The following is a 57,671-nucleotide window of genomic DNA, read 5'->3' as shown; positions in this document are numbered from 1 at the left end:
CGGCACGCTGTTCCCCATTTATATCAACACCTGGCACGGCATCCGCAATATCGATCGGGGTCTGGTGGAGATGGCACGCAGCTATGGGCTGTCCGGTTTTGCCCTTTTCTGGCACGTAATCTTACCTGGCGCATTGCCGTCGATGATGGTCGGCGTACGTTTCGCCCTCGGCCTGATGTGGCTGACGCTGATCGTCGCGGAGACCATTTCTGCCAACTCCGGCATCGGCTATCTGGCGATGAACGCCCGCGAATTTCTGCAAACGGATGTGGTGGTGGTCGCCATTATTCTTTACGCCCTGCTGGGCAAACTGGCTGACGTCAGCGCGCAGCTTCTGGAACGCGTCTGGCTACGCTGGAACCCGGCTTATCAACTGAAGGAGGCTGCGGTATGAATACGGCGCGTCTGAACCCCGGCATTCCGCTGCTGCTGAACGGCATCGGCAAACGCTACGGCACGAACACTGTACTCAATGAGCTCAATCTGCACATACCTGCGGGCCAGTTTGTGGCGGTAGTGGGCCGCAGCGGTGGCGGTAAAAGCACGCTGCTTCGCCTGTTGGCCGGGCTGGAAAAACCTAATGAGGGCGAACTTCTGGCGGGCAACGGGCCGCTGAGCGCCAGCCAGCAGGAAACGAGAATGATGTTTCAGGATGCGCGGCTGCTGCCGTGGAAGACGGTCATCGATAACGTCGGCCTGGGTCTGAAAGGCAGCTGGCGGCAAAGCGCCCTCGATGCGCTGGAGGCCGTTGGGCTGGACGATCGCGCCGGGGAGTGGCCTGCGGCGTTGTCCGGTGGACAAAAACAGCGCGTGGCGCTGGCGCGGGCCCTGATTCATCGCCCGGGCTTACTGCTGCTGGATGAACCTTTGGGTGCACTCGATGCCCTCACGCGGCTGGAGATGCAGGATCTGATTGAAACGCTGTGGCTGAGTCAGGGTTTCACCGTGCTGCTGGTGACGCACGACGTCAGCGAAGCGGTGGCGATGGCCGACCGGGTGCTGCTGATTGAGGAAGGCAAAATTGGCCTCGATCTGACGATTGATCTCCCTCGCCCGCGCCGAAAAGGATCGGCGCGCCTGGCAGAACTGGAAGCTGAAGTGTTAAATCGGGTGATGAAACGTGGCGCTCCGCAGGCGCCTGTTCGTCAGAAAGCTTGAGGCATCAATACATACACGTGCATCTGCTCGCAGAAAATCGCGCGTGAGGGTTCGCAATCACCCGTGCAAAACCTCACGTCGCGCTGCGACAGCTTTCACGACGCTGATTTGGAGAAAAACAGCGTGACCACACCCACGGTGAAGCCAAATTTTTTCATTTCCGTTTTATTAAACAGGTGCTGACCGTCCTGCAGGTACATCCAGTCATCAAAGTCCAGCAGCCAGGTTTTGCCGTTGGCCTTCACGTTCATGCTGTACTGCCAGTGCAGGGCGTTCCCCGCCGACTGCCCTTTCGCAACGCCCTGAATATCGCCCGCCCTGCCTTCGTAGCGTCCCGGGCTGGTGCGCCGAATGTGCCAGACGCGCTGCTGTTTTTCTCCATCGTCATAGCGGAACTGCTCCGCAAGCGTCAGGGTGTCACCCACTACCGTGCCGTTGATCACCACGTGGAAACGGCGGAGCTGTTTCCCCTGCCGATCCTGCACCATGCCCCAGGCTTCCGTTTGCCCGTTGAAATAGTGAAATATATCTAACGCGGGCTGCTGCTGTCGGTAGTCAGTGATTTCGGTGCTGCATCCACTCAGTAGCATCATCAGTGCCAGGCACGCCGTTACTATTCGTCTCATTGTCTGCCTCCGAGTAGCTGCTGACGCAGCTCAGGATACTGGGTGTGAGGATCGAGCCATATCGCCAAAAAGCTTTGGCTGAAGCGTAGCGATTGCGGCGGCCCTATCGGAATGAACCCCTTTTGTGCTGCGGATGCGCGATACCAGAACTGGCCTTGCTGACTTATGATGGAAAACGTGAGCTGGGTGCCCGGATGCACGTCCGGCCAGAAGCCATCAAGCTGCTTGAGCCATGCCTCGCTTTCTGCTTCATTCGTCATTATCCCCAGCGCCTGCCACTGTTTACGGGTGGCCTCGATAAGATCCTCCCGATCGACATCTCGCAGATAGGTAATGACCAGAGCCCGATCGCTACCCGGCCCGCCCGGACGACCATCGGGCGTGAAAAGCTGTGAATGGTATACGGTAAACGGCCCCCAGGTGAGCGTCGCCTCACCCACTTTTTGCCAGTTCAGCCAGCTTGTGGTGGCCAACACGGGCAGCGCGATGGTCAGCCCAATCAGGAGCAACGCCTTGCCTATCATCGCCATTGCCTCACCATCCAATGAAACAGAAGCGCCAGCACCAGCCATCCGCACGCCATGGCGCTGCACACCGTAAGCCAGGGCTTCAGGAAGACCATTGCCCCTACATGTTGGCCAATCACATAGGCCGCCGGGCCACCGACCGTGGCCAGCAGCGTCATCAGCCAGAGCGGCAGCGTCGTGGTACACATCAAATGCGTCCAGACGGAGGCGAACATCAGCCAGAGCGACATCATCCACAGCGGCAGAAACTGGCTGCCTTCAAATAAGACCAGCCCTGTTTTCAGCCACAGGCTGTCCAGCAGGCAGCCCGCCAGGGTGAGCGCCACCGCCAGGATGCTTTGGCGAGCAGGCAAAATACCGCAGGCCACTATCGCCAGCGCCAACCAAATATATTCCCCACGTTCACGAAGCAACACCACCAGCGTCCAGTAGATATCGAAACCCACGGCCAGCAACGCAACCCGCAGACGGGGGCTCATACACGTTCGGCAGTGAGCTGAACGACGCTGATGGTCCGGGCATTGAATCCCGCCTCACAGTAACCAAAGTAGTAAAGCCACATCCGCCGAAACCGTTCATCAAAGCCGAGTTTTTCAATATCCTGCCAGGCCTGCACGAAACGCTGGCGCCAGTGTGATAACGTCCGGGCGTAGTCGGGCCCCATATCAAAGACGTTGCGCACGACAAAATCGGTATGGCGGGTCATGAGCTGACTCATGACCGTGATGCTCGGCAGGAATCCGCCCGGAAAGATATAACGCTGAATAAAATCAACGCTTTTCCTATAATCCTGAAAACGCTGATCCTGGATGGTAATCGCCTGAATCACCATTTTGCCGCCCGGAACGAGACGAGCCTGACAGGTGCGGAAAAACTCAGGCAGATAGCGCTGGCCTACCGCTTCGATCATTTCGACAGAAACCAGCTTGTCATACTGGCCGTTTAAATCACGATAATCGCAAAGCAGCACTTCCACTCTGTCCTGCAGCCCGGCCAGGGCGATTCGCCTGCGGGTCCAGTCGTACTGCTCCTGGGAGAGCGTCGCCGTCGTCACCCGGCAGCCATAATGACGAGCGGCATACTCCGCCATGGCTCCCCATCCGCTGCCAATTTCCAGCAGATGATCCCCGGCCTGCAGCGCCAGTTGCTCGCACAGCCGCGCCATTTTCGCCCGTTGAGCGCTGCGCAAATCCTGATTGTCGGCGCTAAACAGCGCGCTGGAATAAAGCAGATCTTCATCGAGGAAATGGGCATAGAACAAATTACCCAGATCGTAGTGGGCCGCGATATTCTCCCTGGCCTGGGACCGGTGGTTACGACGCATCCAGTGGCGTATGCGTTCGACAGGGGCCCCCAGCAACCTGAAGCCGTATTCCAGCCGCCCGAGAACCGTTCCATTAAGAGCCAGGATCTGCAGCAGCACCGTCAGATGGGGCGTTTCCCACTCGCCGTCCATCCAGGTTTCGGCAGCGGCAAGACTGCCACCGGTCAGCACGCGCCAGTAGGCGACTGAATTGACGACCCGCACCTCTGCGCTCAGCGCATCGGCAGGATTGCCAAAATGAAAATGACGGCCGCCGTCGATGACGGTGATCGACCCCTGTTCAATGCCAGCCAACAGGCGGAACAGCAATCGCCGCGCGATACGGGCTTTGCGAGGAATACCAGGTTCAAGCGCTAAGGCGGGATCGGTCATGAGCGTTCGCTCCTGTTAGCGGGGTGAGAATGAAGTGGCACACGCTTAAACCAGAGCCGCAGCGCCTGCCAGTAGATAGCGACAACCGTTTTCAGCGTTATCAGGGGGAGTCGGCGCATCAACCTCGCCAGCACCGGACGCGTGAGAGGCAAACGGGTCAGCATCAGGGTGGCGTCAAAAATTTTCATCTGCTGATGGTTTTCGATGTGCATGCGCAAAGTCTGGCCCGGGCAGTTGAAGCGCCAGTGATAAACCATATCCATGGGGTTAAACGGCGAAACGTGGAACGCTTTAGCAACCGGCAACGTCCGCTGCCCGTCAACCGCATAGTAGTGCCTCTCATTCCACGGCGTGTTGCGCACTTCCGCCAGGATCCAGCCAAGCGTGCCTGCCCGGTCATAACAGTAATAAAAATTAACCGGGTTGAAATGAAAGCCGTAATAGCGTAATTGGGTCAGAAGCATCACCCGTCCTTCAGGGCGCTGGCCCGTCAGCGCTTCCAGCCGCGCTAATACCTGCGCCTTGAGCGGCGTCCCCAGCGGATAATCGCTGTCGTGAAACGAGGCGACGGCAAACCGATTACGTCGGATCCCCACTGAAGGGAGTGCGTCCAGTTCATCCAGGTCGAGCCACGCCATAAAAAGGCGGTACTGAAACTGATGGATTCGCGGGTGCATGCGACGGTGACGCAGCATTCCCTGATAGAGGCAGCTGTTCATTGGGCACCCTCCTCTCTGGCAATCCCCTGCACCACATCCAGCGCACTGCGCACGCCGTCCTCGTGAAAGCCGTTGTACCAGTAAGCCCCGCAGAACCAGCTCCGCTGCTGGCCGTTAATCTCTTTACGCCGTGCCTGAGCGAGCGCGCTTTGCGGCGTAAACAGCGGATGCTCATACTCAAAACGTCGCCATACGAAACGCTCATCTATGGGAGAGTCCGGGTTGAGCGTGACGCAAAAGAGTGGGCTGCCCTCAGGAAGCCCCTGCAAAATATTCATGTTGTAGGTCATACAGGCCCGGGCCTCGTCGTGTTCGCTCAGGCGATAATTCCAGCTCGCCCAGGCCCGTTTGCGCTTCGGCAGCCAGCGCGCGTCGCTGTGCAAAATCACTTCATTACGCTGCCAGCTAATCCCGCCGAGGATCTCCTCCTCACTCTTTGAAGGCTGCTCCAGCAAGGAAAGGGCCTGCGAGGAATGGCAGGCAAATATCACCTGATCGAAGGCGTAAGTCGCGCCACCCGCCTCAAGTTCAACACCCCGCTCGTGCCGAATGACTTTCTGCACTGGTGAGTCCAGCTTCAGGTCAATGCGTCCACCCAGGGCATTAAGCATGGCCCGGACGTACTCCCGCGACCCGCCGGGCACCACGTACCATTGCGGGCGTTGCGTCACGTCCAGCAGACCGTGATGCTCAAAAAAATGTAAAAACAGCGGGAGTGGGAAGCGACGCATTTCCTGAAGCGAAGAGGACCAGATGGCGGCGCCCATCGGCAAAATATAATGCTTTGCGAAAAAAGCGCTGAAGCCGTGCTTTTCCAGGAAGCTCTCCAGCGTGTCGCTCTCACGTAAAGGCGCAGTTAATGCCTGCTTGGCCAGGCGATTAAAGCGCAGTATCTCTTTGAGCAATCCCCAGAAAGAGGGATTGAAAAGATTACGGCGCTGGGCAAACAGCGAAGCGAGCGTGTGACCGTTATATTCCAGGCCGCTTACCGGGTTGTGTACGGAGAAACTCATCTCCGTTTTTTGCCCGCTGATACCCAGCTCGCTCAACAGCCCGATAAAACGCGGATAGGTGCGATCGTTGTAGACGATAAAACCCGTGTCGATGGCATAGGTTCCCTGAGGCGTGTCGACGTCCACCGTTGCCGTGTGGCCGCCAGCCGTCACGCCTGCGTCAAAAAGAGTGACCTGATGATGCCCGGCCAGCCGCCAGGCGCAGGTTAAGCCAGCAATCCCGCTCCCGACTATCGCGATCTTCATGGTCGCACCATCCTGCGCAGCAGGGCGCGCTGAGCAAAAGCGGGTAATGCGCCGAGCGCTCGCAACACCAGGCCAAAACCTTGCGGAAACGCGATCTCTGCTTTGCCTTTTGCAACACCGCGCCGAATGGCCCTCACCGCCTCTTCAACGCTGACCAGGCCCGGCATCGCAAAATCATTTTTCTGCGTCAGTGGCGTGTCGACAAAACCCGGGAACACAACCGTGACGGCGATACCTTTTCGCTCCCACTCCAGCCGCAGGCAGCGAGCGAACCAGGTGACAGCGGCTTTCGACGCACCGTAAGCCTCTGCTCGGGGAAAATGGAGCCAGTGCGCCATGGAACTCACCAGCACCACCCGACAACCGGGGGTCAGCCGGCTTTGAAGCGCAGCAAGGCAGTTGACCGGCCCCATAAAGTTGGTCGCCATGACCCGTTCCACGCTTGCTGCATCAATCACGCCCTGATCCATGTATTCACAGGTTCCCGCGCAGAGAATCACCAGATCGGCGGCACAGTCTGCCAGCGCCTGCTGACAGGCGTTTGCGTCGGTGATGTCAAACACACGCCCGCTGATACGGCCATGGTATTGTTCCAGCGCGTCCAGCCTCTGCCGATCGCGACCGCAGGCGATCACCTGCCAGCCATCATCGGCCCATGACTTTGCCAATCCTTCGCCAATACCTGAACTGGCCCCGGTGATAAGCACGGTCTTCATACGCGCACCCGCCTTTTCACACCGCGTACCGCCCAGCCCAAAATCGGCAGATGTTCGTACAGCATCTCCCCGGCATCGTAATAATCACGCTGATAAATGACGGTTTCGCCCTGAGACGTCACCATTGAGCAGCCAGGGAGGGACAAAATTTCACCGCCCTTTATACGAGGATGCGCCCACCGCATGATCCAGGACACCGAGAAGTCGTTGCCCTGCTGCAGAATTTTGTCGATGTCGAATCGGCACTGGCGCACATTGGCCAGCAGATGCTCAAAATAACGTGCGATCGCCTCACTGCCCTGGTGTTCGCCAAACGGATCAACGAGCCGGGCTGCAGGGTGATAAAGGGTCCGGACCGTGGAGACAGGCTGGTTATCCAGAGCCACGTAATACTGAACAAAGCGGTCAATGACGCCAGAAGGAGTACTCATGTTGCCCGCCCTTGTGGTGAGAGACGAAAAGCGCCCATGATTAAAACTTAGACACTGTGCGAAATCTGTCCAAGATTTGAGAACGATATATTCTGTTTTGTCGATTTTTCAGTTTATTACGAGAAGGCGAGCGTAAACGTCAAGCGTAGCTACTGGCCGCCAAAGTGGACAGGTTTAGGGGGATATTTAAGTAATCGGCAGAGCGTACCCACAATTTCAGAGCGTAATCACCTCCAGCGAATGAACCTCTTGCCGCCATTGCTGGATCTGTTTTTGTCTGCCTGCCGTGAGCTCTCCGGTGGTGACCAACAGCCACTTTCGGTCAGGGAATATCTCCGGCGACAGCGTGGTGAAGCCTGACGGAAGCAGATCGATGCGTAGCCCTTGCCCGGTACGCATCAGCGCCTCGAGCCAGATTTCACACGGGTCATTGAGATGCCAGCCGCAAAGCAGAACATTCTCGCCTGAGGCTTTTTTATCGGCGCGTAAACAAAATGAGACGTAGGAAATGATGATCCCATCGAGAAGGTTGCGCAGAGTTTGCATGACGGGAATATTGGCGGAGACTTTGCTGCGCAGAGGACGAAGCACTTCTCTTACTAAATCCGTGCGGGGATAGTCGCGCCCGGCGTCATAGAGGAGCTGTCCAAGCGATTCTACTTTTCCTTCTTTAAGTCGCTGGAGCATTGCGTCCTGCATATCGCGCCAGTTGTGGTGCTGCGGCTGCGTGGCGCGAGTCAGCAAAGGCTTCACCTGCCCGACGGAAACGCCCTTCTTGATCCAGTCGAGAATGATTAAAACCTGCTGCACATCGTCTTCAGTGTACTGCCTGTGCCCGCCGTCGGTTCTCAGTGGCCGGAGCAGACCATAACGGCGCTGCCACGCCCGAAGAGTCGCGGGGGTAATTCCGCAGAGCCGGGCAAATTCACCAATGGAGTAAGACATCGCCATTCGCCTGTTGAGCACACTATTCTTACTATAACGGCGGATTTTGATTTTGCCCGGCGAGTGGCCTCGCCGGGCTGGCTTATTACGCTAACGCTTTGCCGATCTTCTCGAACAGATCGCCGGAGAGATTCTCCAGGCCTTTCAGCTGCTCCAGCGCTGCGCGCATTTTTTCCTGACGCGCTGCATCGTAACGCTTCAGGCGGATCAGCGGTTCAATCAGACGGGAAGCCACCTGCGGGTTACGGCTGTTCAGTTCGGTCAGCATTTCTGCCAGGAACTGATAACCGCTGCCATCCTGCGCATGGAACGCCGCCGGGTTGCTCATCGCAAAAGCCCCAATCAGCGAACGAATGCGGTTCGGGTTGCTCAGGGTGAAAGAGCGGTGCTTCAGCAGGCCACGCACGGTTTCCAGTACGTTTTCCGCCGGGCTGGTGGCTTGCAGAATATACCACTTGTCCATCACCAGACCGTCATGGTGCCATTTGTCGTCGTACTCCTGCATCAGCGCATCGCGACACGGCAGCTGAGCCGCCACCGCCGCGCCCAGCGCTGCCAGAGCGTCGGTCATGTTGTCAGCGTGATGATACTGGTGCTGAACCAGCTTATCCGCAAGCTCTGCATCGCCAAACGCCAGGTAGCGCAGGCAGGTGTTACGCAGGGAGCGCTTGCCAATATCCGCATGTTCAACGCGATAAGCATCAAGCTTGTTGGCGTTGTAGATAGCCAGGAACTCGTCCGCCAGCTCTTTGGCCAGCGTGCGGGTCAGCGCTTCACGCACCGTCGCAATGGCCACCGGATCGATGATCTCGAACAGCTCGGCGATTTCATTCACCGAAGGCAGCGTCAAAATTTCGGCCGCCAGCGCCGGGTCGATGTTCTCATCCAGCAGAATGGCGCGGAACGCATCGGCCACGTGAACCGGCAGCGACAGCGGCTGGTGCTGCTGATGACGATTGACGTTGAGCTTGATGTAGGTGGCAAGCAGGCTCTGCGCGGCATCCCAGCGGGAGAAGTCATTGCGAGCGTGACGCATCAGGAAAGTCAGCTGCTGATCGCTCCACTTATACTCCAGCTTCACCGGCGCAGAAAACTCACGCAGCAGGGACGGCACAGGCTGGAAGTACACATTGTCGAAGATGAACGTCTGCTCGGCCTGGGTCACGTTCAGCACGTTATGTACCGGATGACCGCCCTTCTGCAGCGGAATCACTTTGCCTTCGTTGTCATACAGCTCGATATCGAACGGAATGTGCAGCGGCTGCTTATCCTGCTGCTCTGAGGTCGGCGGCGTGTGCTGCTTGATGGTCAGCGTGTACTGCTCGGTTTCCGGGTTGTAGTCGTCATGCACGGTCACAACTGGCGTGCCGGACTGACTGTACCAGCGGCGGAAGTGGGAGAGATCGACATTGGAGGCATCTTCCATCGCCTGCACAAAATCATCGCAGGTGGCGGCACTGCCGTCGTGACGCTCAAAGTACAGCTGCATCCCTTTCTGGAAGTTCGCTTCGCCAAGCAGCGTGTGCAGCATGCGAATCACTTCTGAACCCTTCTCATACACCGTCAGGGTGTAGAAGTTGTTCATTTCGATAACCATGTCCGGGCGAATCGGGTGCGCCATTGGGCTGGCATCTTCTGCAAACTGCATGCCGCGCATGGTGCGCACGTTGCTGATGCGGTTCACCGCGCGGGAGCCGAGGTCGGAGCTGAACTCCTGATCGCGGAACACCGTTAAGCCCTCTTTCAGGCTCAGCTGGAACCAGTCACGACAGGTAACGCGGTTGCCGGTCCAGTTGTGGAAGTATTCGTGGCCAATAACGCGTTCGATATCGAGATAGTCTTTATCGGTTGCCGTATCGGTGCGGGCCAGCACATATTTGGAGTTAAAGACGTTGAGGCCTTTGTTCTCCATTGCGCCCATGTTGAAGAAGTCGACGGCGACAATCATATAGATGTCGAGATCGTACTCGAGGCCAAAGCGCTCTTCGTCCCACTTCATGGAGTTGATAAGCGAAGTCATCGCCCACGGCGCGCGGTCCAGGTTACCGCGATCGACGAACAGCTCCAGCGCCACTTCACGGCCAGAACGGGTGACGTATTTATCACGCAGCACGTCGAAGTCACCGGCCACCAGCGCGAACAGGTAGCAAGGTTTCGGGAACGGATCCTGCCACTGCACCCAGTGACGACCGTTTTCGAGTTCACCTTCAGCAACGCGGTTGCCGTTGGACAACAGATAAGGGTACTTGCTCTTATCGGCGATAATTTTGGTGGTAAAGCGCGCCAGCACATCCGGGCGATCGAGATACCAGGTGATATGGCGGAAGCCTTCAGCTTCACACTGCGTACAGAGCGCTTCACCGGACTGGTAAAGCCCTTCCAGCGCGGTATTCGCAGCCGGGCTGATTTCGTTGACGATGCGCAGCTCAAAACGCTCCGGCAGGCCGTCGATCACCAGCTGATTGTTTTCTTCTTTATACTCACTCCACGGCTCATCATTCACGTGCAGTGAAATCAGCGTTAAGTCTTCACCGTTCAAGCGCAGTGGCGTGGCAGACGCAGCGTGACGGGTAATCTGGCTGACAGCCGTCACGACGGTTTTTGCGGCATCCAGGTCAAAGGTCAGGTCGATATCGCTGATCAGGTATTCCGGCGCACGGTAGTCGTGGCGGTATTTGGCTTGGGGCTGTTGTGTCATAAAAAACCTTTAGCATCTTTTGTAAAGTATCGGCCTCAGTCTATTCCTGTTGTAACTTTGGCGCTACGCAGAATGTTCATCTTTTCAGGGGTAAGCACGCAAATTGCTACATATTGATAACACGCGGCACGATTTGCCCTCGACCCACCGAAAGCCTTGTGGTGTGATCGGGGTTCAATAAATCGATAAACAAGGTATACTCCTGCGGTTTCAGCCGTTGTTTATTGTACTAAACGCTCCTTTAAGAGGACGCTATTGCGCACCATGACACAATTCGCTTCCCCTGTTCTGCAGACTCTGCTTGATACAGATGCTTATAAGCTGCACATGCAGCAGGCCGTCTTCCATCATTATTATGATGTGCAGGTGGCTGCAGAATTCCGCTGCCGCGGTGACGACCTGCTTGGAATTTACGCAGACGCCATTCGTGAACAAGTCGAAGCGATGCAGTCGCTGCGGCTGAAGGACGATGAGTTTCAGTGGCTGTCTGGCCTGCCTTTCTTCAAATCAGACTACCTGAACTGGCTGCGCGAGTTTCGCTATAACCCGCAGCAGGTCACCGTTCGTAACGACAACGGCAAACTGAACATTCGCATCACCGGCCCGTGGCGCGAGGTGATCATGTGGGAAGTCCCGCTGCTCGCCGTGATCAGTGAGCTGGTCCACCGCTATCGCTCGCCTGAAGCGGGCGTTGAACTTGCGTTGTCAACGCTGGAGCGCAAGCTTGCAGAGTTCAAACAGCTGACTCAGGATATCGACATGTCCGGCTTCCGCCTGATGGACTTCGGCACCCGCCGTCGCTTCTCTCGCGAAGTGCAGCAGGCGATTGTCGAGCGTCTTCAGCAGGAAAAATGGTTTATTGGCACCAGCAACTACGATCTGGCTCGCCGCCTGTCGCTTGAACCGATGGGCACCCAGGCACACGAATGGTTCCAGGCACACCAGCAAATCAGCCCTGAACTGGCCACCAGCCAGCGCGTGGCGCTCGCCGCATGGCTCGAAGAGTACCCGGATCAGCTCGGCATCGCCCTGACCGACTGCATCACCATGGATGCCTTCCTGCGTGACTTCGGCCCGGAGTTTGCCGAGCGCTATCAGGGCTTGCGCCATGACTCCGGGGACCCGGTGGAATGGGGTGAAAAAGCCATTGCGCACTACCAGAAGCTCGGCATCGATCCGATGAGTAAAGTGCTGGTGTTCTCCGATAATCTCGATCTGAACAAAGCCGTTGAGCTTTACCGCCACTTCTCTTCGCGCGTGAATCTGAGCTTCGGGATCGGCACGCGCCTGACCTGCGATATCCCTCAGGTTAAACCGCTAAATATCGTCATTAAACTGGTGGAATGTAACGGCAAGCCGGTGGCGAAACTCTCCGACAGCCCGGGGAAAACTATCTGCCACGACAAGGCCTTCGTCAGAGCACTGCGCAAAGCCTTTGACCTGCCTCAGGTCAAAAAAGCCAGCTAATCAGCAAAAAGGAGCCTTCAGGGCTCCTTTCTTCTTATTATTTTCTCAATTCTCCCCGTCTCCCTGCGATTTCCGCTTGTCTGTTAAAAGATGACAGGTAACATAGAGAACCCCCTTTTTATAAAGGGCGGAAAGAGAAAACATTATTCCGGATTACTAACAGAGAGATAACTATGAGCGTTGTGCCTGTAGCCGACGTACTCCAGGGCCGCGTAGCCGTTGACAGCGAAGTCACCGTGCGCGGATGGGTGCGTACCCGTCGAGATTCAAAAGCTGGCTTTTCCTTCCTCGCCGTCTATGACGGTTCCTGCTTTGATCCAGTACAGGCCGTCGTCAGTAATTCTCTGCCCAATTACAATCAGGAAGTGCTGCGTCTGACCACTGGCTGCTCCGTGATTGTCACCGGTAAAGTTGTCGCCTCTCAGGGTCAGGGCCAGAGCTTCGAAATTCAGGCCTCTCGGGTTGAAGTGACCGGCTGGGTTGAAGATCCGGATACTTACCCGATGGCGGCCAAACGCCACAGCATCGAGTATCTGCGTGAAGTTGCTCACCTGCGTCCGCGCACCAACCTGATTGGTGCAGTGGCCCGCGTGCGTCACACTCTGGCGCAGGCGCTGCATCGCTTCTTCCACGAGCAGGGTTATTTCTGGGTTTCTACCCCGCTGATTACGGCTTCCGATACCGAAGGTGCGGGCGAGATGTTCCGCGTCTCCACGCTGGATCTGGAAAACCTGCCGCGTAACGACCAGGGCAAGGTGGATTACGACAAAGACTTCTTTGGTCGTGAATCCTTCCTGACCGTTTCCGGCCAGCTGAACGCCGAAACTTATGCCTGTGCGCTGTCCAAGGTTTACACCTTTGGCCCAACGTTCCGCGCCGAAAACTCCAACACCAGCCGCCACCTGGCGGAATTCTGGATGCTGGAGCCGGAAGTAGCCTTTGCCGACCTGGAAGATAACGCCGCGCTGGCGGAAGCCATGCTGAAGTATGTCTTCAAAGCCGTGCTTGAAGAGCGTGCTGATGACATGAAATTCTTCGCAGAGCGCGTTGATCAGGATGCCATCACTCGCCTGGAACGCTTTGTTGAAGCAGACTTTGCTCAGGTAGATTACACCGATGCGGTAACCATCCTGGAAAACTGCGGCCAGGCGTTCGAGAACCCTGTGTTCTGGGGCGTAGACCTCTCTTCCGAGCACGAACGTTATCTGGCAGAGAAACACTTCAAAGCGCCAGTGGTTGTGAAAAACTACCCGAAAGACATCAAGGCCTTCTATATGCGCCTTAACGACGACGGCAAAACCGTTGCCGCGATGGACGTACTGGCCCCGGGCATTGGCGAGATCATCGGCGGTTCGCAGCGTGAAGAGCGTCTGGATGTGCTTGATGCACGTCTGGCTGAAATGGGTCTCAATAAAGAAGATTACAGCTGGTATCGCGACCTGCGTCGCTACGGCACCGTGCCGCACGCTGGCTTCGGTCTTGGCTTTGAGCGCCTCATCGCCTACGTTACCGGCGTTCAGAACGTTCGCGACGTGATCCCGTTCCCACGTACGCCACGTAACGCCACTTTCTAAGTAACACTTCCCTTTAAAAGCCAGCATTCATGCTGGCTTTTTTTTGGCCTGTGTCAGTATTTGTGAACAAATTTCTACAAACATAAAGGTCAACCACCCTCCCCCGCCAAAATGTTACGCCTCGTGTCCTGTAATAATTCCGCACATTTTTTCACCAATCATTCAGTGGCGCTTAAGTGAGGCTTTCGGACTTAGCACACAAAATAACCACCGGCAACGCGCACAAAAAGTTAACTTTGCGTCATAAGAAAAAGTGAGATGAGAAGCATTCTTAGATAAGAAAAGCCCTTATTGAAAATTAAAATAAGCATTTCATATAGATAGATAAGGACCCGGTCATTAATCAGGCGATGCTCAAGGAAATTTGAGGTGGTTCACAAAGTTCCCGAAAATTCACAATTTATTACACATTATTTCTTTTTGTTACTCAGTTGCGATGTTTGTAGCACTTTCCGGCTAGCGAAACGTTGTCATGAATGGAAATATGCCTGTCAGACACAGAAAGACACCAAACTCTCATCAATAGTTCCGTAAATTTTTATTGACGGAATTCATTGGCGGCAGTGGCGAGTGTCAATAAAAAAACCAATGAGGGTAATAAATAATGATGAAGCGCAATATCCTGGCAGTGGTTATCCCTGCCCTGTTGGCAGCTGGTGCGGCAAACGCAGCAGAAATCTATAACAAAAATGCCAACAAACTGGACTTCTATGGTAAAGCAGTTGGTGAACACATCTGGACCACCAACGGCAACACCTCCAACGAAGACACCACTTATGCCCGTATCGGCTTCAAAGGTGAAACTCAGATCAACGACCAGATCACCGGTTACGGTCAGTGGGAATACAACCTGGATGCATCCAATGTCGAAGGCTCCCAGGGTACCAAAACTCGTCTGGCCTTCGCAGGTCTGAAGTTTGGTGACGCAGGTTCTATCGACTACGGTCGTAACTACGGTGCCATCTACGACGTAGCGGCATATACCGATATGCTGGTTGAGTGGGGCGGCGACTCCTGGGCTGCAACCGACAACTTCATGAACGGCCGTACCACTGGCGTTCTGACCTACCGTAACTCCGACTTCTTCGGTCTGGTTGATGGCCTGAGCTTCGCCCTGCAGTATCAGGGTAAAAACGATCGCAACAGCCCAATCAACGTTGATTATGACGACGACAACGGCGCAGCTCAAAGCTACAGCCTGAGCGGCAACGGCGCTAAAGCAAACGGCGACGGTTTCAGCACCTCCGTACAGTACGCATTCCTGGAAGGCTTCAGCGTAGCCGCTGGTTATGAAACTGCTGACCGTACTAACGCGCAGGTTAACCCAACGACTTACGTAATCCCAGCTGGTCCATATGCTGGTCAGGTTTACGGTGCAGCAAGCGCTGGCGGCGATCGCGCTGAAGCATGGTCTACTGCGTTCAAATACGATGCGAACAACGTATACGCTGCTGTGATGTACGCTGAAACCACTAATATGACTCGCGAGCCAGATAGCAACTTTGCTAACAAAACTCAGAACATCGAAGCAGTGGTTCAGTACCAGTTCGATTTCGGCCTGCGTCCATCCATCGGTTACGTACAGTCTAAAGGTAAAGACCTGCTGGCTCGTACCAACATCACCAATGGCGAATCCTTCAAGGGCGGCGATGCTGACCTCGTGAAATATATCGAAGTAGGTACCTGGTACTACTTCAACAAGAACATGAACGTCTATGCAGCGTACAAATTCAACCTGCTGGACGACAACGCCTACTCTAAAACAACCGGTCTGGCTACCGACGACCAGGCTGCTGTAGGTATCGTTTACCAGTTCTAAGACTCACGCCACTGAGTTATATGCCATTAAGAAACAGGGCTTCGGCCCTGTTTTTTTATGCCTGGCAGTTAATAATGGTGACTTTCGAAAAGCCCCTCGGTTTTTGCTGCAAACGGTTGGCTTTTCGCAAATCTCCCGTTAACCTGATAGCGGATTTCCCTTCCGTAACCACAATGGAACCTCGTCATGTTTGAGAACATTACCGCTGCCCCTGCCGACCCCATTCTGGGTCTTGCCGATCTGTTTCGTGCCGATGACCGTCCGAGTAAAATCAACCTCGGCATTGGTGTTTACAAAGATGAAACCGGCAAAACCCCTGTTCTGACCAGCGTGAAAAAGGCAGAGCTCTATCTGCTGGAAAACGAAACCACCAAAAACTATCTCGGCATTGATGGTATTCCGGAGTTCGGCCGCTGCACTCAGGAGCTGCTGTTCGGAAAAGGCAGCGCGGTTGTTACCGACAAACGTGCACGCACCGCCCAGACGCCTGGCGGCACAGGCGCATTGCGCGTAGCAGCGGATTTCCTCGCAAAAAATACCGACGTTAAACGCGTATGGGTCAGCAACCCAAGCTGGCCTAACCACAAGAGCGTATTCAACTCTGCGGGCCTGGAAGTTCGTGAATACACTTATTACGATGCCGCGCAGCACGGACTGGATTTTAACGGCCTGCTGGCAAGCCTGAATGAAGCGCAGGCGGGCGATGTCGTTCTCTTCCACGGCTGCTGCCATAACCCAACCGGCATCGACCCGACGCTTGAGCAGTGGGAACAGCTCGCGAAACTTTCCGTCGAGAAAGGCTGGCTGCCGCTCTTCGACTTCGCCTATCAGGGCTTTGCTCGTGGGCTGGAAGAAGATGCAGAAGGGCTGCGTGCGTTCGCTGCCGTCCATAAAGAGCTGCTGGTTGCCAGCTCCTTCTCGAAAAACTTTGGCCTCTACAATGAGCGTGTAGGTGCCTGTACGCTGGTTTGTGCGGATACAGAAACCGCCGACCGCGCATTCAGCCAGATGAAAGCGGTTATTCGTGCCAACTACTCCAACCCACCGGCGCACGGTGCGGCGGTTGTCGCGACCATTCTCAGCAATGACGCGCTGCGCGCCATCTGGGAACAGGAGCTGACCGATATGCGCCAGCGCATTCAGCGCATGCGTCTGCTGTTTGTGAACACATTGGCGGAGAAAGGTGCAGAGCGTGATTTCACCTTTATCACCAGGCAGAACGGTATGTTCTCCTTCAGTGGCCTGACCAAAGACCAGGTGCTGCGTCTGCGTGAAGAGTTCGGTGTCTACGCCGTCGCTTCCGGCCGTATCAACGTTGCAGGAATGACCCCGGACAACATGGCCCCGCTGTGTGAAGCCATCGTTGCCGTGCTGTAATTCCAGCCATTAAAAAAGGCCGCTTAGCGGCCTTTTTTGTTTCTGCTTCAGTCCGTTAGCTTACCAGACTGGCATTTCATCCTGCAGGAAAGGATTATGCACACGCTCATGTCCGAGCGTCGACATCGGGCCGTGGCCCGGAATGAAGCTCACCTCATCCCCCAGCGGCAACAGTTTACGCTTTATCGAATCGATAAGCTGGCTGTGATCGCCACGCGGGAAATCGCTGCGCCCTACTCCACCTTTGAAAATCACATCGCCTGAAATCAGCAGCTGCGAAGCCGCGTCATAAAAAACAATGTGGCCCGGCGTATGGCCCGGACAGTGCAGCACCTGCAGGCTGACGTTGCCGACGCTGACTGAATCACCTTCATTCAGCCAGCGGTCTGGCGTTAACGGCTGACAATCTTCGAGGCCGAACATCCGGCTCTGCGCCGGCAGCCCCTGGAGCCAGAACTCATCTTCTTTTTCCGGTCCGATAACCGGCACACCGTAATGCTGTGCCAGCTCCGCCGCAGCACCGACGTGATCGAGATGACCGTGAGTCAGCAGGATCTGCATCAGCGTAACGCCCGCTGCCGCGACTTCCTCTTTGATTCGCTCAGCATCACCGCCCGGATCGACCAGGGCGGCAAGTTTGGTTTGCTCACACCAGATAAGTGAACAGTTTTGAGCGAATGCCGTAACCGGGATAATACGATAGTTCATGAGGCTCCTGTTTCGTTACCAGGTCCTGACCGGCCCGGTATCAATATGCACAAAGTTACTACGTGGGTAGTATCCTACACCACCTGCGCGCATAGATAACGCAGCTTTGCGAATATTGCTCAACGAAACGCCTTCAATATGGAAATCCATCGCCTGGCCTTTGGTGTGGTAGCTGTGCTTCGCCACACCGCGGCTGCGGGCGCGCAGTTCATCATTGGTATCGAGCGATCGGTAACCTGAAATGAGCTGCACGGGCTTGTTGGTCCCCAACAGTCCTTGCAGACGGTAGAGATGATCGAACAGTTTCGGGTCGATGGATTTCATTTTATTCGCGCGAAAATCACGGAAAAAATGGTTGAGTCTTGCTAATTCATCCTGAATATAGCCTCTGCCATCGAAAAACTCCGCCTTGAGCGACTCACCGGTGTGCAGGTTGTTGAGCGTCAAAATACGCGGACGAGGTGTCGAGAGGGTGGCAAATGCAGGCGTAGGCAGGATGGCCGCTGCGCCCAGCGCAACACCACCCAACGCCAGCAGTTTGCGGCGATTAGCGTCAAATTTGTCCATGATAATCAGGTCTACAAGTAAGTGATCGTTATTTATGCACTTCTGGCGCACGTAGGGCACCTTAACCGCCGAAAGAAGCGACGTCAAGGCTCCCTGACCCCAGTCAATCCGGGCCCTGTAGCGATCCGGACCCTGAATGACGCATAGATACGACAACTGAATTATCTGAACTTCTTCATTTACCTGATTAATTGTTCCGCTTTTGGCAGAATTTGTGCGCCAGATCGCGCAGTGAGATCGTAATTGTAAATATCTGTTCGATATTGTGCCTTACCGTCTGCCCCAACAAACGCCGTCAGATAATACAGATTAACCGGGATGCTCTGGCGGATATTGACGTAGCGAGTATCACCTTGCTTGAGCGCATCTGAGATTCGCGTGTCGTTCCAGCCCGCATCCTGTAACAGCATATTAGCCAGTTCCGAGGCCTTATTGACGCGAACGCAGCCTGAACTCAGCGCCCGGGCATCCTTCTGGAACAGATTGTGGTTCGGCGTATCGTGCAGATAGATAGCATCTGAACTCGGCATATTGAACTTATAACGGCCCAGCGAGTTTCGTGCCCCCGGCGCCTGCTGGAAGCGGAACGGCAGGTTTGAGGCCGTAATTGTCGACCAGTCGATGTTGTAAGGATTCAGCGCCTCTCTGCTGTTCCAGCCGCGCATCACCGTATAGCCATGCTGTTCCAGGTAGCCAGGATCATTCTGCACTTTAGGCAAAATATCCTTACGGGCAAGCGTCGGCGGCACGTTCCACGGCGGGTTGACGACAACGTTGTTCAACGCGCTGCTCATCATCGGCGTTTTACGGTCCGGACGTCCGACAATTACGCGAGAATCCAGAACCTGATTGCCATCGAGGTAATACACCAGGGAATAAGCCGGAATGTTGACCATAATGCCGGTGGACAATTTTCCAGGCAGCAGACGTAATCGCTGAATATTCAAGGCCAGCACGCCCGCACGCTGCGCCGGGCTGACGTTGAGCCAGTCACGCGTCGACTGGCCGATGACGCCATCGGCACCTAACCCTTGCCACGCCTGGAAGCGTTTTACCGCATCCACCAGCTGTCGGTCATACACCGCGGGGGCGTTACTGCTTGCTTTCGCTTTTTTCGCGGGCTGAGCTGACGGGCTGACCACATCACCCGGCAGCGCAATATTCGGCGCAGAATCCATCATGCCGGTACGTTGCAGGATCTCGCGCAGTGCCGGGATATCTTTGCTCCACTGGCCTGGAGAAAGCTTGGTTACCGCCGTGAGCTGTGGCCACGGGCGGGTGTCCGTAAGCTGTGCCAGCAGCGCCTGGTGCATCGCGGCATACTGAGGATGCTGAGGTGCCAGATTTGCCACAAACTGCGGTAGCGCACCGTTATCGAGTGCCAGCTGCCACTGGTTAATGACCGACAGCGGCGGCGTGGAGAGCGCATAAGGCTTATCGCTGTAGAGCCAGCGGTTGCCCTGCATCGGAATATTACTGATGAAATGGAGATAACCCATCATCGCATCGGAAAGCACGACGTCACGCGCCATACCGGTCACGGCAGGATCTGTCAGTAACTCGACCCAGTGCGTGAACTGAGGCTGAAAACCGGCAATCGCCACTTCGGCAAGCTGCTGCTGAAACGCCTGAACGGCATCACGGTTTTCCCACATCGGCTTCATGGATCTGGCGGCATAGAGCGCCGCCAGTTGGTTCATATAAACCGGGGTGGCGTTTGCTGGCAGCAGCGACTGAATATCGGCCCGACTTTTCGCCGCAGCGCCCTCCGGCAGCGGCTGAATGCCAGCCATCATCGCCACGGCAGGCGCCTGACCGTCCGCCTGCGCCATTGCCTGTGACGCATCGCCGAGCGTGGCGGAACCGTCCGTCGGTACTAGTTCAGGCTCATCAGCCTGAACGCTAAACAGTGGAGCAAATGCCAGCGCCAGGCATAAACTCAGCGCTGACAGCCGACGACCATATAATTTTTCCAGTGACATCCCTTGCCCCCTGTCTCTCATTACTGCCCACCGAACCGGGGCTTACTCTCAGTATATGAAGGCGAAAACGCTTTTGCCTGACCAAATGTAAAGAAGATTAAAGATAATACAACCATCGGAGCCAAAAATGGATAACAAAAAAGGCGACATCACTGTCGCCTTTGTCTCAGAACTGAACTGACTTGCTACGAAGCATCCGCCGTGCCGGGCAGCGTCTCCGGCAGCTGAGCCGCGAAGCCACGCAGTCCGACCACATGTACGTGTTCGGTATTGTGGAAGACCTTACGCACCAGTTTATAGGTAGTGCCTTTCTCCGGACTGATGTTTTCCGGCGCCGCGATGATGAGCTGCATCTCCAGACGGTCACACAGTTCAAACAGCGTGGCGATAGAACGAGCATCCAGACGTGCTGCTTCATCAAGGAACAGCAGACGGCAAGGCGAGATGTCTTTGCCACGCAGGCGACGAGACTCCTCTTCCCAGCTCTGAACCACCATCACCAGAATCGACATCCCGGTACCGATCGCTTCACCCGTCGACAGCGCACCTGATTCCGCACGCAGCCAACCATCGGAACCACGGTTAACTTCAACATCCATTTCGAGATAGTTACGGTAGTCCAGCAGCTCTTCACCGATGGTCTGCGGCGTGCGCTGACCCATATCGATCTGCGGGTTCAGGCGCTGATAGAGCTTCGCCAGCGCTTCTGAGAAGGTCAGACGGTTGCTGTTGAACAGATCCTGATGCTGCTCATGCTGAGCGGCCAGCACTTCCAGAAGCTGAGAGTGCGTCTCACGGACGTTGACGTTCAGACGCACGCTGTTCACCTGACCAAACGACACGCTCTGCAGGCCCTGGTTGAGCATGCGGATACGGTTCTGCTCGCGCTGAATCGTCTTGCGAATGATATTCGCCACGCTGCGGGAGCTGATGGCCAGCTTCTGCTCACGCGCCGTCAATTCTTCCGTCAGACGGCCCAGTTCGATTTCCATCTGCTCGATGGCTTCAACCGGGTCGTCGGTGCGAATAATATCCTGACGAATACGTTCACGCAGATGCTGATACACCGCCACGAAGAACTGAATTTTACGCTCAGGACGTTTCGGATCTTCCGACATGCGCAGCACGTCGCGCAGGTGTTCGTTATCTGCCACAGCCAGACGCAGCGCACCGAGCGCCTTATCCGACATTGAACGCAGATCGTCAGCGGAGAGATACGCCAGCTCGCGACGGTGCAGACGACGTTCGACGTTGTTGTCTTTCACCAGGCGCATCACCGCGCACCAGCCCGCTTTCGCGCTCACTACCTGCTCACGCATTTCGAGGTAGTTACGTTCCAGACTGCGCAGTTTGCGGGTCAGGTTATCCATTTCCGCTTCGCAGAAGGTCAGACCTTTCTCAAGCTGACTGCGGCGGTTACGGTTATTGGAAAGCTGCGTGTGCAGCTCATCGCGGCGGGAACGCGCGCGCTCTTCTGCACCGCTGTCGGCACGAACGCCGATATCCTGCAATTCACGGTGTAAATCCGTCAGCAGCTCTTTCTTGGTGTCGAAGGAGCTTTTCAGCGAGGCCATCACCTGGCTGTACTGGCTGAGCTGCGTGGCGTGAGTACGCAAAGCTTCACGCGCACGGGCACGCTCGGCTTCCGCCTGCTCCAGACGCTGGCGCAGCTTCTCGTTCAGATCGGTATTGCCATCCAGCATCGCTGCTGAATCTGAATAGCCAAAGTGCGCGCGGCGCTGTACCACTTCCGTCAGGGCAAACGCCTGCTGACGCGCTTCGCGCTGCACCTGCTGCGAGTACGTGTAATCCTCTTTCAGCTGTTCGAACTGTTCCGGGTCACTTTGCAGGACCGAAACGATCGGCTCCAGTTTGGCCAGCTGGTTGCCGTGCTGCTGAATAAAGCGCGCAGCTTCCTGGGCTTCGTCGAGGCGCTCCTGGATTTCATCGACGCGATCGGCAAGGGTTTCGTCAGCCAGCAGATTCAGGCGCGGCAGCAGGCGGTTCAGCTGCGCCACGCCCTCTTTCGCCTGTTCGAACTGCGCACGGCTCTGCTGGTTGTCGTTTTCGTGGTTGCTGAGCGCACGCTCAAGCTCACCGCGACGAGTATTCAGCTTGCGAATTTCCGCTTCCGGATCCGCTTCAAACGCCACGGCTAAATGGCTGCCGATAAAGCGGCTGAAGGCCTGATGCAGACGCTGCGTTTTCTGCACGTCAAACGACAGCGTGGCGAAGCGTTCTGAAAGCGTTTCACGCTCGGCGTGCAGCGCTTCGATGCGGTTTTCACGCGCCGCACGTCCAAACAGCGGCAGCGACGGGAAGCGGGAGTAGCGCCACTGGCGGTCGGCGATTTTTACCACCACCGCTTTTTCCAGCTCGTCGACGCTGAACACGCTGTCATCGAAGGACTGCGGATCCCCTTCGATGAGGTAGAGATCTTCCGGACAGTCTTCCAGACCCTCGAGCTGATCGGCGATAAGCGACAGATCCGGCACCACGATGGCGTGACGAGACGGGCCATAAAGTGCGGAGAAGTACGGCGCATCTTCGAGGCTGACGTCGTCATAGATTTCCGACAACAGCACGCCACCGAAGCGTTCGGCCAGCGTATTCAGGCGCTGATCTTCGGAACCACCAGGCTGACTTAAACGTTCGATTTCATCGTCAACGGCACGTTTGCGCGCGCCCACTTCATCACGTTCTACAATCGCTTCACGCTCGCGTTCCAGCAGCTGTTGCAGGAACTCGGTAACATCCTGGCTGGACTCAAACTCTTCCCCGCTCTGCTCGCAGAGCTGCGTCAGGCTGCTTTGCGCCGCAAGCCAGACTGGTGCGCGCTGCAACAGCGTCTGAGTACGGCCCTGAAGTTGCTCCAGCTCCTGGCGCAGCGTCATGCGTTGCTCGCTGGCGGAGGTTACGCTGTCGGAGAGGGAGGAAATCCGCTCTTCCAGCTCCTGGTGCAGCGCTTCCAGCTCGTCAATCTCAATATGACGGCCCTGACGCTTGCAGAATTCTGCCAGCAGACGCTCGGCATCCTGCTGCTCACGTAAGCGCTGTTCAAGTTCGTTCAGGCGACCGCGCAGGCCGTGGGCCTGTTCTGCCTGATGGCGCTGATTCACGCCTTCACGCAGCAAATCACGCGCCACGTCCCAGGCTTCATCACGCCCCAGCGGCCCGTTGATGGCAGCCACCAGCTGATACGCCTGCTCGAACTGGCTGTGGGCGGTTTGCGCCACGCTCATTTTCTGTTCGAGCGACAGCAGTTTCTCGGTCGCTTCCTGCTCTTTGGCCTGGAAGGTTTCCAGCCATTCGTCGGCGCTCTCCGGGTTCAGATCCGGCAGATGGCAAAGTTCTTTCGCACGGGCTAGCGCCTGAAGTGCCTGGCTGTACTGAATGGCGCGAGTTTGCTGCACATCCAGCGCCTGCTGGTAGTCGGCAAGCTGGCTTTTCAGCTCATCCACTTCCAGTTCTGCGGCTTCGGCGCGGGCTTCATTTTCTTCCTGCTGTTCGGCGGCTTCGGCTACGACTTCATTCTGCTCTTCGAGACGGATTTGCAGCTCGTCGAGATCGGATTCGTAACGTTCGATTTTTTCCTGCTGACGCAGCGCCGTCTGCACAAGGTTCAGGTGATCGCTCGCGGCCTGGTAATCGGCTTCAAGGTCGCCTTCTGCGCCGTTATGCTCCTGCAGCTCACGCGCCATATCGACGTGTTTGTACTGTTCGGAGGCCAGCTGCTGACGCGAGGTCAGCAGCTCACGACGAAACTCCAGCGCCTTGTCCAGATGCACACGGCGCTCGTTGGCGTGGCGCATGTAGTCCGCCGCTACGTAATCTGTCGCTTCGGAAATCAGGTGCTTGAAAAGGTCACGGTCCGACTGGGTGACGCGAATCGCTTCCAGCGTCATGCGGTTTTCGCGCAGCGCCGCTTCCATATCCTGGAACGCTTTACGCACACCGCTGTTTTCCGGCAGCAGGTAATCGCGCAGCGAGCGGGTAATGGCGCTGGAGATCCCGCCGTACAGCGAGGCTTCAATCAGGCGGTAGTATTTGCTGCGGTCCGAGGCGGAGCGCAAACGACGCGCGACGACGCCCAAATCGAACATCAGCGAGTGGTAATCGGTGATGGAGTTGAACTGCTTGAACTGCACGCCTTCAATCTCTTCGACCTTCTCTTTCAGCTCCTGAAGCGTCAGCACGCGAGCCTGGCGATCGCTAAGGGTTTCCGTCACCAGCTGCGTTGGCTGGAAGGACATCGGCAGACCCTGGATAGCAAACGGCTTGATGTCCACTTTGCGATCGCGTCCGGCAACCTGCTGCAGGCGCACGCCCACCAGCACGCGCTGGTGACGCGAGTTCATCACGTCGAGCATCGAATAACAGACACCCGCTTTCAGCTTCCCGTGCAGACCTTTATCGCGGGAACCGCTGGTCGCACCGGCTTCGGTGGTGTTACGGAAGTGCAGCAGCGTCAGATCGGGAATAAGCGCCGTAACAAACGCAGCCATCGTCGTGGATTTACCGGCCCCGTTGCCGCCCGAAAGCGTGGTGACCAGTTCATCAAGATCAAAGGTTCGGGCGAAGAAGCCGTTCCAGTTAATCAGGGTCAGTGAACGGAATTTACCGCGTTCAATCATTATTCTTCCTCCCCGCTATCCGTATCCGGCTGAGCATCGTCGTTCTCATCATTGAGCTGCAGATGGTTTTCAATCGCCATCGCTTCGCCATCGCGGATCATGCGCAGCTGCGCTTCGCGGGCGTCATCGCCGGAGCGGACGTCTGCGCCGAAGCGGAACACCGATTCCGTGATGCGGAATTTGCTGCTGTCATGGCCCATAAACCACACCATGCCCAGACGGCGCAGGCGGTTCAGCGATGAACGCACTTTTTCCTGCAGCTTCTGGCGGTCCAAATCTGACCCCGTTGAGCGGTTATTGACCAGTTTCAGCAGTTTGGTTTCATCGGCGAGGCTCAGCAGTTCGTCATACAGCTCCTGCTGGCTGAAAATCCCCTCGTTGGCCAGACGCTCCGGGCTGAGATAGAGATAGCAGAGGATTTTGCCGACCATCATGTCGAGCTCGGAAAGCACCGAGCGTGGAATCAGCGTGGTGGAACGCGGGCGCAAATAGAAGAATCCTTCCGGCGCACGAATCAGTTCCACGTTATAGCGGGTGTAAAATTCTTCCAGGTACTCCTGGAAGTCCATCAGAAAGGCGTGGTTGTCCAGTTCGTCCAGACCAATATGACGGCCGGAACGCAGGGCGCTGTCCAGCGCCGGAAATAACGGATTGGCCAGGGCCTGTGCCAGCTTAACTGGCATCACGTGTTCAATATTTGTCGATGACATGTGCCTGTACCTTGGCTCCGTAATCATTAATCGGCTGCCACTTCGGCGGCAGTCCGGTGAAATCTGCTTGTGCTACGCCCAGCCGGACGGCCTGATCGACCACGATACGCGCCACGTCGAAATGGCGAGCACGTGGGTACTGCGCCAGATATTCGCGCACCACCAGGCCTAAATCCAGCGGCAATCCTTTCTCTTTGTAGATAACCAGCTGCGCTTCAATCAGCGCCGCCAGCTGCTCACGGATTTCGTTGAACTCTTCATACTCCAGATCCGGCGGAAGCTCGCCGGTCACCTCTTCATCACGCAGCGTCATCTCTTCGTCACGCATGTCGAAGAGGCGGTCGGCGTTGGCATACGTCAGCGCCCACGGCGCATCAAAGTAGTTCTGCACGGAAACACGCAGACGCTGAGCGAAGACGCGGTTTTTATCCATATCGATAGCGGTACGGATAAATTTGTGTACGTGACGGTCGTAGCCGATCCACAGATCGATGGCCTGCTGGCCCCAGCTGACGATGCGGTCGAGTTTGCTTTGCAGGTCGAAGACCAGCCTGTCGACGAAGTGGAGATCGTCGTGCGCCATGGTCGAATCCTGAATACGCAGCAGGTTGGCCTGCAGCTTATCGCCCGCCGCTTCCAGCGTATCCTGCAGTTCACGCAGCGTGCCGGAAGTCTCAGACAGCAGCATTTCGCAGCTTGAAATTGCCGCGCGCCAGTCTTTGTTCAGCAGCTGAGCGATGTCGTCTTTGACCGATTGCTGCTGCTCATCCATCACACGCTGGGTCAGATCGATGCTGTCGAAGATTTCCGCCACCGAGTATTTCAGCGGCGCATAAACGTTGCGATGCCAGTGAAACTCATCGCCGCCCTCGTCTGCTGCGTCTGCCGCACGCTTCAGTTCACCGCCGACGATAGACAGCTGCATGGAGAGGCGCAGCGTGGAAAACTCACGCTGGCGAATGTAATAGTCCGTAATGCCGATGCCGAGCGGCGTCAGGCGATAGATCGCGTTGCCTTCGGTGAGTTCGCTGGTAAAGCGGTTCAGCAGACGTTGACGCACCATGTCGTTAATCGCGTTGTTGGCACGCACGCTGATGGTTTCGCTGGTTTGCTCAAACGCATCACTGACGTGGCGGAAAGCGTCAATCAGCTCACCTTCGGTAAGCTCGCCTTCCAGCCGTTCGCCGTTCAGCGTCGCCACGGCCATCAGGAACGACAGCCTGTCGACCGGCAACGTGATCGAAAAATCATTTTTTCTGGCCCAGGCAACCAGTTCGGGGACTGTCTGGGAAAAATCACTCATCGTTAGTCCTTGTATCTACCTGCGGTTTTCGCGCGGTGACATGAATGTAGCGGCCCAGGCTAACCCAGGGTTCTTCCCGGCAATAGCGGGTTTCTAAGGCCAGCAACTGCTCGTAGCGCTCGTGCTGCTTATGTTTTTCACGCAGATAGTCATGAAAAACCCGCACGCCTGTTTTGCCGACGATCTGCAAGCCGAGATCAGTCAGCCAGCCGTAAACCTGCTGCGGATCGCGCGGGTAGTCTGGCGAAAGCTTGCGTTTACGCGTCTTTGGCATGCCCGCTTCGACGTAATCAAAGTTGGTGACGACCATGTTGTGCATCAGCAGACCGTTAGCATTGTAGAACATTAACGACAGCGCGCCGCCCGGGCGCAGTACCGACCACAAAGCGCTTAACACCGCCTGCGGATTGCCCACCCATTCGAGCACTGCATGGCACAATATCAGATCAACCGGGCTTTCCAAATGCTGTGCAATGTCCTGCACCGGGCATTGTACGAAATGCATGTTGTGGCTCACACCTTTCTTCGCGGCGGCCTCTGTTGCCAGGGCTATCATCTCGGCTGACAGGTCGCATAGGGTAACATGATGCCCACGCTCTGCCATCCGAATTGCGGTTTGCCCGGCCCCGCCGCCGCCGTCCAGAATGCGTAAAGGCTTGTCGCCGAAGGAATCCAGCAACCTGTCCAGATCCTGCCAGAGGATCGCCTGGCGCAGCTGGCCCTTGGTGGTGCCATAAATATTGCGCGAAAAGCGCTCTGCGATCCCATCGAAATTGCGATCCTGCACGATCTGACTCCACTCACTGCCACAAACCCGCTATTTTGTCATACCCACAGCGAGAGGGAAGCTATCTGGTGTAATATCCCTGCCACTCTCCTGTCAGATGGTTAAAAAAGGAACCAACACGGATGCTTTTTACGCTAAAGAAGTTTATTGGTGGTCTGATTTTGCCGCTGCCGTTTCTCCTGCTGGTCATGGCGCTCGGTCTGGCGCTGCTCTGGTTCAGTCGTTTTCAGCGAACCGGTAAGATTTGTCTTAGTCTCGGCTGGCTGGCGCTGCTGCTGTTGAGCCTGCAGCCCGTTGCCGATGGCCTGCTGCGGCCGATTGAAAACACCTATCCCACCTGGCGAGGAAGCGAACGCGTTGAGTACGTGGTGGTGCTGGGCGGCGGCTATACCTGGAACGACGACTGGGCCCCAAGTTCAAACCTGATCAGTAACAGCCTGCCGCGCCTTGCGGAAGGGATACGCTTATGGCAGCAAAACCCGGGCGCGAAGATGATCTTCACCGGCGCGGCGGCAAAAACCAATCCGGTAAGCACCGGCGAAGCAGGCGCTCGCGTAGCAGAAAGCCTCGGCGTTCCGCGCAGCGAGATTATCGTTCTTGATACGCCAAAAGACACCGAAGAAGAAGCTGCGGCGGTAAAGCAGGCGATTGGCGAGGCCCCTTTCCTGTTAGTGACTTCTGCATCCCATTTACCGCGCGCGATGATTTTCTTTCAGCATGAGGGGCTGCACCCGCTGCCCGCCCCGGCAAACCAGCTGGCCATTGACTCGCCGCTGAACCCGTGGGAGCGCATCATTCCTTCACCCGTCTGGCTAATGCACAGCGATCGCGTGGGCTACGAAACGCTCGGGCGCATCTGGCAGTGGCTCAAAGGCTCAGGCGAGCCAGGGGAGCAGTGATTTCGCCGCAAGATCGAAGTTCGCCCGGTTAAACCGCCCGGTGTTTACCAACTGCGAGACTTCATCCCACAACAGATACAACCAGCGCCGCCATAGGAAGGCTTCCGCCACCGGCGCGCGCTGGAGGTAGCGCCACAGCAGCCCTTCCGCAAGCCCGCTGTCCGCAAGGCGAAACAGCTCATATTCGCGCGGAGCCCAGAGCATAATGCCCGGCCCGACCATCGCCAGCAGCTGATCGCTGCGTGAGTCCTTCAGCATACTGCGCAGCGTAAAGTTACCGTGGACCAGCACGCAGTTGTCATTGAAGCCGTCAAAAAGCGCAGGCAGACATTCGCGGGTGCGAAACAGAATGCGTTTGTCCTGCATCGTCAGCCCGGTGTTGTTGTAAAGATTCAGCGTTCCCCAGAGCACTTCCACGCGCTGGCGGTACCACAGCGGCCAGAGATTTTCCTGAGTGCTGTCGACGGTGCCGACGCAGCCACCGCTGTCCTGACGGTGCCAGGCCAGCAGGCCTTCTACAATCTGATCTTTGAGCTGTTCCCAGCGGTCGGGCGTTCTGGCCGGGGCCTCAACGGGAACCCCTCGCAGGCGTTCGAGCAACAGGACATCCGGCCCGGGATGTTCCTCGTGAGTCATCACGCCGTAGACCACCGGCATCCTCACGGTTCCGCTTCGGGCGAGGGTCGATATTTTCCAGGCCAGCTGTCTGGCAAGACCGGGGGTGACAAAACTTCGGGCCATCAACGGCATCGGATGACCCTGAGCATCGTAGAGCGACCACAATGATGAATCCGTTTTCTCACTCACGCACTCCACCCGACTCAGCTTTTCACCCAGCAGATGGCTCAGTTCGGCACGCAGTTGTTCCATATCTGGTTACCCCTGTGAAGACTACTGTTTTTATAATGAGCGCCGACGCCGGAGATGTCACCGGTTAAGATCAAAAACGGGGCAAAAAGTGAGGGAATACGAGGCGGGAAAGGCTCCCCTCAGCGCAGAGGGGAGTTAAGGCAATTAGCGCAGTTCAGCGCGAACGCGGGCAAGATCTTCAGGCGTATCCACACCGGTGCCCGGCACTTCTTTCGCCACAGCAACGTGAATTTTTTCGCCGTACCACAGCACGCGCAGCTGCTCGAGCATCTCAATATGCTCCAGCGGGCTTGGCGCCCAGGTAACGTAGCGGCGAATAAAGCCCGCACGATAGCCGTATATGCCGATATGTCGTAGCAATGTATTGCCAATCGCGTCACGGCTTTGCGCGAAGCGATCTCTGTCCCACGGAATGGTCGCGCGGGAGAAGTAGAGCGCATAGCCTTGCGCATCCATGACCACTTTCACCGCATTGGGGTTAAAGGCTTCTTCTGCGTCATGAATCGGCACGGCCAGCGTCGCCATGCCGGACTGGCTGGCGGCGAGGTTTTCTGCAACCTGGCGAATAATGACCGGTGGGATCATCGGTTCGTCGCCCTGCACGTTGACGATAAGCGTGTCGTCACTGAATCCGCATTTTTCCACAACTTCCGCCAGACGCTCGGTGCCGGACTGGTGGTCAGCGCGGGTCATGCAGACTTCGCCACCGGCGGCTTCAACCGCGCGGGCGACTTCTTCGTGATCGGTAGCAACAATAATGCGCTCAGCACCTGACTCACGCGCGCGCTCCAGCACGTGCACAATCATCGGTTTGCCGTTGATATCCTGCAGAGGCTTGCCCGGCAAGCGGGTAGAGGCGTAGCGAGCGGGAATGATGACGACGAAACTCATGGGTGGCTCTCTTCTGCGCTCAATGGACGGGCTTCGTTTTCCAGCAGGACGGGAATGCCATCACGCAGCGGGAAGGCCAGGCTGTCGAGTTTGCAGATAAGCTCTTGCTTATCCTGACTGTAATAGAGCTTACCGTTGCAGACCGGGCAAGCGATGATTTCAAGTAAGCGGTGATCCATGGTTCCTCCGAACGGACCGAAAAAGTATCTCGCGCAGCATAGCACAGCGGGGATTTATGCGGCGTCAATTTCCCAGCCAGACGGCTGAGCGCTGAAAAGTTCGCCAGGGCGTTGCCTGATTTCAACCCGAACAGCGCCCTGCCAGCGTGCAAAATCATTTATCGCCTGCGTCAGCCCTTTTTCCAGCGACTGACTGACCCGAACGCCTTGCTCAAGGTAAAGCGCGAAAATCTCCAGCACGCCTGTCCTGCGATGCATTTTGCTGTCCATACGACCAACCAGTTTTCCCTGGTGCAACAACGGCAGGACGAAATAACCAAACTGACGCTTTTCCGCGGGCATGTAGCACTCAAGGCGGTAGGTAAAATCAAACAGCTGCTCGGCGCGTTTGCGATCCCAGACGACAGGATCGAAAGGCGACAACACGGCGCTGTGCGTGGCGGTCAGTTTGCCTGCCTGCGCCAGCTCCAGCAGCGGCAGATAATCGGTATGCAGCCACATCGCGCCAAGGTTTTCGACTTCAACGGGTAAGATGCGGCCTTCCTCCTGCCAGCGCGCCAGCAAAGGCGGCAGCGCGGGCTGGCGTAAACGGTAATAATCCGCCAGCCACTGCCCACGAAATATGCCGAGGCTTCGCGCGCTGTTCTGCAACATTAGCTCTTCGGCGTGCTCCTGCGACAGTAAATCACGCGCATCATTCCAGTGCGGCATCACTCGCGTAGTCAGGTCGTAGATTCGCTGAAAGTTTTGACGACCGATAACCATCACCTTACCTGCCGTAAACAGCCCTTCCAGATGCCGCTTGTGCGGTTTCCACTCCCACCAGCCGCTGGCACCCTTCCGGGGATGTTCGAAATCAGCCGAACGAACAGGCCCGTTGTGCTGAATGTGATCGATAAGGGCCTGAATCTCTGCGGCATGCTCCGTCATCCACTCAGGGCGATATTTCCAGCCCATTTTCTCCGGGGAGAGCATTCGGTGACGGACCAGCGAAAAGTCAGCGCGAGGCAGGAAACAGGCTTCGTGAGCCCAGTATTCCATAAGTTCGCCGCGGGAAAGCGCATCATCAAGCCAGGTTTGAGGGTAGGCTCCAAGGCGGCTGAACAGCACTAAATAAGGGCTGCGGGCGACAACGTTGATGGTGTCGATTTGCAGCAGCGACATGCCCTGGATGGTGGCGAGAACGTCCTCAGGCTGAGGGCGGCGACGTTGTTTTTTGAGCAGACCCTGGGCGGCCAGATGGAGATGGCGCGCGGCGGTAAGTGAAAGCGTTACTTCTGACATTCAATGTCCTCGTCTGCTTTGCCCACCCGCGCGCCCTCGGTTAACGCAGCGTCAGGCTGACCAGTTTCTGGATCAGCCGCGGTGCGCTGTCGTGATCGAAAACGGCATCCACGGGTAAATACCACCAGTTATCCTGCGCAAAGTTACGGCACTTCACCGCATCTTTTTCCGTCATCACCAGCGTTTGTTCATTCGTTGCCAGAGCCTGCACATCTGCGGCAGCCAGCGCCTGATGATCGGCCAGCGCCACGGTCTTTACCGGACGGACGCCGCACTGCTCCAGAGTGGCAAAAAAGCGCGGAGGATGACCGATACCGGCCATAGCAACCACATTTGTCAGCGCCGACACACTACGCTTTTCACCTGTTCTGAGATTCACCGCCAGGCCAGGAGCAAGCTGCATCGGGATTTCGCCCGCACGCGGTACGCCGCCATTAACGATAACGGCATCCACGCTCTTCAGGCGCGAGGCACGTTCGCGCATCGGCCCTGCCGGTAACCACCAGCCGTTGCCAAAGCGGCGAACGCCGTCAATAACGACAATTTCAACGTCACGGGCGAGGCGGTAATGCTGGAGGCCGTCGTCAGTGATAATGATTTGCAGATCGTTTGAGGCGAGCAGTGCCTGAACGGCTTCGCTACGGTTGGGTGAGACGGCAACCGGCGCGCCCGTGCGCTGATAAATCAGCACTGGCTCATCACCTGCTTCCGCGGGCACTGTGTGTGGATTCAGCAACAAAGGATAGTGGGCAGCCTTCCCGCCGTAACCGCGAGAAACCACTCCGACTTTAATGCCCTGCTGCTGAAGTTGCTCCACCAGCCAGATGGCCACCGGCGTTTTGCCATTGCCGCCTGCGGTGAGGTTCCCCACCACCACCACCGGCACCGGCGCACGCCAGGCTTTTTTCAGGCCCAGGCGATAACTCAGGCGAATAGCGCCGCTTACCAGGCCATACAGCCAGGAAAGCGGCAGCAACAGCAGCCAGAGAGGTGATTCTCCGGACCAGATACGTGCGATCATTGCCCAAACTGCATCTTATGCAGTTGCGCGTAAACGCCGCGGTGTTCGATAAGATCCTGATGGCTACCGCGTTCCACGATGCGGCCATCCTCCACCACCACAATTTCATCGGCTTTTTCGATAGTCGACAGACGGTGAGCAATCACCAGCGAGGTGCGGTTTTTCTGCAGCTCATCCAAAGCCGCCTGAATAGCGCGCTCTGATTCCGTATCCAGCGCTGAAGTTGCCTCATCCAGAATCAGGATTGGGCTGTCGCGCAGCAGCGCACGCGCAATAGCAATACGCTGTCGCTGGCCGCCGGAGAGCAGCACGCCGTTTTCACCAATAATCGTATCCAGGCCGTTATCCATCTTGTTGATGAAGTCCATGGCATAGGCCATTTTCGCGGCTTTCTCGATGTCTTCGCGGCTGTAGATGTCGGTACGGGCATACGCAATATTGTTAGCAACCGTATCGTTAAACAGATGAACGTTCTGCGAAACCAGCGCAACCTGATCGCGCAGGGAGGCTAGCGTATATTCGCGAATATCGTGCCCATCAAGAGCAATGCTTCCCTGATCCACATCGTAAAAACGGGTGATCAGGCTTGCCAGGGTTGATTTGCCGGAGCCGGAACGGCCCACCAGCGCGACGGTTTTCCCTTCCGGAATATTCAGATTAATATCACGCAGGGCAGGAACTTCACGACCCGGGTATGTGAAGGTTACATCACGGAATTCGACGCTGCCTTTTGCACGCTCAATCACTCGGGTGCCTTCATCTTTCTCCTGCTCGCTGTCGAGAATCGCGAACAGCGTCTGACAAGCCGCCATACCACGCTGGAACTGGGCGTTGACGTTAGTCAGAGATTTCAGCGGACGCATCAGAGCAATCATTGAGGAGAAGACTACGGTGATCGTACCGGCAGTCAGCGTTTCCATAACGCTCGGGAAGCTTGCGGCATAGAGAACAAAAGCCAGTGCCAGAGAAGCAATCAGCTGAATAATCGGGTCGGAAATTGAAGAGGCTGAAACCATCTTCATACCCTGCAGACGCATCTTGTTGCTGACTTTATCGAAGCGGCTGGTTTCCACTTCCTGGCCACCAAACATCAGCACTTCTTTATGCCCTTTAAGCATTTGTTCCGCGCTGGTGGTGACCTGGCCCATGGTGTTCTGCATATTTTTACTGATATTGCGGAAGCGTTTGGAGACCAGACGAATAGCGAAGGAGACGATAGGTGCCAGTACAATGAGGATCAGCGACAGCTGCCAGCTGTACCAGAACATCATGATAAACAGCCCGATGATGGAGGCACCTTCGCGCACTACGGTTATCAGAGCGCTGGAAGAGGAGGAAGCAACCTGCTCGGAATCATAGGTAATACGCGACAGCAACGTTCCTGTGGACTGTTTGTCGAAAAAGGAGACCGGCATGCCCATCATATGGCCGAACAGACGGCGGCGCATGGTCATCACGACCTTGCCCGAAACCCAGGAAATGCAATAGCTCGAGATATAGCTGGTGACACCACGCAGGATCATTAATCCGATCACCACCAGCGGCATCCATAGCAGCACAGAGCGATCCGTTTTACCAAAACCGTCATCCAGTAACGGTTTAAGGAGCGACAGCATAAAGGTGTCGCTGGCGGCGTTAAGAATTAACGCGACCGCAGACACGATAAGGCCCGCTTTGAAAGGCGCTATCGTTGGCCAGAGTCGGCGGAAAGTCTGCCACGTCGAAAGATCTTTGTCGTTCTGCATTCAAAAAACCAGCTTATGTTGAGATAGCCGCACATTCTACCCGTTATCACGGGCATCGCCAAACCACTGATGATACCAGCGGGGGGATATTTGATCGCGTAAGCTCTGGACTTGCCAACCTTCTGCTGAAAAGTTGACCGTTATTTGCCCCTGACGGGCTGTGTCAAACCACTGATAATGCCTTTGCGTATAACGCGCCTTGACCTTAGCTGACGGAAAATGCCATGCGTTGTATCGTGCCGCAGATGACAGCGCCGCTCGTCCACCCACCGCACGAAGTAACGCAGGTGATGAAGAGGTCCCACTGCCGTGATGTGGCACCTGAACAAGTGTAGACGCAAGATGTTGCCAGTAGTGGCTCAGCATTGATATTTCTGCCGGGATTTCAATATCTCCCGTCATTAACAGGCTGTGTTTGCCGTCATCGACTCTGACCACACATGAACGGTTATTCCCTTCAGCTGACGCGCCAACCAGAGGCCATAATGCCCGAAAAGTCAGACCCTCCCAGCGCCAGGTCTCTCCTCTGAAACAGGGTTGATGACTGGGCCAGTTGAGAGAGCTTCTGACCCATAAGTTCGGCCAGGTTTTGAGTAACGAATCCAGCCCTCCGCGGTGATCCAGATGCTCATGGCTGAGGATCACGCCCTCAGGCTGAAGGTGGTGCCAGCGCAGCCAGGGGATAATCAGCTGCTTTGCGCTGTCTCCTCCTTTCCATGCCAGCCCGGTATCATACAAAATCGCTTTACCATTGCGGGCGATGACCATGGAGAGTCCCTGGCCAACATCGAGCATCGTCACGGACCAGTCCCGCGATAGCGGACGCCATACCGGATAAGCCAGCAGCGCGCAGCTTGCTATGGCCAATCCGGGCCATCTGCTCCAACCGTTCAGCCGCCAGAAAAGAGTCGCCAGCCAGGGTAATATCGCCGCCCCTTGCCAGCGATAATCCGTTTCTTTCCAGCCCTCTGGCAGAGAACGCAAAAACCAGAACAGGCAGGCAAGCAAACGGTCTGCCAGAAACCAGACGCCCTTTTCAATTACCTCGGGGCCGACCAGATGCAATACCATCCCGGCTAATAACAATGGGAGCACCGCCAGAGTGACCAGCGGCACCGCGATAAAGTTGGCCGGTAAAGACGTCCAGGAGATGCCGTTAAAGATAAAGACCTGTAACGGGAGCAGAAGAAACATCAGGCCGAGCTGCAGATGAAGCAGACTCCAGACGGCATTCAGCAGAGCGGAGCTTCCAATGCGGCGACACGGCACCCATTGGTACCAGAAAATCAGCGTCGCGACCGCGAAGGCTGAAAGCCACAAACTTTGCGACAGTATTGCCAGCGGATCGAAGATAAGAATCGCCGCCACGCAGCATAGCCACACCTCCCAAGAAGTCCACTTGTTGCCTCTCATGCGTGAGAAAAGCCAGATACCTGTGGCGATAACCGTGCGTAATGCGGGGGGCTCCAGACCGCTTAACCATGCATAAAAAGCGGCCATACAAAAAGAGGCGCAGAGAGGGACTCGCCAGCCAATCCATCCGCAAGGCATTACGCTTTGTACTCCACGCATTACCAACCAACCCACCATTGCAACCAGCGAAATATGCAGGCCGGAAATCGCCATCAGATGAGAGGTTCCGGTTTGCTGCAGCAGCAGCTTAATCTCTGACGATACAGATGCCCTCTCCCCGACGGCCAGCGCCAGCATCACCTGATGCCAGGGGTAGCGTTCAACGTGCTTCAGAAGTGAAGTAACAAAAAGGGAACGCAGGCTACAGCTTTGCTGTATAACCCGGGCCCCGGTGAAGCGGCCGGTTAAGGAGCGATGCAAAGAAAGTGCATAGCGCTGGCTGTCAAACATACCTTCATTAAGCTGGCCATGAACTGCCCGGGTCCGGACTGTCATCTGCCATACCTGCCCCGCGCAAGCTCCGTTGGGTAAACTCTGCCCGTAAAGCATGATGCCGGGGGCTGGGGATTGCCGCTGCCCATTGATTCGCCGTAGTTTTGCGTAGTACTTCTTTTCGTCGTAAACGGAGATAATCTCCGCCTCCGCCTCGACAACTTTTCCCGAATAGCTATTTGCCGGTAAGACAGCCTTCTGAGCAGCCAGGATCCCCCAGCAGAAGAAAAGCAGCGTCAGGCCGACCATTCTTAACTGACTGGAGGAAAAACAAAGCGGCGTTGCCAGCAGGGTGAAAAAAGCTGTGGTTGTGACCGCCGGGAGTTCCGCCAGCCAGAGCAGCGGGCAGATACCCATGATGGTACAGAGAGCAAATGTCGGTACGCGCATGACGCCTCCTTGTCGCAAACAGTGTTGCGAATTCAGGCATGGCCGTCTTCCGGTAGAAAGGGATTATGCGAGGCGTTTTCCAGTGAGTTTGCGCGCTTGCTGCACGCAGAAATGAAATTGCGAGGTAGCTTCAATACTGAGCAGTGGCTTGTGACAGATAAGCCTGAGGCAGAAACGAAAAAAGCACCCGCAGGTGCTTTTTTCACGTTCAAGTTTCACGGTAACCCGTGGAAACTCAATCGCCGTAAATGTTGGCGCGATCGCGCAATTCTTTACCCGGCTTAAAGTGTGGAACGTATTTACCTTCCAGCTCGACTTTATCGCCTGTTTTTGGGTTGCGCCCAACGCGTGGGGCACGGTAATGCAAAGAGAAACTGCCGAAACCGCGGATTTCAATGCGCTCGCCCTGGGCCAGCGTAGAGGCCATATGTTCCAGCATCTCTTTCACAGCATCTTCAACCGCTTTCGCAGGAATGTGAGATTGCTGGCTTGCAAGTCGTTCGATGAGCTCTGACTTGGTCATGATTCCTCCGGTTTCCTTTCAGGAAAGGTTAGCTGACAGCTTGAACAAGGGCGGCCGTAGCCGCCCTTTGTCATTGATTACAGGACGAATCCTGTAATCTGTCAAGTGACTCGTAAAGAGTTACCTGATTACTCGCCTTTAGCTGCTTTGAATGCTTCAGCCATAGCGTTAGAGAAGTTGCCTTCTTCCTGTTTGTTGTTAACAGAAGCGATTGCATCTTTCTCGTCAGCTTCGTCTTTAGCACGAACAGACAGGCTGATTGCACGGTTCTTACGGTCAACACCGGTGAATTTAGCTTCAACGTCGTCGCCAACGCTCAGAACCAGAGTTGCATCTTCAACGCGGTCACGGGATGCTTCAGAAGCACGCAGGTAACCTTCAACGCCGTCAGCCAGTTCTACGGTTGCGCCTTTCGCGTCAACTGCAGTCACTTTACCGTTAACGATAGCGCCTTTCTTGTTCAGAGCAACCCAGTTGTTGAACGGATCTTCAGCCAGCTGCTTCACGCCCAGGGAGATACGCTCACGCTCTGCGTCAACCTGCAGAACAACGGCAGCGATTTCGTCGCCTTTCTTGAATTCACGAACTGCTTCTTCGCCTGCAACGTTCCAGGAGATGTCAGACAGGTGAACCAGACCGTCGATGCCACCGTCCAGGCCGATGAAGATACCGAAGTCAGTGATTGACTTGATTTTACCTTCAACGCGATCGCCCTTGTTGTGGGTTTCTGCGAACTGCTGCCATGGGTTGTTTTTGCACTGCTTCAGACCCAGGGAGATACGACGACGCTCTTCGTCGATGTCCAGAACCATTACTTCCACTACATCACCAACGTTAACAACTTTGGATGGGTGGATGTTTTTGTTGGTCCAGTCCATTTCGGAAACGTGTACCAGGCCTTCAACGCCTTCTTCGATTTCAACGAAGCAGCCGTAGTCGGTCAGGTTGGTCACGCGGCCAGTCAGGCGAGTGCCTTCTGGGTAACGCTTAGCGATAGCTACCCATGGATCTTCGCCCAGCTGCTTCAGACCCAGAGAAACACGGGTACGCTCGCGGTCGAATTTCAGCACTTTAACAGTGATTTCGTCGCCAACGTTCACGATTTCGCTTGGGTGCTTAACGCGTTTCCAGGCCATGTCAGTGATGTGCAGCAGGCCGTCAACGCCGCCCAGATCAACGAATGCACCGTAGTCAGTGAGGTTCTTAACGATACCTTTAACTTCCATGCCTTCCTGCAGGTTTTCCAGCAGCTGATCGCGCTCTGCGCTGTTTTCGGATTCGATAACGGCACGACGAGAAACAACAACGTTGTTACGCTTCTGGTCCAGCTTGATAACTTTGAACTCAAGCTCTTTGCCTTCCAGGTGCAGCGTATCGCGAACTGGACGCACGTCTACCAGAGAACCTGGCAGGAACGCACGAATACCGTTCAGCTCAACAGTGAAGCCACCTTTAACTTTGCCGTTGATAACACCAACAACAGTTTCAGCGTCTTCGTATGCTTTTTCCAGCGTGATCCAAGCTTCGTGACGCTTAGCTTTCTCACGGGACAGCAGAGTTTCGCCGAAGCCGTCTTCTACTGCGTCCAGCGCAACGTCAACTTCGTCACCAACCTGGATTTCCAGTTCGCCGGCTGCGTTTTTGAACTGCTCTGCAGGGATTGCAGATTCAGATTTCAGGCCCGCATCAACCAGGACAACGTCTTTGTCGATAGAGACAACAACGCCACGAACGATGGAACCCGGACGGGTTTCGATTTCTTTCAGTGATTCTTCAAACAGTTGAGCAAAAGATTCAGTCATGTTTAATCTTCAAAAGTTAGATTAACGTCCATCTGGCTTCATGTCGGATGGGGTTGTTTTACATACCCGCTCACACTCCGTTGCAGCGGGGGTACTACTAATACAGCAAAAATTCGGAGGCTCGCCTGCCTGTCATCAGACAGCGGCCAGTTTTTGGCGCGCATATTGTAGCGCTTTTTCAATCACTTGCTCAATGCTTAATCGCGTTGAATCGAGGACTAAAGCATCAGCAGCGGGAACCAGCGGCGCCACCGCACGGTTGCGGTCACGATCGTCGCGTTCCTTGATCTCTGCCAAAAGGCGATCAAAGTTAACACTAAAGCCCTTTTCCTGCAACTGAAGCATACGGCGCTGCGCACGTTCTTCCGGGGAAGCGTCAAGGAAAATTTTGACTGGCGCATCGGTGAACACCACGGTGCCCATATCGCGACCGTCGGCAATCAGGCCAGGGGCCTCACGAAATCCGCGCTGACGGCGCAGGAGCGCTTCACGCACGCGGGGAAAAGCGGCAACCTGAGAAGCTGCGTTCGCCACTTCCTGAGTGCGGATTTCACCGCTGACGTCTTCGCCTTCAAGGATCACTTCGAGATTGCCATCGGTGGACACAAAACGCACATCAAGGTGCGCCGCCAGCGGTACCAGCGCCTCTTCTGAGGTCACATCAACGTGATGATGTAATGCCGCCAGGGCCAGCACGCGGTAGATAGCGCCTGAATCCAGCAGATGCCACTGCAACGCTTCCGCCATTGCCTTGCACAGGGTGCCTTTGCCTGCACCGCTTGGCCCATCAATGGTGATTACCGGGGCAATTGCCGTCATCTTTCTCTCCTTCATTCAAGGCGTCAGTTACATAAACGCCGCGCATTATACGCGCCATTACAGGTAACCGGTAATACTGGTTGCAAATAACAGACAGTTTGAAGGTGAGTGTAGAAGAAATGAGCGAAGGGAATGTCAGGAATCGTCATTCTGCGCTGCGCCCGCAGGCGCAGCACAGTGAGAATCAGGCAAGCGTGCTGATGCGTGCGAGCTGTTCGAAGTAATCAGGGAAGGTTTTTGACGTACATTTCGGGTCGAGAATCGTGACCGGCGTGTCCGACAGCGCCACCAGCGAGAAACACATCGCCATACGGTGATCGTCATAGGTGCCAATTTCTGCGAAGGTCAGCTGTGCAGGCGGCGTCACGCGAATGTAGTCTTCGCCCTCTTCCACTTCGGCGCCAACTTTGCGCAGTTCGGTCGCCATCGCAAACAGACGATCCGTTTCTTTCACGCGCCAGTTATAGATGTTGCGAAGCGTGGTCGTGCCTTTGGCGAACAGCGCAGCCGTTGCGATGGTCATCGCTGCGTCAGGGATATGGTTCATGTCCATATCGATGGCGTTCAGTTCCCCGCGGGTGCAGGCAATAAAATCGTCGCCCCAGGTGATGGTTGCGCCCATTTTTTCCAGCACATCGGCAAAACGGATGTCGCCCTGCACGCTGTTGCGGCCGATACCGGTGACTTTCACCGTGCCGCCTTTAATGGCACCTGCCGCGAGGAAGTAAGAAGCGGAGGAAGCATCGCCCTCGACCAGGTACGCGCCAGGAGACTGATAAACCTGACCGCCTTTGACCACAAAGCGCTGATATTGCTGATTTTCAACCTCCACCCCAAAGGTCTTCATCAGATTCAGGGTGATATCAATGTACGGCTTTGACACCAGTTCGCCTTTGATGGTGATAACGGTGTCCTGCGGCGCAACAGGTGCCGTCATCAGCAGCGCCGTCAGGAACTGGCTGGATACGCTGCCGTCAACCGCGACTTCGCCACCGGTGAAGCCCCCCTTCAGGCGCAGCGGCGGATAGTTTTCCTGTTCAAGGTATTCAATTTGTGCGCCGCCCTGACGCAGCGCGTCCACCAGGTGCCCAATTGGGCGCTCCTTCATGCGCGGCTCGCCGGTCAGCACGATATCGTTGCTGCCGAGGCACAGCGCTGCCGCCAGTGGGCGCATCGCCGTTCCGGCGTTGCCAAGGAACAATTCCAGAGCCGAAGCAGACTGCAGCGGGCCAGCGTTGCCCGTTACTTCGCAGCGGGTGCGGTCGTCAGAGAGCCTGTACTGAACGCCTAACGCAGTCAGCGCATTGAGCATATGGCGCACGTCATCGCTGTCCAGCAGGTTGGTCAGCACGGTGGTGCCACGGGCTAATGCCGCCAGCAGCAGGGCGCGGTTAGAGACACTCTTAGAACCAGGTAAATTGATGGTGCCATCTACGCGCGCGATGGGTTGTAACGTCAGGGATTCCATGTAACTCAACTCTCAAAAGCAGAAAATAAAAAACCCCATGGACGGGCCATGGGGATGAAACAGGGGCATTAACCGTGGCGGCGTTCGAACGCTTTCATAAAGTCGGTTAGAGCTTCAACACCTGCCAGCGGCATGGCGTTGTAAATGGATGCGCGCATCCCGCCGACTACGCGATGGCCTTTCAGCGCATGCAGACCGGCCGCGAAGGACTCTTCGAGGAAGAGCTTATCCAGCGCGCTGTCCGCCAGCTGGAACGGCACGTTCATGCGTGAACGGTTAGCTTTCGCCACGTCGTTACGGTAGAAGTCGCTGTTGTCGATAACGCCATACAGCAGATCGGCTTTTTGCTGGTTGATGCGATCCATTGCCGCAACGCCGCCCTGCTCTTTCAGCCACTTGAAGACCAGGCCTGAAAGGTACCAGGCAAACGTCGGTGGCGTGTTGAACATGGAGTCGTTGTCGTTCAGCACGGTGTAGTCGAGAATCGACGGGCAGGATTGATGTGCTTTACCCAGCAGGTCTTCACGCACAATGACGATAGTCAGGCCCGCAGGGCCGATGTTTTTCTGTGCGCCGGCATAAATCACGCCGTAGCGGCTGACGTCAATAGGGCCTGAGAGGATCGTGGACGAGAAGTCCGCGGCGACGATAACGTCTTTGCCAAAGTCCGGCGTTTCATCAATGGCAATGCCGTCGATGGTTTCGTTCGGGCAGTAATGCAGATAGGCAGCGTTATCGGAGAGCTGCCAGTCGCGCATCGGCTTGACGGCACGCAGCCCATCTACGGTAATTTTTGCGTCGATAACGTTAGGAGCGCAGTACTTTTTCGCTTCCTTCACGGCGCTTGCAGCCCAGTATCCTGCATCCACGTAATCTGCGGCAGTTTTATCACCCAGCAGGTTCAGCGGAACGCCAGCGAACTGGCCGCGGCCGCCGCCGTGGCAAAACAGCACTTTATAGTTGGAAGGGATATTGAGCAGGTCACGTAAATCTTTTTCCGCTTCTTCAGCCACCTGGATGAACTCTTTTCCGCGATGGCTGATTTCCATCACCGAAGTGCCCAGCCCCTGCCAGTTACACAGCTCCTGTTGCGCCAGTTTAAGAACATCCGCCGGAAGCATTGCCGGACCAGAACTAAAATTGAAGACCTGAGTCATTTCCCCTCACCACGCTGTACAAGTATCGGCCCGCAGGCATAAGTGTTTCCTGTGGCTATCGGTTTTACCATTCAGTGACACAGCCCGCAATGGCAAATCAGTGCGCGTTAAAAAATGCGGGAAGCATCACACAACAGAATCTGCCGACTTGACGTCACAATGCCGACATAATTGCTGTCAGGTCACCCGTTTTGCCCGACTGGCCTTCGCCCATTGCGGATTTGCACAGCGGGCGCACAATTGTCGGTCACCTGCCTGTAAATGAAAAATCGCGCTGCATTTTGTACAGGCGTAGAGGTTTTCTTCCGGCAGCACGGTAAAGCGTTTGACGCACTTGCCCGGTAAAATCGGCAAACCAGGCTTCACTTCTTCATCGGGAAAGTAATAGACGCTGATCTGGCCATTGGTTTCCATGATTGCCCGCTTGACCTGCCCGAGATGCTCAATGCCGCTCAGGCGCAGCTCCATAAAGAATTCAAACTCCGTCAGATTTTCGGCGCGCAGTTTTTCCCAGGCCAGTTCGCCGTCAGTGACGACAATCACCGGTTTGCCCTCCAGCAAATCTCCCAGTTTTTCGCTGTGCGACATCAGCCACATCACCAGCCGGTACAGCACGCCAAGCGTGATAAACACCACCAGCACGGGCAACATCGGCACATCGTCGTAAAACGCAACGTCGCCCGCCGCTGAGCCCAAAGTCAGGATAATAAGCACTTCAAACAACGACATCTGCCGCACACCGCGTCGCCCGGTTATCTTTAAAAACAGGAACACCAGCACAAAGGTGTAGAGGCTGCGCAGCGCCACTTCCCCAAGAAAATCTACCGGGACCTTGTCGAAGGCCATACGATGTAGATCGAATGCTTGCATTTTTTCAGCCTGAACAGGAGGTTAATGTCTCTAAGCGTAGCTGAGGCTTTTATTTTCGCCGCCGACGCCGGGACGATAGCGCCTGACACGCAAAACCCGTATCATTGCGCGCTTTCCGTACGACAAAAGTGACCGCCATGACTCAAACCTTTATTCCCGGCAAAGACGCCGCACTGGAAGACTCCATCGCCCGCTTCCAGCAAAAACTGACGGATCTCGGATTCAACATTGAAGAAGCCTCCTGGCTGAACCCGGTGCCAAACGTCTGGTCCGTGCACATCCGCGACAAAGAGTGCGCGCTGTGCTTTACCAACGGTAAAGGCGCGACAAAAAAAGCGGCCCTGGCCTCTGCGCTCGGCGAATACTTTGAGCGTCTGTCCACCAACTATTTCTTCGCTGACTTCTGGCTCGGCGAAACCATCGCCAACGGCCCGTTCGTGCATTACCCGAATGAGAAGTGGTTCCCACTGCCAGAAGATGATGATGTGCCAGAAGGCCTGCTGGATGCTCGCCTGCGTGCCTTCTACGATCCTGACGATCAGCTCACCGCCAGCGGCCTGGTCGATCTGCAGTCGGGGAATGACGATCGTGGCGTCTGCGGCTTGCCGTTTACCCGTCAGTCCGATGGGGAAACCGTTTATATTCCGATGAACATCGTCGGTAACCTGTATGTCTCCAACGGTATGTCTGCGGGCAACACGGCAAACGAAGCGCGCGTTCAGGGCCTGTCTGAAGTGTTCGAACGCCACATCAAAAACCGCATCATTGCCGAAAGCATCAGCCTGCCGGAAATTCCTGCCGACGTGCTGGCGCGCTACCCGGGCGTAGTGGAATCCATTGCCAAACTCGAAGCAGAAGGCTTCCCTATCTTCGCTTACGACGGTTCCCTGGGCGGTAAATACCCGGTGATTTGCGTGGTCCTGTTCAACCCGGCCAACGGCACCTGTTTTGCTTCCTTCGGCGCGCACCCTGATTTTGGCGTGGCGCTGGAACGTACCGTGACCGAGCTGCTCCAGGGCCGCGGCCTGAAAGATCTCGACGTGTTCACCCCACCAACCTTCGACGACGAAGAAGTGGCCGAGCACGCCAACCTCGAAACCCACTTCATCGACTCCAGCGGTTTGATCTCCTGGGATATGTTCAAACAGGATGCGGACTACCCGTTTGCAGACTGGAACTTCTCCGGCACCACCGAGGAAGAGTTCGCCACCCTGATGGCTATTTTCCAGGCGGAAGATAAAGAAGTGTATATCGCCGACTACGAGCATCTGAGCGTTTACGCCTGTCGTATTATCGTGCCTGGCATGTCTGATATTTATCCGGCTGAAGATCTGTGGCTGGCAAATAACAATATGGGCAGCCATCTGCGTGAGACTATTTTGTCTCTGCCAAACAGCGAATGGGAAAAAGAGGATTACCTGGCGCTGATTGAGCAAATGGATGACGAAGGTCTGGACGACTTCACCCGCGTGCGTGAGCTGCTGGGTATGGCGACCGGCAAAGACAACGGCTGGTACACGCTGCGCATCGGCGAACTGAAAGCGATGCTGGCGCTGGCGGGCGGCGATATGGAACAGGCCCTGATCTGGACCGAATGGACCATGGAATTCAATGCGTCCATTTTCAGCGCTGAACGCGCCAACTACTACCGCTGCCTGCAAACCCTTCTTCTGCTGTCTCAGGAAGAAGAACGCCAGCCGCTGCAGTATCTGAATGCCTTCGTGCGCATGTACGGTGCAGATGCAGTGGAAGCGGCAAGCGCCGCACTCAGCGGGGAAGCAGCCTTCTACGGCCTGCAGCCTGTTGACAGCGATCTCGTCGCCTTCCCGGCACACCAGTCGCTGTTGAAAGCCTACGAAAAGCTGCAGCGCGCAAAAGCTAACTTCTGGGCAGACCAGCAGTAAAACCTTAAATAAGGTATGGCGAAATTATTCGCCTGCGCTATATTACGGGGCCACAAAGTGGGCCCCGTTTTTATTTTCTTCGGCCCGATCGCTAATTTGTAATAATTAAGTTAACCATGCGTAAATACTATTATTGGTAGTTGACGACGGATGTTAATTTTAATGCATATTACTCCATTTTAATTAACTGCGTTAATGGGGGTGCGGCAAGAAAATTCAACTCTATTTGCAAATTTTAAAATTTATTTTTATTTTGATAATCAAAAAGTTACGCCGCTTTCGCTGAAAAACCACGCGCTTTGCGGGCCTATAAGCCAGGCGAGATATGATCTATATCAATTTCTCTTCTATAATGCTTTGTTAGTATCTCGTCGCCGACTTAATAAAGAGAGAGTTAGTGTGAAAGCTGACAACCCTTTTGATCTTTTACTCCCAGCTGAGATGGCCAAAGTGGCCGAGGAAGCGGGTGTCTATAAAGCAACGAAACAACCGCTCAAAACCTTTTTCCTGGCGATTACTGCGGGTGTCTTCATCTCTATTGCCTTCGTCTTCTATATCACCGCCACAACAGGCACAGCAGGTATGCCGTTTGGCGTTGCCAAGCTGATTGGTGGTATCTGCTTCTCACTGGGTCTTATCCTGTGCGTGATCTGCGGGGCCGATCTCTTCACCTCTACGGTGCTGATCGTTGTCGCGAAAGCGAGCGGTAAAATCACCTGGGGGCAGCTGGCGAAGAACTGGTTCAACGTCTATGTTGGTAACCTGATTGGTTGTCTGCTCTTTGTTTTGCTGATGTGGCTCTCTGGCGAATATATGACCGCCAACGGTGGATGGGGCCTGAACGTCCTGCAAACTGCCGACCACAAAATGCATCATACTTTTATTGAGGCCGTCTGCCTCGGTATTCTGGCAAACCTGATGGTGTGTCTGGCCGTATGGATGAGCTACTCCGGCCGCAGCCTGATGGACAAAGCGATGATCATGGTGCTGCCGGTTGCGATGTTCGTCGCCAGCGGCTTTGAGCACAGCATCGCAAACATGTTTATGATCCCGATGGGGATCGTCGTTAAGAACTTCGCCAGCCCGGAATTCTGGACCGCTGTCGGTTCCACTCCGGACCATTTCTCACACTTGACTGTCATGAACTTCATCACTGATAACCTGATTCCGGTGACAATCGGCAACATTATCGGCGGTGGTCTGTTAGTCGGGTTGACGTACTGGGTCATTTACCTGCGTGGCAACGACCAGCACTAACGGTTGTTTCAGGCAGTAAATAAAAAATCCACATAAGAAGGTAGGTGTTACATGTCCGAACTTAATGAAAAGTTAGCCACAGCCTGGGAAGGTTTTGCCAAAGGTGACTGGCAGAAAGAAGTCAACGTCCGTGACTTCATCCAGAAAAACTACACCCCGTACGAAGGTGATGAATCCTTCCTGGCAGGCGCTACTGACGCGACCACCGCCCTGTGGGATAACGTCATGGAAGGCATCAAACTGGAAAACAGCACCCATGCTCCAGTTGATTTCGACACCTCCGTTGCTTCCACCATCACTTCTCACGACGCGGGCTACATCAACAAAGCGCTCGAGAAAATCGTTGGTCTGCAGACTGAAGCGCCTCTGAAACGTGCGATCATCCCGTTCGGCGGCATCAAAATGGTCGAAGGTTCCTGCAAAGCGTACAACCGCGAACTGGATCCTGCGCTGAAAAAAATCTTCACCGACTATCGTAAAACCCACAACCAGGGCGTTTTCGATGTCTACACCAAAGACATTCTGAACTGCCGTAAGTCTGGCGTTCTGACCGGTCTGCCAGATGCGTATGGCCGTGGCCGTATCATCGGTGACTACCGTCGCGTTGCGCTGTACGGTATCGACTACCTGCTGAAAGACAAATACGCACAGTTCCTGTCCCTGCAGTCTGACATGGAAAACGGCGTAAACCTGGAAGCGACTATCCGTCTGCGTGAAGAGATCTCCGAGCAGCACCGTGCACTGGGTCAGATCAAAGAAATGGCAGCAAAATACGGCTGCGATATCTCTGGTCCTGCTACCAACGCACAGGAAGCTATCCAGTGGACTTACTTCGGCTACCTGGCCGCGGTTAAATCTCAGAACGGCGCTGCAATGTCCTTCGGTCGCGTATCCACCTTCCTGGATGCTTACATCGAACGTGACCTGAAAGCAGGCAAAATCACCGAGCAAGACGCTCAGGAAATGATTGACCACCTGGTCATGAAACTGCGTATGGTTCGCTTCCTGCGTACCCCAGAATACGATGAGCTGTTCTCCGGTGACCCAATCTGGGCAACTGAATCTATCGGTGGTATGGGCGTTGATGGCCGTACTCTGGTATCAAAAAGCAGCTTCCGCTTCCTGAACACCCTGTACACCATGGGTCCTTCTCCGGAGCCGAACATCACCGTTCTGTGGTCTGAAAAACTGCCTCTGAACTTCAAGAAATTCGCCGCGAAAGTGTCCATCGATACCTCTTCTCTGCAGTATGAGAACGATGACCTGATGCGTCCGGACTTCAACAACGACGACTACGCTATCGCATGCTGCGTAAGCCCAATGGTTGTTGGTAAGCAAATGCAGTTCTTCGGTGCTCGCGCTAACCTCGCGAAAACCATGCTGTATGCAATCAACGGCGGCGTTGATGAAAAACTGAAAATCCAGGTTGGTCCTAAAACTGAAGCCATGAAAGGCGACGTTCTGAACTTCGACGAAGTGATGGACCGCATGGATCACTTCATGGACTGGCTGGCTAAACAGTACGTCACCGCGCTGAACGTGATTCACTACATGCACGACAAGTACAGCTACGAAGCCTCTCTGATGGCGCTGCACGACCGTGACGTTATCCGCACCATGGCTTGCGGTATCGCAGGTCTGTCCGTTGCGGCTGACTCCCTGTCTGCAATCAAATATGCGAAAGTTAAACCAATTCGTGACGAAGACGGTCTGGCTATCGACTTCGCTATCGAAGGCGAATACCCGCAGTTTGGTAACAACGACTCCCGCGTTGATGACATGGCGGTTGACCTGGTAGAACGTTTCATGAAGAAAATTCAGAAACTGACTACCTACCGTAACGCTATCCCGACTCAGTCTGTTCTGACCATCACCTCTAACGTGGTTTATGGTAAGAAAACCGGTAACACCCCAGACGGTCGTCGTGCTGGCGCGCCATTCGGCCCAGGTGCTAACCCAATGCACGGTCGTGACCAGAAAGGTGCTGTTGCCTCTCTGACCTCCGTGGCTAAACTGCCGTTTGCTTACGCGAAAGATGGTATTTCTTACACCTTCTCTATCGTGCCAAACGCGCTGGGTAAAGACGACGAAGTGCGTAAAACCAACCTGGCAGGCCTGATGGATGGTTACTTCCATCACGAAGCGTCCATCGAAGGTGGTCAGCACCTGAACGTGAACGTCATGAACCGTGAAATGCTGCTCGATGCGATGGAACACCCTGAGAAATATCCTCAGCTGACCATCCGTGTTTCTGGTTATGCGGTACGTTTCAACTCCCTGACCAAAGAACAGCAGCAGGACGTTATTACCCGTACCTTCACTCAGACCATGTAATTGGGTTTTGACTGAAATTACGCAGTAATCGGCGTACAATAAAGGCTCCACACCCGTGGGGCCTTTTTAACAATTACTCTCCTGCTCCTGCTCCAGCCTGCTTTGCCAGCCATCTATACTTTGAAAAGGTATGGGTCTCTGCCAAAACAGACTTAACACAGCCGGTTTTGAGCTGTGCATACACTGGCCCCGGATGGGCCGTATCTGGAGAAAACACCGCAATGTCAGCAATTGGTCGCATTCACTCCTTCGAATCCTGTGGCACCGTCGATGGCCCGGGGATCCGCTTTATCACTTTCTTCCAGGGCTGCCTGATGCGCTGCCTGTACTGCCACAACCGCGACACCTGGGACACCCACGGCGGCAAAGAAATCACCGTTGAAGAACTTATGAAGGAAGTGGTGACCTATCGCCACTTTATGAATGCGTCCGGCGGCGGCGTCACGGCTTCCGGCGGCGAAGCCATCTTGCAGGCTGAATTTGTGCGTGACTGGTTCCGCGCCTGCCGCAAAGAAGGCATCCACACCTGCCTCGACACCAACGGCTTTGTCCGTCGCTACGACCCGGTAATTGATGAACTACTGGAGGTGACCGACCTGGTGATGCTCGATCTCAAGCAGATGAACGACGATATTCACCAGAACCTGGTGGGCGTCTCCAACCATCGCACCCTGGAGTTTTGCCGCTATCTGGCGAACAAGAATATTAACGTCTGGATCCGCTATGTCGTTGTGCCTGGCTGGTCCGACGATGACGATTCTGCCCACCGTCTCGGCGAATTTACCCGCGATATGGGCAACGTCGAAAAAATTGAGCTGCTGCCCTACCATGAACTCGGCAAACACAAATGGGTGGCGATGGGCGAAGAGTACAAGCTGGACGGCGTGCATCCGCCGAAGAAAGAGACGATGGACCGCGTCAAGGGCATCCTTGAGCAATACGGTCACAAAGTGATGTACTGATTCACACAGCCTCTTCGGAGGCTGTTTTTATATCTCTTCTTCCAGCGCGGCAAGGACCTGAGCCAACAGGGGTCCGTTCACAACGCCCGGTTTCCACAGCGCCACTAGCGGATGCGTCAGCCCGTTATCGCCCATTTCCGTATTGACACGCATCACGCCCTCCAGCCGGTCGGCGGTGAAATGGTCCGGCAGAAATGCCCAGCCTGCACCGGCCTGCAACAAACCTTCCAGCAGTGAAATTTCATTAACGTGAATTAAGCTGTCGGCAATCCGCAGCCGCCCGGCAAGCGACGGCGGTAAGTCGCGAAACGGCATCAGCTGAGGCCGGGAAGCCAGATGCAGCAGTGACGCAGGTTGCTTCGCGAAGTAGCCTTTTCGGGCATAAACGGCGAGTGAAACGCTGCCCACGGCTCGCCAGTGCAGATGATCGTTAACGGAACGGTTCATCGCCTGAAACAGCGCCACATCGACGCTGCCTTCGTCCAGCCACTGCTCAGCCTGCACGCGTTCACAGGCAATCATGTCCAACTGAATATGCTGCGCCTGTAGCTGCTCTGCCAGCCGGAGCAGCAATGCGCGGGGCGTGAACAGGTCATAACACAGCGTGAGGTGCGTTTCGATACTGTCGGGAATTTGTCTGGCTATGCGGGAGAAGGCTTCAGCCTCATGTAAAAACAGCCGCGCCTGGCGATAAAGCAGCTGCCCCTGTGGCGTCAGGGTCAGCGGACGCGTCGAGCGGTCAAACAGCCTGTAACCGAGATCGACCTCCAGGTAATCGAGCAGTTCGCTCACCGTGGTTCTGTCTTTTTTCAGCTTCTTAGCGGCCTGGGTGAGCGTCCCTGTCTCGCACACGCAGGCAAAGGCTTCAATCTGGGCAAACGTAAAACGTAGCAGTTCCATCAGCCATCCTTCATTGCAGGAAAGCAGATACCTTATCGGAGAGTACAGAAAGAAAAAAGCCTGTCGGTCGACAGGCTTTTCGAATCAGGCGTGCGCCACCGGCGTCGGGTGGTGCCCGGCTTTGCGCAGCAGCATGAGCAGATAGATGAACGAAACGCTGGCAATCATCACGAACAGCAGGTTGTCCGAGTAGTTCTGCATCAGCATCGAGGTAAACGTTGGGCCCAGCAGGCTGCCGATGGTGTAGCTCAGCAGCAGCGCCTGGTTCATCGCAACCAGCTGATGATGCTGCACTTTTTCGCATGCCCACGCCATCGCCACTGGATAAAGCGTAAAGCCCGCCGCGCCAAGGATAAACAGCGTTGGCGCCATTGCCGCACCGCTGAGCATCGCCAGACAGCCCAGAATCACCACGAAGACCTGAACACGAAGGACCAACAGGCGACCATAGCGATCGGCAAGACGACCAATCGGCCACTGCCCGATAATTCCGGCGCTGACCATGACCGCCATCCAGAAGCCAATCCCGGCGTCGCTCACGCCCTGATGATTGAGAAACAGCGGCATCAGGCCATACAGTGAGCCAAGCACGATACCGGAAATAATGCAGCCGTTCACGCCCAGACGAGCCTGACGCAGCTTCAGCATTGGCCAGACCTGCGTCGGCGCGTGCTCTTCCTGCGACTGATTAACGATGCGGGCGAACAGCAGCGGCAGAATGGCGGCCAGCACCATCCCTGTTACCCACGGCAGGACGCTCATCAAATCGGTTGGAAGCTGACTGACCATCAGCTGACCCAGAACGCTTCCTACGTAATACACCATCATATAGGCGGCGAGCAGGCGGCCACGATTGTGGGAGGTGCCGCTGCACATCAGCGCGCTTTCCACCACGACCCAAATCATCGCGCAGCCCACGCCCGCAATAAAGCGCCAGCTCAGCCAGCTCCAGAAGCCCACGTTCAGCCCTAATCCGACACAGCCCACGGCAAAAATCAGCGACGCCAAATAGTAGCTACGATTGAAGCCAAAGCGCTTAATCAATCGCCCGCAGAGCAGCGTCCCCACCAGATTGCCGGTGAAATAGGATGAGCTGACCATACCCACCTGCCAGGTCGGTAAATGTTCATGGGCGAGCCAAAGCGGGACGAGCGTGTTCAGCACTGCGATCGCCAGCGTCAGCAAAAGTAAGCCACAGAGCAGAAGCAGCACCGGGCGGGAATAGGTGGACATGGATTAAAAAACCGTGAGGAAGTTCAAAATTCGTGCGCATCATGCCACCGCCACGAATAAAGTCAATTCCCTCCAGCCCAGAGCTGGCGCGGTTTTCAGGGGAACAATTGAAGTTTTTTATCCAGCGAAGCGACAACGGAATTTATTTTTAAATTATTCCATTGTTTTTATTAAATAATCAGGGAAATGTGCGATTGCTGTCAGTTGAAATATTTCATGGAAGGCCCGCATTTTTTGTTGCACCGGACCCTTGCAGTCCGGTGCAATACGCGGCTTAGCTGGCGATCGCCATACCGACGGTCATATGCAGGCCGTAGAACACGCCGCGACCAATCAGCTCACCCACCACAATCAGCACGAAGGCCAGGCTCAGCAGAGGAACGGCGGGCTGGTGCCCTTTCAGCTGTGGTGCAATCCAGCACACCAGCGCCAAGGCCAGTGCAACCAGACGCCAGGCCATCAGCGAACCGTAGGCCGGAACCAGCGCAGAAGCCTGCTGGATTGAGCTGTGGATCGTTGCCAGCTCACTGCCCTGCATCATCACCACGACCGAACTGACCACCAGCGCCAGCAGCGACACAGCAGGCAATAAACGCATTGCCCAGCCGTCGACGCCCGCCACGCGAAGCAGCAGGAAACCGAGCAGCGGCCCGCCGATAAACATCGTCAGGAAGAAGCTCATCGGCGTCCAGATGCTGTACCAGGTCGGGACGGTGTCGATGGTGTTATAGACGCGCACCATCATCCAGACAAAAATCACGCCCAGCACCATCGTCAGGACCAGCCACAGGCTGCGCAGCGCCTGAGGCAGCTTATTGAGCACCGCCAGCAGCCAGCCAATACCGCCGACCGCAAAGAACACGGAGCCGCTGGCAATTTCGTTACTCAACGAAGATTCACCAATGCGGTTCAGCGAGTTAAACGCCCGCAGCGGTGAGCCCAGGTGCAGGATAGAAGCGATGAAGCCAATCCCCATCAGCACCCACAGGCCAAACATGCTCAGCACCACCAGACGCTGCTGTTCACGGGAGAGTTCGCCCTTCATCAGCGCCAGCGCCAGAACGATAAAGCCGCCTGCCACGCACTGTCCGAGCACCGTGAAGATCATCAGCGGCCATTCATGCCATCCACTTCCCATCTTAAACCTCCTTCGGGTTTGCCAGATAGCCGGTGGTGTCACCTGTCGGACGGCTGTTGGCGTTAGGTTTGATAACAATGCTCGGCTTGGTGAAGTGAGCAGACGGCAATGGTGCCACGGCAGCAAGCTGACCGTGTTTCTTACGCAGCTCTTCAATCGGCCCGAAGTCCAGGGCACGCAGCGGGCAGGATTCGACGCAAATCGGTTTTTTGCCGTCCGCAACGCGGTCATGGCAGCCATCACACTTGGTCATATGGCCTTTGGCTTCGTTGTACTGAGGTGCGCCATACGGGCACGCCATGTGGCAGTATTTACAGCCGATGCAGACATCTTCATTCACCACCACAAAACCGTCTTCACGCTTGTGCATCGCCCCGCTCGGACAGACCTTGGTACAGGCGGGGTCTTCGCAGTGGTTGCAGGCGATAGAGAGGTAGTAGGCAAAAACGTTCTGATGCCAGGTGCCGTTATCTTCCTGCCAGTCTCCGCCCGCGTATTCGTAAATACGGCGGAAGCTGACGTCCGGGGTTAAATCTTTGTAGTCTTTACAAGCCAGCTCGCAGGTTTTGCAACCGGTGCAGCGACTCGAATCAATAAAAAATCCATACTGAGTGGTCATCGGTTACTCCTTACGCTTTTTCGACCTGAACGAGGTTAGTGTGCGACGGGTTGCCCTTCGCCAGCGGCGACGGACGCTGGGTGGTCAGCACGTTAATGCAGCCCGCCTGGTCTACCCCTTTCGCATCCGGGGCATACCATGCGCCCTCACCTAACGCCACCACGCCCGGCATCATGCGCGGAGTGACCTTAGCCTCGATATGAACTTCGCCACGACCATTGAAAATCTTCACGCGATCGCCATTGCCAATCCCACGCTTTTGCGCGTCCATTGGGTTGATCCACATCTCCTGACGGCACGCGGCTTTCAGCACATCTACGTTGCCGTAGGTGGAGTGAGCGCGCGCTTTGTAGTGGAAACCTGTGAGCTGCAGCGGGTACTGTTTAGAGAGCGGATCGTTGTAGTTTTCAAAGCCCGGATCGTAAATCGGCAGCGGATCGATAACGTCGCCTGGGGCGAGTTCCCAAGTTGCGGCAATTTTTGCCAGCTCTGAGGAGTAGATTTCGATTTTGCCCGATGGCGTGGTCAGCGGATTGGCAGCAGGATCTTCACGGAACGCTTTGTAGGCCACGTGATGCCCTTCCGGATCGCGCTGTTTGAACATACCCTGCTGACGGAACTCATCGAAGGATGGCAGCTCAGGGATAGCCTGACGGGACTGTTCATACAGATGACGCATCCACTCTTCCTGAGTACGCCCTTCGGTGAACTTCTGCTCGACGCCCATGCGTTTTGCCAGCTGCGTGGTCATCTCATAGATGGTTTTGCACTCAAAGCGCGGTTTGATAACCTGGTCGGCAAAGATCACGTAGGACATGTTGCCGCAGGAAGCATCAAGCGCGAAGTCCATCTGCTCGGACGCGGTACAGTCCGGCAACAGAATATCCGCGTACTTCGCCGAGGAAGTCATGTGGCAATCCACCACCACGATCAGCTCGCACTTCTTGTCATCCTGCAGGATGTCGTGGGTGCGGTTGATGTCCGAGTGCTGGTTGATGATGCAGTTGCCCGCATAGTTCCAGACCATTTTGATCGGCACATCGAGCTTATCTTTGCCCTGCACGCCGTCACGCAGGGCGGTCATTTCCGCGCCGCGCTCAATCGCATCGGTCCACATAAACATCGAGATGCTGGTCTGTACCGGGTTATCCAGCGTCGGCATACGTTCGAATGGCAGATCGTAAGAACCTTCACGCGCGCCTGAGTTGCCGCCGTTAATGCCGACGTTACCGGTCAGGATCGCGAGCATCGCAATCGCACGGGAAACCAGTTCACCGTTGGCGTGACGCTGCGGGCCCCAGCCCTGGCTGATAAAGGCGCGTTTCGCATTGCCGATTTCACGGGCAAGCTTGACGATGCGTTCTACCGGCACACCGGTGATTGCAGAAGCCCACTCAGGGGTTTTCGCAATACCGTCGTTGCCCTGGCCCAGAATGTACGCCTTGTAGTGCCCATTCGCTGGCGCACCCGCGGGCATGGTTTTCTCGTCGTAGCCCACGCAGTACTTATCGAGGAACGGCTGATCGACCAGGTTCTCTTTGATCATCACCCACGCCAGCGCAGAGATCAGCGCCGCATCGGTACCCGGACGAATCGGCACCCACTCATCTTCACGCCCGGCACCGGTGTCGGTGTAGCGTGGATCGACGATGATCATTCGGGCGTTGGATTTTTGACGTGCCTGTTCGAGGTAATACGTCACGCCGCCGCCGCTCATGCGCGTTTCGCCAGGGTTGTTACCAAACAGCACGACCAGATCGCTGTTTTCGATATCGGACGGACTGTTGCCGTCGGCCCAGCCGCCGTAGGTGTAGTTCAGGCCCATCGCAATCTGCGCGGTTGAATAGTCACCGTAGTGATTCAGATAACCACCGCAGCAGTTCATCAGGCGGGCGATCAGCGTTTTTCCCGGTGGCCAGGAGCGGGTCATGGTGCCGCCGAGCGTGCCGGTACCGTAGTTCAGGTAGATGGACTCGTTGCCGTAGTCTTTGATCAGGCGCTGCATGTTGCTGGCGATAGTGTCATACGCCTCTTCCCAGCTGATGCGCTCGAATTTCCCTTCGCCGCGCTTACCTACGCGCTTCATCGGGTATTTCAGGCGATCCGGGTTGTACACGCGACGACGCATAGAGCGGCCGCGCAGACACGCACGCACCTGGTGCAGACCATCGTAGTTGTCGTCGCCGGTGTTGTCGGTTTCGACATATTTGATTTCACCGTCAACCACATGCATACGCAGCGGGCAACGGCTGCCGCAGTTCACCGTACAGGCGCTCCAGACAACTTTGCCGTTCGCGCCACCTGGCGCAATGGCATCTGCTGCATTAGCGATACGGGTGAACGGTAATGTGAACGCGCTACTGGCGATCGCCAGTCCGCCAATCGCAGAGGTTTTCATCAAACCTCGACGGCTGACTTCGGCGCTCAGCAAAGCATCGGGGGCTTTAATTTTCATGGATACTCACTTCATTGCTCATTGAAATGATTCACCGTTATATAGTTATGTATATAACGAATTCAGTCTTTTTTAGAGTTTTATGCTGCTTATAATTCGAAGGGAGTATCGACGCTTTCGTCCGAAGGGTTATTGTTCAGTGTCAATTCAGGTATAAAAAAAGCGCCCTCAGGCGCTTTTTCGTCAGAAATGTCGAACTCAGCCGATGAACTCAAGGCCGTTCATGTAAGGACGTAACATTTCCGGGACAGCAATACGGCCATCTGCCTGCTGATAGTTTTCCAGCACGGCAACCAGCGTACGACCCACGGCCAGGCCGGAACCGTTCAGGGTGTGCATCAGACGCGTTTTCTTGTCCGCTTTATTACGGCAGCGTGCCTGCAAGCGGCGAGCCTGGAAGTCCCAGCAGTTAGAGATCGACGAAATCTCGCGATAGGTATCCTGCGCCGGTAACCAGACTTCGAGGTCGTAGGTTTTGCGCGCGCCGAAACCGATATCGCCGCTGCACAGCAGGACTTTACGGTATGGCAGACCAAGCAACTGCAGCACTTTCTCTGCGTGACCGGTCATCTCTTCCAGCGCGTCCATGGAGTCTTCCGGACGCACGATCTGCACCATTTCGACTTTATCAAACTGGTGCTGGCGGATAAGGCCACGGGTATCTCGACCGTAAGAACCGGCTTCAGAACGGAAGCATGGCGTATGCGCGGTCAATCTGATCGGCAAATCATCTTCATCAATGATTTCGTCACGCACCAGGTTGGTCAGCGGGACTTCAGAAGTCGGGATAAGTGCGTAGTTGCTGCTGTCCGCTTCTTCTTCCAGCGGACGGGTGTGGAACAGATCGCCGCCAAACTTAGGCAACTGGCCGGTACCATACAGCGTCTCCTGGTTTACCAGGTACGGCACATAGTTTTCCATGTAGCCGTGCTGCTCGGTGTGCAGATCCAGCATGAACTGGCTCAGCGCACGGTGCATACGCGCAATCTGGCCCTGCATCACCACGAAGCGGGAACCGGTGAGCTTAACGGCGGCGGCAAAATCGAGCCCCTTCGCCATTTCACCCAGCGTCACGTGATCGCGGACCTCGAAATCGAATTTACGCGGCTCGCCCCAGCGGCTGATTTCCACGTTTTCGCTGTCGTCTTTGCCCAGCGGAACGCAGTCATCGGGAATGTTTGGCAGGGTCAGCGCGATGTCACGAATTTCAGCGAGCAGTGATTCCAGCTCGGCCTTCGCGGCATCCAGTTCTTCGCCCAGTTTGTTCACTTCCAGGCGTAACGGCTCGATGTCTTCCCCGCGCGCTTTTGCCTGGCCGATGGATTTCGATCGCGAGTTGCGCT

The 57,671-nt window shown here is 55.7% G+C and carries 47 protein-coding genes (2 of these 47 running past the window's edge); 11 read left to right on the top strand and 36 right to left on the bottom strand.

Features of this window, described 5'->3' with window-relative positions; translation table 11 throughout:
* Together ssuC and ssuB are read left to right on the top strand one after the other, a co-directional pair.
* Positions 1 to 394, top strand: the 3' end of a protein-coding gene (gene ssuC / locus CRO87_RS14190) for an aliphatic sulfonate ABC transporter permease SsuC (RefSeq protein ID WP_097163593.1). 398 nt of this gene lie to the left of the window's left edge; only the last 394 of its 792 coding nucleotides appear in the window; the start codon falls outside the window, past its left edge; its stop codon occupies positions 392 to 394.
* Positions 391 to 1,158, top strand: a complete 768-nt coding sequence (ssuB, locus tag CRO87_RS14185) for an aliphatic sulfonates ABC transporter ATP-binding protein (RefSeq protein WP_097163592.1) — start codon at positions 391 to 393, stop codon at positions 1,156 to 1,158. The genes ssuC and ssuB overlap by 4 nt, the downstream gene beginning before the upstream one ends.
* A 95-nt stretch (positions 1,159 to 1,253) precedes the next feature.
* Here the strand turns inward: ssuB and CRO87_RS14180 are convergent, their stop codons facing one another.
* The 10 genes from CRO87_RS14180 to pepN form a co-directional block, all read right to left on the bottom strand.
* The gene (locus CRO87_RS14180) at positions 1,254 to 1,784 is read right to left on the bottom strand and encodes a DUF3833 domain-containing protein (protein ID WP_097163591.1); all 531 of its coding nucleotides are present in this window, start codon (positions 1,782 to 1,784) and stop codon (positions 1,254 to 1,256) included.
* The gene (locus CRO87_RS14175) at positions 1,781 to 2,305 is read right to left on the bottom strand and encodes a hypothetical protein (RefSeq protein ID WP_097163632.1); all 525 of its coding nucleotides are present in this window, start codon (positions 2,303 to 2,305) and stop codon (positions 1,781 to 1,783) included. Before CRO87_RS14175 ends, CRO87_RS14180 begins: the two co-directional genes overlap by 4 nt.
* Positions 2,305 to 2,790, bottom strand: a complete 486-nt coding sequence (locus CRO87_RS14170) for a DUF2878 domain-containing protein (protein ID WP_097163590.1) — start codon at positions 2,788 to 2,790, stop codon at positions 2,305 to 2,307. Before CRO87_RS14170 ends, CRO87_RS14175 begins: the two co-directional genes overlap by 1 nt.
* Complete coding sequence (locus CRO87_RS14165) at positions 2,787 to 4,007, bottom strand: cyclopropane-fatty-acyl-phospholipid synthase family protein (protein WP_097163589.1); 1,221 nt, start codon at positions 4,005 to 4,007, stop codon at positions 2,787 to 2,789. The genes CRO87_RS14170 and CRO87_RS14165 overlap by 4 nt, the downstream gene beginning before the upstream one ends.
* The gene (locus tag CRO87_RS14160) at positions 4,004 to 4,726 is read right to left on the bottom strand and encodes a DUF1365 domain-containing protein (protein WP_097163588.1); all 723 of its coding nucleotides are present in this window, start codon (positions 4,724 to 4,726) and stop codon (positions 4,004 to 4,006) included. Before CRO87_RS14160 ends, CRO87_RS14165 begins: the two co-directional genes overlap by 4 nt.
* The gene (locus CRO87_RS14155) at positions 4,723 to 5,985 is read right to left on the bottom strand and encodes an NAD(P)/FAD-dependent oxidoreductase (RefSeq protein ID WP_097163587.1); all 1,263 of its coding nucleotides are present in this window, start codon (positions 5,983 to 5,985) and stop codon (positions 4,723 to 4,725) included. The genes CRO87_RS14160 and CRO87_RS14155 overlap by 4 nt, the downstream gene beginning before the upstream one ends.
* Positions 5,982 to 6,701 (bottom strand): SDR family NAD(P)-dependent oxidoreductase, encoded by a 720-nt coding sequence (locus tag CRO87_RS14150; protein WP_097163586.1) that lies wholly within the window; start codon positions 6,699 to 6,701, stop codon positions 5,982 to 5,984. Before CRO87_RS14150 ends, CRO87_RS14155 begins: the two co-directional genes overlap by 4 nt.
* The gene (locus CRO87_RS14145) at positions 6,698 to 7,132 is read right to left on the bottom strand and encodes a nuclear transport factor 2 family protein (RefSeq protein WP_097163585.1); all 435 of its coding nucleotides are present in this window, start codon (positions 7,130 to 7,132) and stop codon (positions 6,698 to 6,700) included. Before CRO87_RS14145 ends, CRO87_RS14150 begins: the two co-directional genes overlap by 4 nt.
* A 216-nt stretch (positions 7,133 to 7,348) precedes the next feature.
* On the bottom strand, positions 7,349 to 8,077 hold the full coding sequence (locus tag CRO87_RS14140; protein WP_097163584.1) for a MerR family transcriptional regulator: 729 nt from the start codon (positions 8,075 to 8,077) through the stop codon (positions 7,349 to 7,351).
* An 85-nt stretch (positions 8,078 to 8,162) separates the two neighbouring features.
* Positions 8,163 to 10,775, bottom strand: coding sequence for an aminopeptidase N (gene pepN, locus CRO87_RS14135; protein ID WP_097163583.1), 2,613 nt, complete (start codon positions 10,773 to 10,775; stop codon positions 8,163 to 8,165).
* Between the two features lie 264 nt (positions 10,776 to 11,039).
* Between pepN and pncB the strand changes: the two genes are divergently transcribed.
* The 4 genes from pncB to CRO87_RS14115 all read left to right on the top strand — a co-directional run bounded on the left by pncB (position 11,040) and on the right by CRO87_RS14115 (position 17,012).
* Positions 11,040 to 12,242: a nicotinate phosphoribosyltransferase gene (pncB, locus tag CRO87_RS14130; RefSeq protein ID WP_097163582.1), complete on the top strand. Its 1,203-nt coding sequence runs from the start codon at positions 11,040 to 11,042 to the stop codon at positions 12,240 to 12,242.
* A gap of 173 nt (positions 12,243 to 12,415) precedes the next feature.
* Positions 12,416 to 13,816, top strand: coding sequence for an asparagine--tRNA ligase (asnS, locus tag CRO87_RS14125; RefSeq protein WP_097163581.1), 1,401 nt, complete (start codon positions 12,416 to 12,418; stop codon positions 13,814 to 13,816).
* Between the two features lie 604 nt (positions 13,817 to 14,420).
* On the top strand, positions 14,421 to 15,635 hold the full coding sequence (locus CRO87_RS14120) for a porin (RefSeq protein ID WP_097163580.1): 1,215 nt from the start codon (positions 14,421 to 14,423) through the stop codon (positions 15,633 to 15,635).
* A gap of 186 nt (positions 15,636 to 15,821) precedes the next feature.
* Complete coding sequence (locus CRO87_RS14115; RefSeq protein WP_097163579.1) at positions 15,822 to 17,012, top strand: amino acid aminotransferase; 1,191 nt, start codon at positions 15,822 to 15,824, stop codon at positions 17,010 to 17,012.
* 60 nt (positions 17,013 to 17,072) lie between these two features.
* Here CRO87_RS14115 and CRO87_RS14110 read toward each other — a convergent pair whose 3' ends face one another.
* The 7 genes from CRO87_RS14110 to cmoM form a co-directional block, all read right to left on the bottom strand.
* Positions 17,073 to 17,720: an MBL fold metallo-hydrolase gene (locus tag CRO87_RS14110; RefSeq protein WP_097163578.1), complete on the bottom strand. Its 648-nt coding sequence runs from the start codon at positions 17,718 to 17,720 to the stop codon at positions 17,073 to 17,075.
* 15 nt (positions 17,721 to 17,735) lie between these two features.
* Positions 17,736 to 18,287 (bottom strand): YcbK family protein, encoded by a 552-nt coding sequence (locus tag CRO87_RS14105; RefSeq protein WP_176504314.1) that lies wholly within the window; start codon positions 18,285 to 18,287, stop codon positions 17,736 to 17,738.
* 179 nt (positions 18,288 to 18,466) lie between these two features.
* Entirely contained in the window at positions 18,467 to 20,269 is a 1,803-nt protein-coding gene (ldtD, locus tag CRO87_RS14100) for a L,D-transpeptidase (protein WP_097163576.1), read from the bottom strand.
* Between the two features lie 185 nt (positions 20,270 to 20,454).
* Positions 20,455 to 24,903, bottom strand: a complete 4,449-nt coding sequence (gene mukB, locus CRO87_RS14095; RefSeq protein ID WP_097163575.1) for a chromosome partition protein MukB — start codon at positions 24,901 to 24,903, stop codon at positions 20,455 to 20,457.
* Entirely contained in the window at positions 24,903 to 25,613 is a 711-nt protein-coding gene (gene mukE / locus CRO87_RS14090) for a chromosome partition protein MukE (protein WP_097163574.1), read from the bottom strand. Before mukE ends, mukB begins: the two co-directional genes overlap by 1 nt.
* Entirely contained in the window at positions 25,594 to 26,916 is a 1,323-nt protein-coding gene (mukF, locus tag CRO87_RS14085; RefSeq protein ID WP_097163573.1) for a chromosome partition protein MukF, read from the bottom strand. The genes mukE and mukF overlap by 20 nt, the downstream gene beginning before the upstream one ends.
* On the bottom strand, positions 26,909 to 27,703 hold the full coding sequence (gene cmoM, locus CRO87_RS14080; protein ID WP_097163572.1) for a tRNA uridine 5-oxyacetic acid(34) methyltransferase CmoM: 795 nt from the start codon (positions 27,701 to 27,703) through the stop codon (positions 26,909 to 26,911). Before cmoM ends, mukF begins: the two co-directional genes overlap by 8 nt.
* A 122-nt stretch (positions 27,704 to 27,825) precedes the next feature.
* On the opposite strand from cmoM, the gene elyC reads away from it, so the two are divergent.
* Positions 27,826 to 28,602 carry an envelope biogenesis factor ElyC gene (gene elyC, locus CRO87_RS14075; protein ID WP_097163571.1) on the top strand — a complete coding sequence of 259 codons (777 nt, stop codon included), beginning with the start codon at positions 27,826 to 27,828 and terminating at the stop codon, positions 28,600 to 28,602.
* Here elyC and CRO87_RS14070 read toward each other — a convergent pair.
* The 13 genes from CRO87_RS14070 to CRO87_RS14010 all read right to left on the bottom strand — a co-directional run bounded on the left by CRO87_RS14070 (position 28,579) and on the right by CRO87_RS14010 (position 43,526).
* Positions 28,579 to 29,472: a YcbJ family phosphotransferase gene (locus tag CRO87_RS14070; protein ID WP_097163570.1), complete on the bottom strand. Its 894-nt coding sequence runs from the start codon at positions 29,470 to 29,472 to the stop codon at positions 28,579 to 28,581. The genes elyC and CRO87_RS14070 overlap by 24 nt on opposite strands.
* Before the next feature lie 144 nt (positions 29,473 to 29,616).
* Positions 29,617 to 30,363 (bottom strand): 3-deoxy-manno-octulosonate cytidylyltransferase, encoded by a 747-nt coding sequence (gene kdsB / locus CRO87_RS14065; protein ID WP_097163569.1) that lies wholly within the window; start codon positions 30,361 to 30,363, stop codon positions 29,617 to 29,619.
* Positions 30,360 to 30,542, bottom strand: coding sequence for a protein YcaR (gene ycaR / locus CRO87_RS14060; protein ID WP_097163568.1), 183 nt, complete (start codon positions 30,540 to 30,542; stop codon positions 30,360 to 30,362). The genes kdsB and ycaR overlap by 4 nt, the downstream gene beginning before the upstream one ends.
* Before the next feature lie 54 nt (positions 30,543 to 30,596).
* Positions 30,597 to 31,826 carry a winged helix-turn-helix domain-containing protein gene (locus CRO87_RS14055; protein WP_097163567.1) on the bottom strand — a complete coding sequence of 410 codons (1,230 nt, stop codon included), beginning with the start codon at positions 31,824 to 31,826 and terminating at the stop codon, positions 30,597 to 30,599.
* A gap of 40 nt (positions 31,827 to 31,866) precedes the next feature.
* On the bottom strand, positions 31,867 to 32,847 hold the full coding sequence (gene lpxK, locus CRO87_RS14050; protein ID WP_097163566.1) for a tetraacyldisaccharide 4'-kinase: 981 nt from the start codon (positions 32,845 to 32,847) through the stop codon (positions 31,867 to 31,869).
* Positions 32,844 to 34,592, bottom strand: a complete 1,749-nt coding sequence (gene msbA / locus CRO87_RS14045) for a lipid A ABC transporter ATP-binding protein/permease MsbA (RefSeq protein ID WP_097163565.1) — start codon at positions 34,590 to 34,592, stop codon at positions 32,844 to 32,846. Before msbA ends, lpxK begins: the two co-directional genes overlap by 4 nt.
* Positions 34,593 to 34,628: 36 nt before the next feature.
* Positions 34,629 to 36,887, bottom strand: a complete 2,259-nt coding sequence (locus CRO87_RS14040) for a ComEC family protein (protein WP_097163564.1) — start codon at positions 36,885 to 36,887, stop codon at positions 34,629 to 34,631.
* Positions 36,888 to 37,122: 235 nt separating this feature from the next.
* Positions 37,123 to 37,410: an integration host factor subunit beta gene (ihfB, locus tag CRO87_RS14035; RefSeq protein WP_097163563.1), complete on the bottom strand. Its 288-nt coding sequence runs from the start codon at positions 37,408 to 37,410 to the stop codon at positions 37,123 to 37,125.
* Positions 37,411 to 37,538: 128 nt separating this feature from the next.
* Positions 37,539 to 39,212, bottom strand: a complete 1,674-nt coding sequence (gene rpsA / locus CRO87_RS14030) for a 30S ribosomal protein S1 (RefSeq protein ID WP_097163562.1) — start codon at positions 39,210 to 39,212, stop codon at positions 37,539 to 37,541.
* A 135-nt stretch (positions 39,213 to 39,347) separates the two neighbouring features.
* Complete coding sequence (gene cmk / locus CRO87_RS14025) at positions 39,348 to 40,031, bottom strand: (d)CMP kinase (RefSeq protein WP_097163561.1); 684 nt, start codon at positions 40,029 to 40,031, stop codon at positions 39,348 to 39,350.
* 184 nt (positions 40,032 to 40,215) lie between these two features.
* Positions 40,216 to 41,499: a 3-phosphoshikimate 1-carboxyvinyltransferase gene (aroA, locus tag CRO87_RS14020; protein ID WP_097163560.1), complete on the bottom strand. Its 1,284-nt coding sequence runs from the start codon at positions 41,497 to 41,499 to the stop codon at positions 40,216 to 40,218.
* A gap of 68 nt (positions 41,500 to 41,567) precedes the next feature.
* Positions 41,568 to 42,656: a 3-phosphoserine/phosphohydroxythreonine transaminase gene (serC, locus tag CRO87_RS14015; protein ID WP_097163559.1), complete on the bottom strand. Its 1,089-nt coding sequence runs from the start codon at positions 42,654 to 42,656 to the stop codon at positions 41,568 to 41,570.
* Between the two features lie 177 nt (positions 42,657 to 42,833).
* The gene (locus tag CRO87_RS14010; protein WP_097163558.1) at positions 42,834 to 43,526 is read right to left on the bottom strand and encodes a DUF421 domain-containing protein; all 693 of its coding nucleotides are present in this window, start codon (positions 43,524 to 43,526) and stop codon (positions 42,834 to 42,836) included.
* Positions 43,527 to 43,663: 137 nt separating this feature from the next.
* Between CRO87_RS14010 and ycaO the strand changes: the two genes are divergently transcribed.
* The 4 genes from ycaO to pflA all read left to right on the top strand — a co-directional run bounded on the left by ycaO (position 43,664) and on the right by pflA (position 49,983).
* The gene (gene ycaO, locus CRO87_RS14005; RefSeq protein WP_097163557.1) at positions 43,664 to 45,430 is read left to right on the top strand and encodes a 30S ribosomal protein S12 methylthiotransferase accessory factor YcaO; all 1,767 of its coding nucleotides are present in this window, start codon (positions 43,664 to 43,666) and stop codon (positions 45,428 to 45,430) included.
* Between the two features lie 399 nt (positions 45,431 to 45,829).
* Complete coding sequence (gene focA / locus CRO87_RS14000; RefSeq protein ID WP_141398704.1) at positions 45,830 to 46,687, top strand: formate transporter FocA; 858 nt, start codon at positions 45,830 to 45,832, stop codon at positions 46,685 to 46,687.
* Between the two features lie 51 nt (positions 46,688 to 46,738).
* Entirely contained in the window at positions 46,739 to 49,021 is a 2,283-nt protein-coding gene (pflB, locus tag CRO87_RS13995) for a formate C-acetyltransferase (RefSeq protein ID WP_097163555.1), read from the top strand.
* 221 nt (positions 49,022 to 49,242) lie between these two features.
* Positions 49,243 to 49,983: a pyruvate formate lyase 1-activating protein gene (gene pflA / locus CRO87_RS13990; RefSeq protein WP_097163554.1), complete on the top strand. Its 741-nt coding sequence runs from the start codon at positions 49,243 to 49,245 to the stop codon at positions 49,981 to 49,983.
* Between the two features lie 27 nt (positions 49,984 to 50,010).
* Here the strand turns inward: pflA and CRO87_RS13985 are convergent, their stop codons facing one another.
* From CRO87_RS13985 to serS, 6 genes are all read right to left on the bottom strand, one after another.
* A complete protein-coding gene (locus CRO87_RS13985; RefSeq protein ID WP_097163553.1) occupies positions 50,011 to 50,883 on the bottom strand; it encodes a LysR family transcriptional regulator in 873 nt (290 codons plus the stop codon).
* Between the two features lie 84 nt (positions 50,884 to 50,967).
* Positions 50,968 to 52,116 carry an MFS transporter gene (locus CRO87_RS13980; protein WP_097163552.1) on the bottom strand — a complete coding sequence of 383 codons (1,149 nt, stop codon included), beginning with the start codon at positions 52,114 to 52,116 and terminating at the stop codon, positions 50,968 to 50,970.
* Between the two features lie 274 nt (positions 52,117 to 52,390).
* Positions 52,391 to 53,254, bottom strand: coding sequence for a dimethyl sulfoxide reductase anchor subunit family protein (locus CRO87_RS13975; protein ID WP_097163551.1), 864 nt, complete (start codon positions 53,252 to 53,254; stop codon positions 52,391 to 52,393).
* Position 53,255: 1 nt separating this feature from the next.
* Positions 53,256 to 53,873, bottom strand: coding sequence for a DMSO/selenate family reductase complex B subunit (locus CRO87_RS13970; protein WP_097163550.1), 618 nt, complete (start codon positions 53,871 to 53,873; stop codon positions 53,256 to 53,258).
* Positions 53,874 to 53,883: 10 nt separating this feature from the next.
* On the bottom strand, positions 53,884 to 56,328 hold the full coding sequence (gene dmsA / locus CRO87_RS13965; protein WP_097163549.1) for a dimethylsulfoxide reductase subunit A: 2,445 nt from the start codon (positions 56,326 to 56,328) through the stop codon (positions 53,884 to 53,886).
* A 198-nt stretch (positions 56,329 to 56,526) separates the two neighbouring features.
* Positions 56,527 to 57,671, bottom strand: the 3' portion of a protein-coding gene (gene serS, locus CRO87_RS13960) for a serine--tRNA ligase (RefSeq protein WP_097163548.1). 148 nt of this gene lie beyond the right edge of the window; only the last 1,145 of its 1,293 coding nucleotides appear in the window; its start codon lies off the right edge, out of view; the stop codon is at positions 56,527 to 56,529.

The organism is Enterobacter sp. CC120223-11, from assembly GCF_900215375.1.
In the GTDB taxonomy this organism is placed as follows: Bacteria; Pseudomonadota; Gammaproteobacteria; order Enterobacterales; family Enterobacteriaceae; genus Scandinavium.
Note: the sequence above shows the minus strand (reverse complement) of the source record. Positions and strands in the feature narration are given on the sequence as shown.

What these genes read in the sequence shown, in the direction of transcription:
- ssuB (WP_097163592.1), top strand. Translation starts at nt 391, where the DNA reads ATGAATACGGCGCGTCTGAACCCCGGCATTCCGCTGCTGCTGAACGGC.
- CRO87_RS14180 (WP_097163591.1), bottom strand. Translation starts at nt 1,784, where the DNA reads ATGAGACGAATAGTAACGGCGTGCCTGGCACTGATGATGCTACTGAGT.
- CRO87_RS14170 (WP_097163590.1), bottom strand. Translation starts at nt 2,790, where the DNA reads ATGAGCCCCCGTCTGCGGGTTGCGTTGCTGGCCGTGGGTTTCGATATC.
- CRO87_RS14165 (WP_097163589.1), bottom strand. Translation starts at nt 4,007, where the DNA reads ATGACCGATCCCGCCTTAGCGCTTGAACCTGGTATTCCTCGCAAAGCC.
- CRO87_RS14160 (WP_097163588.1), bottom strand. Translation starts at nt 4,726, where the DNA reads ATGAACAGCTGCCTCTATCAGGGAATGCTGCGTCACCGTCGCATGCAC.
- CRO87_RS14155 (WP_097163587.1), bottom strand. Translation starts at nt 5,985, where the DNA reads ATGAAGATCGCGATAGTCGGGAGCGGGATTGCTGGCTTAACCTGCGCC.
- CRO87_RS14150 (WP_097163586.1), bottom strand. Translation starts at nt 6,701, where the DNA reads ATGAAGACCGTGCTTATCACCGGGGCCAGTTCAGGTATTGGCGAAGGA.
- CRO87_RS14145 (WP_097163585.1), bottom strand. Translation starts at nt 7,132, where the DNA reads ATGAGTACTCCTTCTGGCGTCATTGACCGCTTTGTTCAGTATTACGTG.
- CRO87_RS14140 (WP_097163584.1), bottom strand. Translation starts at nt 8,077, where the DNA reads ATGTCTTACTCCATTGGTGAATTTGCCCGGCTCTGCGGAATTACCCCC.
- pepN (WP_097163583.1), bottom strand. Translation starts at nt 10,775, where the DNA reads ATGACACAACAGCCCCAAGCCAAATACCGCCACGACTACCGTGCGCCG.
- pncB (WP_097163582.1), top strand. Translation starts at nt 11,040, where the DNA reads ATGACACAATTCGCTTCCCCTGTTCTGCAGACTCTGCTTGATACAGAT.
- asnS (WP_097163581.1), top strand. Translation starts at nt 12,416, where the DNA reads ATGAGCGTTGTGCCTGTAGCCGACGTACTCCAGGGCCGCGTAGCCGTT.
- CRO87_RS14120 (WP_097163580.1), top strand. Translation starts at nt 14,421, where the DNA reads ATGATGAAGCGCAATATCCTGGCAGTGGTTATCCCTGCCCTGTTGGCA.
- CRO87_RS14115 (WP_097163579.1), top strand. Translation starts at nt 15,822, where the DNA reads ATGTTTGAGAACATTACCGCTGCCCCTGCCGACCCCATTCTGGGTCTT.
- CRO87_RS14110 (WP_097163578.1), bottom strand. Translation starts at nt 17,720, where the DNA reads ATGAACTATCGTATTATCCCGGTTACGGCATTCGCTCAAAACTGTTCA.
- CRO87_RS14105 (WP_176504314.1), bottom strand. Translation starts at nt 18,287, where the DNA reads ATGGACAAATTTGACGCTAATCGCCGCAAACTGCTGGCGTTGGGTGGT.
- ldtD (WP_097163576.1), bottom strand. Translation starts at nt 20,269, where the DNA reads ATGTCACTGGAAAAATTATATGGTCGTCGGCTGTCAGCGCTGAGTTTA.
- mukB (WP_097163575.1), bottom strand. Translation starts at nt 24,903, where the DNA reads ATGATTGAACGCGGTAAATTCCGTTCACTGACCCTGATTAACTGGAAC.
- mukE (WP_097163574.1), bottom strand. Translation starts at nt 25,613, where the DNA reads ATGTCATCGACAAATATTGAACACGTGATGCCAGTTAAGCTGGCACAG.
- mukF (WP_097163573.1), bottom strand. Translation starts at nt 26,916, where the DNA reads ATGAGTGATTTTTCCCAGACAGTCCCCGAACTGGTTGCCTGGGCCAGA.
- elyC (WP_097163571.1), top strand. Translation starts at nt 27,826, where the DNA reads ATGCTTTTTACGCTAAAGAAGTTTATTGGTGGTCTGATTTTGCCGCTG.
- CRO87_RS14070 (WP_097163570.1), bottom strand. Translation starts at nt 29,472, where the DNA reads ATGGAACAACTGCGTGCCGAACTGAGCCATCTGCTGGGTGAAAAGCTG.
- kdsB (WP_097163569.1), bottom strand. Translation starts at nt 30,363, where the DNA reads ATGAGTTTCGTCGTCATCATTCCCGCTCGCTACGCCTCTACCCGCTTG.
- ycaR (WP_097163568.1), bottom strand. Translation starts at nt 30,542, where the DNA reads ATGGATCACCGCTTACTTGAAATCATCGCTTGCCCGGTCTGCAACGGT.
- CRO87_RS14055 (WP_097163567.1), bottom strand. Translation starts at nt 31,826, where the DNA reads ATGTCAGAAGTAACGCTTTCACTTACCGCCGCGCGCCATCTCCATCTG.
- lpxK (WP_097163566.1), bottom strand. Translation starts at nt 32,847, where the DNA reads ATGATCGCACGTATCTGGTCCGGAGAATCACCTCTCTGGCTGCTGTTG.
- msbA (WP_097163565.1), bottom strand. Translation starts at nt 34,592, where the DNA reads ATGCAGAACGACAAAGATCTTTCGACGTGGCAGACTTTCCGCCGACTC.
- CRO87_RS14040 (WP_097163564.1), bottom strand. Translation starts at nt 36,887, where the DNA reads ATGCGCGTACCGACATTTGCTCTCTGTACCATCATGGGTATCTGCCCG.
- ihfB (WP_097163563.1), bottom strand. Translation starts at nt 37,410, where the DNA reads ATGACCAAGTCAGAGCTCATCGAACGACTTGCAAGCCAGCAATCTCAC.
- rpsA (WP_097163562.1), bottom strand. Translation starts at nt 39,212, where the DNA reads ATGACTGAATCTTTTGCTCAACTGTTTGAAGAATCACTGAAAGAAATC.
- cmk (WP_097163561.1), bottom strand. Translation starts at nt 40,031, where the DNA reads ATGACGGCAATTGCCCCGGTAATCACCATTGATGGGCCAAGCGGTGCA.
- aroA (WP_097163560.1), bottom strand. Translation starts at nt 41,499, where the DNA reads ATGGAATCCCTGACGTTACAACCCATCGCGCGCGTAGATGGCACCATC.
- serC (WP_097163559.1), bottom strand. Translation starts at nt 42,656, where the DNA reads ATGACTCAGGTCTTCAATTTTAGTTCTGGTCCGGCAATGCTTCCGGCG.
- CRO87_RS14010 (WP_097163558.1), bottom strand. Translation starts at nt 43,526, where the DNA reads ATGCAAGCATTCGATCTACATCGTATGGCCTTCGACAAGGTCCCGGTA.
- ycaO (WP_097163557.1), top strand. Translation starts at nt 43,664, where the DNA reads ATGACTCAAACCTTTATTCCCGGCAAAGACGCCGCACTGGAAGACTCC.
- pflB (WP_097163555.1), top strand. Translation starts at nt 46,739, where the DNA reads ATGTCCGAACTTAATGAAAAGTTAGCCACAGCCTGGGAAGGTTTTGCC.
- pflA (WP_097163554.1), top strand. Translation starts at nt 49,243, where the DNA reads ATGTCAGCAATTGGTCGCATTCACTCCTTCGAATCCTGTGGCACCGTC.
- CRO87_RS13985 (WP_097163553.1), bottom strand. Translation starts at nt 50,883, where the DNA reads ATGGAACTGCTACGTTTTACGTTTGCCCAGATTGAAGCCTTTGCCTGC.
- CRO87_RS13980 (WP_097163552.1), bottom strand. Translation starts at nt 52,116, where the DNA reads ATGTCCACCTATTCCCGCCCGGTGCTGCTTCTGCTCTGTGGCTTACTT.
- CRO87_RS13975 (WP_097163551.1), bottom strand. Translation starts at nt 53,254, where the DNA reads ATGGGAAGTGGATGGCATGAATGGCCGCTGATGATCTTCACGGTGCTC.
- CRO87_RS13970 (WP_097163550.1), bottom strand. Translation starts at nt 53,873, where the DNA reads ATGACCACTCAGTATGGATTTTTTATTGATTCGAGTCGCTGCACCGGT.
- dmsA (WP_097163549.1), bottom strand. Translation starts at nt 56,328, where the DNA reads ATGAAAATTAAAGCCCCCGATGCTTTGCTGAGCGCCGAAGTCAGCCGT.